The organism is Mycolicibacterium pallens (genome assembly GCF_019456675.1).
Taxonomy (GTDB): Bacteria; Actinomycetota; Actinomycetes; order Mycobacteriales; family Mycobacteriaceae; genus Mycobacterium; species Mycobacterium crocinum.
The window spans coordinates 5297503-5353679 of sequence record NZ_CP080333.1 but is presented as its reverse complement, the minus strand read 5'-3'; the positions used below and the strand labels follow the sequence as shown (position 1 = coordinate 5353679).

Sequence of the window (56177 nt, the reverse complement as noted above, 5' to 3'; positions counted from 1 at the left end):
GGCTGCGACGACGATCTGATCGTCGGAAAGACCGTGTCCGCGACCAATATTGGCGGCCGACTCGCCGCCGACCAGCCGGGCGCCGGTACGGGCCGCAACGAGGGCGGAGTCCATGGCGTGGTCGTAGTGGGTGTGTACCGGCAGCACCGCGGCCAGTCGGTTGATCTTGGCACGGTTGAGGCAGTAGTCGATTCGCGAAGCGGACGGTGTCAACCGGCGCAGCCCGACGTCCAGCAGTGATGGGCGGGAGAAGAAGCCGTCGGTCAGCAGCGCGCAGGTGCCGTCGTCGACGAGCAGTGTCGACACTCCCAACCAGGTGAGTGCCAGCGCCGCGTCCGGGTCGGCATCCGGTACGTCGAACCGGTTGCGGTATAAGGAGATATCGGGACGGCCGAGTTTGAATCGCATCAGACGAACGCCGCCAGATCGACGCCGTCGCGCAGCAGACGCTCGCGCACGGCGTTGGCAATCTGCACGGCTCCCGGCGAATCACCGTGTACACAAACCGATTCCACCCGGATGTCGATCATCGACCCGTCGACGGCCAGCACCTGGCCGTACTGCACCATGCGGGACACGCGCTCGGCGATCTGCTCGGGATCGTGCAGCACTGCGCCCTCTTCACGGCGAGACACCAAGGTGCCGTCCGGGCGGTATGCGCGGTCGGCGAATGCCTCGGCGACAGTACGCAATCCGAGCCGCTCAGCTTCCTCAAAGAACACCGAGCCCGCCAGATTGAGCACCGGTAGCCCGGGGTCGACGGCATGCACCGCCTCGGCCACCGCACGCGCCTGCTCGCGGTGGGTGACGATCGTGTTGTACAGCGCACCATGGGGTTTGACGTAGGCGACATCCGAGCCGGCAGCCCGGGCCAGGGCCTGCAGCGCACCGATCTGGTAGATCACCTCGGCGGTCAACTCGGCCGGCGCGATGTCGATGAAGCGGCGGCCGAACCCGGCGAGGTCGAGGTAGCTCACCTGGGCGCCGATCCGCACGCCGCGCTCGGCGGCGGCGCGGCTGGTGCGCGACAGTCCGACGGGATTTCCGGCGTGGAATCCGCACGCCACATTGGCGCTGGTGACCACGTCGAGCATGGCGGCGTCGTCGCCGAGCTCCCAAACGCCGAAGCCCTCGCCGAGGTCAGCGTTGAGGTCGACGGAGGTCACGACCTCAGCTTACTAAGCGGCGGCGGGGTCGAGATGACGCCGGCTGATGGCCCAACACACCAGATAGATGACGAACGAGATCGTCGTGACGAACACCGATACCGGGACTCCGGGTGCCAGCGACAGCACGATGCCGACCACCGCCGACAGTTCGGCGAAGACCACCGACGCGGCGATGACCGCCGCGGGCGAGCTGAACACTCGGGCCGCGGCCGCCGCCGGGGTGATGAGCAACGACATCACCAGCAGCGCGCCGACGATCTGCACACCCTGCGCGGCGACCACACCGACCAGGGCGGCGAACACGATGCCCAGCACGCGGACCGGAACACCGCGTGCGGCAGCCACTTCCGGGTCGGCGGTGGCGAACAGCAGCGGCCGGAAACTGAACGTCAGCACGCCGACGACCAACACCGTCACCGCGATCAGAAGCGCCAAACCCGAGTAGCCGACGCCGACGATCTGACCCGTCAGCAGCGCGAAGCTGGTGCCGGCGCGGCCTGGATACAGGTGGATGAACAACACGGCCAGGCCCAACCCGAAGGCCAGGACGACGCCGATGGCCGAATCGCGTTCGCGGGCCCGCTGACCGAGGAAGCCGAATAGCACGGCGGCGAGCGCGCTGCCCACCAATGCGCCAAGGCCGACGTTGAAACCGGCCAACAACGCGAACGCCGCGCCGGTCAGCGACAGCTCACTGGAACCGTGCACGGCGAACGACATCTGGCGCATCACGATGAAGGGCCCGATCAGCCCGGCAACCAGCGCCAGCAGCGCCGCGGCGATCAGGGCCTGCTGCACGAAGCCGCGGGACAGCAGGTCGGCGGTGATGTCGAAGGCGAACAGGTGATCCAGCAGGTGGGTGAGGCGATCATTCATGGGTGTGTCCATGGGTATGACCGGAGTGGTCGAGATGTTCACCGACCACGACATAGCGATCGCCGACCTGCACCACCTGGATGTCGGCTTGGTAGAGCTCCGTGAGGGTCTCCGAGGTCATCACCTCGGCGACCGTGCCGATCCGGAATCGCCCGTTGACCAGGTAGAGCACCCGGTCGACGTAGGGCACGACGGGGTTGATCTCGTGGGTTACGAACATCACCGCGGTGCCGGTCTTGCGGCGCCGGTCGATCAGCTGGGCCACCAGCCGGGCGCTGGCCGGGTCCAGGTTGAGCAGCGGTTCGTCACACAGCAGCAGTGCGGGGTCGCTGGCCAGCGCCTGGGCGATGCGCACCCGCTGCAATTCGCCGCCCGACATCACGCCGACCGGGACCTTCGCCAGTTTGAGGGCGTGCACCTGTGCCATCGCCCGCTCGACGATCTCGCCGCGACGGTGCCGCTCCTTGGGCGACAGCGCACCGATGCCCCAGCGGTGACCGTCCACGCCGAGACGGACCAGGTCGCGTCCGCGCAGGCTCAATCCGCGGTCGACCGACCGGTGCTGGGGCACGTAGCCGATCCGCTCGCTGCCCGCCTCGATCGGCTGGCCCTCGATGGTGGCCGTGCCCGCACTCAGCGGCAGCTGGCCCAGGAGGACCTTGAACAGCGACGTCTTCCCGGTGCCGTTGGGACCGAGGATGGCGATGAACTCACCGGCGGCCACCTTCAGATCGAGGTGATCCCACAGCACCCGGTCCCCGAAGGCCAGCCGAGCACCGGACAAGCAGACGATCTCGGCACTCACAAGCAGTGATTATCGGTTCTGCTGCAGGGCGGCGGTCAACCGGTCGGCGGTATCGCGCTGCCAGCTCAGGTAGTCCTTGCCGGCGGGCAGCGTCTCGGTGACGCTGACGACCGGGATTCCGGCACTCTGCGCCGCGGCCTGGACCTGCTTGGTCACCTCGGTCACGGTCTGTTCGTTGAACACCACCGCCGCGACCTGACGGGACTTGATGAGGTCCAGCATGGCCGCGACGTCGACGGGCGCCGGGTCGGTGTCCTGTTCGACGGCATTGGCGAAGCCGGCGGGGGTCTTGTCGGTCAGCCCGGCGGCCACCAGCAGGTAGTGGGCGACGGGTTCGGTGGCGACGACGGCTGCGCCCGGATGGCTGGTGCGGTTGGCCTTCTCGGTCTGTGCGATCGCGTCGGCGCCCCGGTTGAACGTCTCGGCGTTGGCCTTGTAGTCGGCCGCGTGCTGCGGGTCGTCCTGCGCCAGCTTCTCGGCGATCTTCGTGGCGACGGCTCGGGCGGTGTTCAGGTCGTAGAAGACGTGTTCGTTGGCCGGCTGCGGCTCTCCCGGGGGAGCCTGGAGCAGCGAGTACGCGTCGACCGAGGCCACTCCCTTGTGGCTGGCCAGAACGTCGTCGACCCAGTGGTCGTAGCCGCCGCCGTTGTAGACGACCAGCGATGCGTCGGCGATGTCGGCGGCGTTGGCGGGGCTGGCCTCGAACGAGTGTGGGTCAGCGGAGGCGCTGGTGATGATCGAGGTGACTTTGGCATGGTCACCGGCGACGGCCTGCGCGACGCTGCCCCACACGTCGGTCGACGCCACCACGGTCGGTGTCGAGGCCTGGGCCCCGCCAGGGGACTTGTCGCCGCCGCATGCGGTGAGACCGCCCACCAGGGCCACTGTTGACAGACCGATGACCGCGCGGATCGCAGCAGTGCGCACGATCGCTCCTCTCCACCTGAGGTAAACCAAACACAAATGAAAACCGTTTCCAATAACCTTAGGGCATCGGTACCGGTCCTGCGCAAGTCGATGCGCTAACCTCACGGAGCATGTCCCGAAGTCCGGCGCCGCGGCGGCGGGCGACCCTGGCTTCGTTGGCCGCCGAACTCAAGGTTTCGCGAACCACGATCTCCAACGCCTACAACCGTCCGGACCAGTTGTCGGCCGATCTGCGCGAGCGAGTATTGGCCACCGCCAAGCGCCTCGGATACGCCGGGCCGGACCCGGTGGCCCGTTCGCTGCGCACTCGCAAAGCCGGCGCGGTCGGCCTGGTGATCACCGAGCCTCTGACCTATGCCTTCAGCGATCCCGCCGCACTGAACTTCGTTGCCGGCCTTGCCGAATCATGTGAAGAAGTCGGACAGGGCCTGCTCCTGGTCGCCGTCGGTCCGGACCGCAGCGTGTCGGACGGGATGAATTCGGTTCTGGCGGCAGGTGTCGACGGTTTCGTCGTCTACGCCGCAGCCGATGACGATCCCTATCTGCAGACCGCATTGCAGCGACATGTACCGGTCGTCGTCGTGGATCAGCCGAAGGATGTCCCCGGCGCCTCACGGGTCTGCATCGACGACCGCGCTGCGATGCGCGAACTGGCCGAATACATCGTCGGGCTCGGCCATCACGAAATCGGTTTACTGACAATGCGATTGGGCACCGAGCGGCATATGGGTGGTCAGACGGCGGGCATGGTGCGCGCAGAACGGCTGGAGGCATCGCACTTTCACGTCCAGACCGAGCGAATCGGCGGCGTGCGCGATGCGATGTCCGCCGCGGGCGTGGACCCGGGGACGCTAACTATCGTCGAGAGTTACGAGCACCTTCCGGCGTCTGGCGCGGCGGCCGCCGAGGTGGCGCTACAGGCCAACCCGCGCATCACCGCGTTGATGTGCACCGCCGACGTGCTCGCCATCTCGGCGATGGATTATCTACGTGCCAAAGGGATTTACGTGCCCGGCCAGATGACGATCACCGGGTTCGACGGGATCCCCGAGGCCTTGAGCCGTGGTCTGACGACGGTGTCCCAGCCCAGTCTGGAGAAAGGCAAACGTGCGGGAAGTCTGCTGCACAATCCACCGCGTGACGGCTTGCCGGTGATCGACGTGCTGCCGACGGAGCTGGTGCGAGGGCGGACGGCGGGGCCGCCGGCTTAGCCCTGGCGCGCCTGCAGCAGGTATGCCAGCGCGGTCGCGACGTCGTCGGGGGAGTCGACCCGGTAGCGCGCCTTGGTTTCGCCCGGTCCCACCTTCACACCGATGTCGCCCTCGACCAGTCGAGCGAACCCCTTCTCGTCGGTGACGTCGTCGCCGAAGAACACCACCGCGCTGGCGTCGAGCTGTTCACGCAGCTGGTCGAGTGCGGCGCCCTTGTCGGTGTCGATGACGGCGAACTCGCGCACCGCTTTGCCTTCGGTGACGTGAATATCAGAGTCCCGCACGGCATTCAGAGCCTCATCAAGCGCCTCTTGAGCCTGTTCCGGAGCCGCGTTGCGGACGTGGAACGCCACGCTGACCGGTTTGATCTCGACCGTCGCACCGGGGTAGCGCTGCGCCAGCGACGTCATCGTCTGCTCGAGTTCGGCGAGGCGCTGCTTGGCTGTTTCGTCGATCGCGTCGAGGAAGTCGGCGTCGAACTCCGCTCCGTGGCTACCCACCAAAAGAACGTCGGCCGACGCACCGGATAGCTCTCGCAGGGTACTCAGCGCCCGCCCGGAAATCAGTGCGGCACTCGTGGATTCAAGGGCGGACAGGGCCGCCAAGGCGTCCGCGGCGGCCGGGATCGGCCGGGCATCGGCCGGATTGGACACGATCGGCGCGACGGTGCCGTCGAAGTCGCAGGCCACCAGCAACCGGGGGAGGTGCGCGACGTCGCTCAGCGCGCGGCGAAGGTCCTCGGGTAGATCGGGCACGTGGTCCTAGGACTCGCCGTCGTCACCGATCAGCAGCCGCACCGCAAGGTCGAGGCGTTTGCTGACGTCGGTCGCCGACGCCCGTCGAGTCAGCCAGGCCAACAGATTCGACAGCCATACATCGGAAATCACCCGGGCGATGTGGTACTGATCTTCGGTCGGTTCGCCGTCGCTCATGGCGCGCGCGAACATGCTGTCGATGATCTTTTCGACGTGATCAACTTCACCCGCCGCGGAGGCGTCGGCGAACACGTACGCGCGCGTCATCGCCTCGGTCAGCAGCGGGTTGCGCTGCATCGCGCGGTTCAGCTTGCTGACCATGAAGTTGAGGCGCTGGAACGGTGAGCCACCGGCGACCGCGGTCCGGTCGGTTTTGGCGTCGATCCGCTCGAACTCGCGCGCCAGCGCCGACACCAGCAGGTGCACCTTGGAGGGGAAGTAGCGGTACAGGGTGCCGACGGCCACGTCGGCACGGTCGGCCACCGCACGCATCTGCACGGCCTCGTAGCCGCCCTTGGAGGCGATGGCCATGGTTGCGTCGAGGATGCGCTTGCGACGCTCACGCTGGGCTTCTGAGCCGAGCTCCGATTCGGCGAGAACTGACACCGGTATCACCTCACGTGGCTGCGAACCCGCACCGCCGGCCGACGATTTCTGCGCTGGCGATGACATGGGTTGGCTAGCTCCTTCCAATGGCCGTTCTGGGAGAAACGATACGCATCGCTACACTGCGTCGCGCACCTCGGCGTCCCCCAGGACTGCCGCGTGTCCTGCTGCGATGCCGGTCGACTTGACTGGTGATCGCTGGCACTATTAGAACACGTTCTAGTGGGCCGAGAAGTTTTTCAGCGCCCGTTCTTTGTGACCTTGAGGAGCCGACGGTGTCAGCGACCATCACCGACGAACAGTTTGCCGCCCGCGAGTTGGTCCGCAGCTGGGCCGCCTCCTCCGGCGCTCTGGCCGCTGTTCGCGATGTCGAGCACGGCACCCCGGACGCGTGGCGCCCGGTCTACCGTGGCCTGGCCGAGCTGGGGCTGTTCGGTGTCGCGGTGCCCGAGGAGGCCGGCGGGGCCGGGGGCTCCATCCAGGATTTGTGCGCCATGGTCGAGGAGGCGGCGCGGGCGCTGATCCCCGGGCCGGTCGCGACGACCGCGGTGGCCACCCTGGTGATCACCGATCCCGAGGTGCTCGACGCGCTGGCCTCGGGAGAGGCGACGGCGGGCCTGGCGCTGGGCGGCGAGCTGCGCAAAGACGGTGATCAGGTATCCGGCACCGCGGAGTACGTCCTCGGCGCCGACACCTCCGGCGTGCTGCTCCTGCCGGTCGGTGACGACGTCGTCATCGTCGACGCCGCGGCCGACGGGGTGACCGTCGACCTGCTGACCGCCACCGACTTCTCTCGCCCGCTGGCCCGGGTGACGCTGAACTCCGTTCCCGCCACCGCACTCGCAGTCTCGCGGCGCCGGTTCGAGGATCTGACCGCCACCGTGCTGGCCGCCGAGACCGCGGGTGTAGCCCGCTGGACGTTGGACACCGCCGTCGAATACGCGAAGGTGCGCGAGCAGTTCGGCAAGCCGATCGGCAGCTTCCAGGCCATCAAGCACATGTGCGCGGAAATGCTGCTGCGCTCCCAGCAGGCCGCCGTCGCCGCCGCCGACGCGGCGGTCGCCGCATCCGGCGACGACGAACAGCAGCTGTCGATCGCCGCCGCCATCGCCGCCGCGATCGGCATCGAGTCGGCAAAGGCCAACGCCAAGGACTGCATCCAGGTGCTGGGCGGCATCGGCATCACCTGGGAGCACGATGCGCACCTGTACCTGCGCCGCGCCTACAGCATCGGCCAGATCCTGGGCGGACGCCCGGCATGGCTGCGTCGGGTCGCCGCGCTGACGCTGAACGGTGTGCGCCGCGAGCTGCACATCGATCTGGACTCCGTCGCGCACCTGCAGCCCGAGATCGCCGCGGCCGTCGCCGAAGTCGCGAAGCTGCCTGCCGACCAGCGGCAGCCCGCTCTGGCCGACAGCGGTCTGCTGGCACCGCACTGGCCCAAGCCCTACGGCCGCGAGGCGTCACCGGCCGAGCAGCTGCTCATCGACTCCGAGATGGCCAAGGCTGACGTACAGCGCCCCGATCTGGTGATCGGCTGGTGGGCGGTGCCGACAATCCTGGAGGGCGGCACGCCTGAGCAGATCGACAAGTTCGTGCCGGCCACCCTGCGCGGTGAGATCATCTGGTGCCAGCTGTTCTCCGAGCCGGGCGCCGGCTCCGATCTGGCCGCGCTGCGTACGAAAGCCGTTCGCGCCGAAGGCGGTTGGAAGCTGACCGGCCAGAAGGTGTGGACGTCGGCCGCGCAGAAGGCGCACTGGGGTGTGTGCCTGGCCCGAACGGACCCGGAGGCGCCGAAGCACAAGGGCATCACCTACTTCCTGATCGACATGCGCTCGCCGGGCATCGTGGTGCGCCCGCTGCGGGAGATCACCGGTGACGAGCTGTTCAACGAGGTCTTCTTCGATGACGTGTTCGTGCCCGACGATATGGTCGTCGGCACCGTTAACGACGGATGGCGTTTGGCGCGAACCACTTTGGCCAACGAGCGGGTCGCGATGGCGCAGGGCACCGCGCTGGGCAATCCGGTTGAGGAGATGCTGCGCTCGGTGGCTGAACGTGAACTCGACACCGCGCTGCAAGATCAGACGGCCAAGCTGATCCTGTCCGCGCAGGCCGGGTCACTGCTCGATCAGCGCATCGCGCAACTGGCGGTCGGTGGACAGGACACCAGTGCAGAAGCCAGCGCCCGCAAGCTGATTGGGGTTCGGCACCGCCAGGCGCTTGCAGAGTTCCGGCAGGAGCTGTCCGAGTCGGGCGGCCTGACCGTCGACGGGTTCGTGCACGACTTCCTCAACACCCGCTGCCTGACGATCGCCGGCGGCACCGAGCAGATCCTGCTCACCATGGCCGGCGAGCGGCTGCTCGGCCTGCCGCGCTAGGAGAACCGCGGCTGCGCGCAGGTGCTCGGCGAGGTGATGTTCACCCCGCTGTAGACCACCTGCACGTGCGCGCAGACGATCACGGTGCCCTCGGTCCGCGGCTGACCCGTGGAATAGTCTGTGGGCCAAATGGTTCCGGTGGTCACATACTTGTCCGGCGGGCCGCCGCCGAAGTAGATCGTGGTGATCACGTCGGGGCCGCCCTCTTTGAAGACCTTGGTGAACGGGCCCCCGTCGGCTTTCACATCGAGGTAGGTGGTCCGGTCCAGCGAGCGGACTTCGGTGCTCTGCCGGGCCCACAGGTCGTCCGGAAATCCGGTGACCCCGTCGGGGGTGCGCAGATTGGTGGCGGTATAGAACTGGCACGTCTTGGCGGTGACGGAACAGTCCACCCGCGTGTGCATTTCGAGCTGGGTGGTGTCGTCGATCGGGAACGACGTGTCAGCGGTGTCGACGGCGGCTCCGGCCGGCGGTGCGAGTCCGATCGCCAAACCCGCCGCGGCAACCGCGCCGATCAGCCGAGGAAGCGCCATGCTGTGGTGTCCTATCTCCCGCCGTCCCCCGACACCTCATGACAACCTAACGCCGCCCTACTCGTCGTAGGTGACTTCGACCGAATCGGAGATCGGCCGCGCCTGGCACGCCAGGATCAAGCCCTCGTCGATGTCGCTGGGCTCCAGGACGTCGTTGATGTCCATCTCGACGTCGCCGCTGCGCTTGACCACCGCGCACGCTCCGCAATGCCCCTCGCGGCAGGAGAACGGCACGTCGAGCCCCTTGTCGAGGAGCACGTCGAGCAGCTTGGCGCTGCGCGGCCACGACACGGTGTGCGTCTGCCCGTCGAGTTCGACGACGGCGCTGGCCGGCGGTTCGTCACCCTCGTCGGTGATCTTCACCGCGGCGAAGGGATCGGTGTCCAGCGAGCGGAACACCTCGATGTGCACCTGCTTGGCCGGCACGTTCAGCGACTCCAAGGCCTGCTCGGCGGCCTGCATAAACGGTCCCGGCCCGCAGATGAACGCCTGCCGGTCGGTGTAGGGCGCCATCAGCTTGCCGAGCGCCTCGGTGCTGGGCAGCCCCTGCACCGACTCCAGCCAGTGCACGACTGTCAGGCGGTCGGGGTACTTGGCGGCCAGATCGCGCAAGGTGCTGCCGAAGATCACCGACTTCTCGTCGCGGTTGGCGTACAGCAGCGTCACCTGGCCGCTGCCCTCCGAGAGCGCCGACTTGCAGATGGCCAGCATCGGGGTGATCCCGCTGCCGGCCGCGATCAGCAGGAAATCGGTGTCCAAGGTCTTGGGCACGAAGGTGCCCGACGGGGCGAGCACGTGGATCTTCATCCCGCGATGGGCGTGGTCGCACAGCCAGTTCGACGCGTATCCGTCGGCGGTGCGCTTGACGGTGACGGTCAGCGCGTCGTCGGTGAACGGCGAGCTGCACAGCGAGTAGCAGCGCGCCACCGAACCCGTGCGGTCGCTCGGGATGCGCAGCGTCAGGAATTGGCCCGGTGCGTAGCGCAGGCGATCGGCCGGGATGTCGGCACCGGCGGGGACGCCGAACACCAGCGATCGCGAGTCGTCGGTCTCGGCGACTACGTCGGTCACTTCCAACTCGAGCACATGGCTGCCCAGTGGCTCGTCGGGTGGAACCTGCGTCACGGTGTTCAGCCTTCCTCCGCCTAACTAGAACAGGTTACAGAAATAGGTTTATATATCGCTACCAGCCGCAGGCTCGCCCTGCTCGACACAAATCGTAACGTGTTCTAGTCTTGGGTCCAGTACCACACTCTGGGAGGCATGCAGTGACGTCTATTCAACAGCGTGACGCGAAGGCGGTTCTCACCGGCATCGATGAACTGCTGCCCAAACTCCGCGAGCGCGCACAGCAGACCGAGGACCTGCGTCGGATCCCCGACGCCACCATCGCCGAACTGGACGAGGTGGGCTTCTTCAAGCTGCTCCAGCCCGAGCAGTGGGGCGGCCTGCAGACCGATCCGACGGTCTTCTACGAGGCGGTTCGCCGCCTGGCCAGCGCCTGCGGCTCGACCGGCTGGGTGGCCGGCATCCTCGGCGTGCACAACTGGCATATGGCGCACTTTGACCAGCAGGCTCAGGAAGACGTCTGGAGCGCGGATCCGACGGTCCGGATCTCCTCGTCGTACGCCCCGATGGGTGCCGGTGTCGTCACCGATGGCGGATACATCGTCAACGGTGCCTGGCACTGGTCGTCGGGATGTGACCACGCCACGTGGACCTTCGTCGGCGGCCCGGTCATCAAGGACGGCAGGCCGGTCGACTTCGGCAGCTTCCTGGTCCCGCTCGGTGACTACACCATCGAGGACGACTGGCACGTGGTCGGCCTCAAGGGCACCGGCTCCAACACGCTGGTGATGAAGGACGTCTTCGTTCCCCGCCACCGGTTCACGTCGTTCAAGGCGATGGGCGATCTAACGTCGCCGGGCCTACAGACCAACACCGCGCCGGTGTACAAGATGCCGTGGGGCACCATGCATCCCACGACCATCTCCACTCCGATCGTGGGGATGGCCTATGGCGCTTACGACGCTCACGTCGAACACCAGGGCAAGCGGGTGCGCGCCGCGTACGCCGGGGAGAAGGCCAAGGACGATCCGTTCGCCAAGGTCCGCATCGCCGAGGCGTCCAGTGATATCGACGCGGCCTGGACCCAGCTGTCGGGCAATCTGGCCGCCGAGTATGCATTGCTCCTGGCGGGTGAGGAGATTCCGCTGGAGTTGCGGGCCAAGGCTCGCCGGGATCAGGTACGCGCCACCCAGCGCGCGATCGCCTCGGTCGACCGGCTCTTCGAGAGCGCCGGTGCCACCGCATTGGGCACCGACACTCCGCTGCAACGGTTCTGGCGTGACGCGCACGCCGGCCGGGTGCACGCCGCCAACGACGCGGAGCGCGCCTACGTGATGTTCGGCAACCAGGAATTCGGGCTGCCGCTCGGCGACACGATGGTCTAATCGGTTCGACAAGCTGACGATCGACTTTTCTCGGAGGGTGGGGCATGACGCTAAAAGCGCTCGGCTACATGCGAATCGAGGCCACCGATGTGGGGGCCTGGCGGGATTTCGGCACCAAGGTGCTCGGCATGGTGGAGGGCGACGGGGCGATCCCCGACGCGCTGTATCTGCGGATGGACGAGTTCGCCGCCCGGCTGGTGATCGTGCCCGGCGAGAAGGACCGGTTGCTGGTCTCCGGCTGGGAGGTCGCCGATGCCGCCGCGCTGCAGACCCTGCGCGAGACGTTGGGTAAGGCGGGCGTCGACTTCACCGAGGGCACCCGCGAGGAGAAGTCCGAACGGCGCGTCGAAGGCCTGATCCGGTTCTCCGATCCGGCAGGCAATGTCCTGGAAGCGTTCCACGGTGCGCAGTACCTCGGCCGCCGCTTCGTCAGCCCGTATGGCCACAAGTTCGTCACCGCCGAACAGGGTTTGGGTCACGTCGTGCTGACCTGTGACGACGACGCCGCCGCGCAGGCGTTCTACCAGGACGTGCTCGGCTTCCGTCTGCGCGACTCGATGAGCCTGCCCCCGGAGATCGCGGGCCGCCCGGCCGACGGTGATCCGATCTGGCTGCGCTTCTACGGCTGCAACCCGCGCCACCACGCGCTGGCCTTCATGCCGATGCCCAACCCGACCGGCATCGTGCACCTGATGGTCGAGGTGGAGAACTCCGACGACGTCGGCCTGTGCCTGGACCGTGCGTTGCGGCGCAAGGTGAAGATGTCGGCGACCCTCGGCCGCCACACCAATGACAAGATGCTGTCCTTCTACATGAAGACACCCGGCGGCTTCGACGTCGAATTCGGTTGCGAGGGACTGGAAGTCGACGATAAGGACTGGATCGCCCGGGAGAGTACCGCCGTCAGCCTCTGGGGCCACGACTTCTCCGTCGGATTCAAGTAGCCGATGACCTCCTCGGAGATCGACCCCCGCACGTTCCGCCACGTGCTGGGGCAGTTCTGCACCGGCATCACGATCATCACCACGGTGCATGACGACACTCCGGTCGGCTTCGCCTGTCAGTCGTTCGCGGCGTTGTCGCTCGAGCCGCCCCTGGTGCTGTTCTGCCCGACCAAGCTGTCGCGGTCCTGGGCGGCCATCGAGGCCAGCGGGAAGTTCTGCGTCAACGTCCTGCACGAGAAGCAGAAGCATGTGTCGGCCCGGTTCGGATCGAAGGAACCGGACAAGTTCGCCGGAATCGACTGGACCCCAAGCAAACTCGGCTCGCCAGTGATCGAAGGGACGTTGGCCCATATCGACTGCACCGTGCACTCGGTGCACGACGGCGGTGACCACTTCGTGGTGTTCGGTGCCGTCCACTCACTGTCGGAAGTGCCGGAGAAGAAGCCGCGGCCGCTGCTGTTCTACCGCGGCGAATACACCGGCATCGAGCCGGACAAGAACAGCCCGGCGCAGTGGCGCGACGACCTCGACGCATTCCTCACCACCACGACCACCGACACCTGGCTCTAACGTTGTTCGTCGATGAAGGCGACGATCGCCGCGGCCACTTCCCGGTGCACCGTCTCGTTCAGGATGTCGTGATGGGCACCCGCGAACTCCTGCAGCCGTAGCGGTTCGATCTGTTCGGCGTAGGCGCGCAGTGCACTCACCGGCGCGATCGGGTCGAGCTCACCGTGAATGGCCAGGGTCGGCACGGCCAGTTTCGGCAGCTCGGCACCGAAGTGGTCCCACGCCCGGTCGAGTTCACGGGCCAGCGTGCCGCCGTCGGCGTCGACGAACGCCAGCGGGTCGTTTTCCAACGAGTCCAGGTAGAACGGGTCGCCCGACAGCCAGCCCGGGTCGAGCTCGACGGCGTCGCCGCCGAGCAACTCCGGTACCGGAACCAGGGGTGCTCCCGAGATGACCGCTGCGGCATAGCGTTTCGGATTCTTCAGCAGCCGGAACAGTGTCACCACCGAGCCGAACGAATGCCCTTGCGCGATCAGCGGGATCCCAGGTGTCTGCTGCTCGGCCAGGTCGGTGAGCGAATCGGCCAGCGCCGAACTGTCCTCGATCGACCCGAAGTCGCCGCGGTCGCCCGGGGACAGTCCGTGGCCGAACTGGTCGACGGCCCACAGGTCGATGCCTGCGGCGTTGAGGGCGAAGCCCAGCCGATGGTAGACGCCGGTGTGCTCGCCGAACCCGTGCAGGAAGATGACCGCCGCGCGCGGTTCGGCGGCGGCCCAGTGCCGGTAGTAGGCGCGGCCGCGGTCGTGATCGATGAAGGGCATGGTCTGAGCCCACCAGCTCCGGCGGTGGCGCGCAACACTTTCGCTCAGCGCGCGCCCGTGCCGAGGAGTGCGTCACGCATCTCGTGCATCCGAGACTTGATGGCCTCGACGAACGCCGACACCTCGGGCCTACGCAGCGTCTCGATGCGGGCCACCAGCCAGTAACTCAGCGGCAGGGCCAACCGGTCGGGCAGCACGCGCACGAGATCGTCGTGGCGGTCGGCCATGAAGCACGGCAGCAGTCCGAGGCCCGCCGCCGCCCGGGTCGCCTCGACGTGGACGAAGACGTTGGTGGATGTCACCGACTCCCGCATGGGCGGCACCGAACTCGATGCCAGGTCCAGATCGTCGACCTGCAGCATGGAGTCGATGAAGTAGACCAGCGGATGGTGCGCAAGGTCGGCGATTGTCGCGGGGCTGCCGTGGCGGTCCAGGTAGCCGCGCGCCCCGTAGAGCCCCAGGCGGTACTCGCCCAGATGCACTGCCGTGGCACGCCGTACCTGAGGTTCGCCGACCACCACCTCGATATCCAGCCCGGAGCGCTGCTGGGACGCCCGCCGGGTCGCGGTGACGATCTCGACCGTCACGCGCGGGTGCCTGCGCTGCATGTGGGCGGCGGCGGGTGCCGCGATATAGGCGCTGAAACCGTCGGTCGCCGACAACCGCACCACACCCTCGAGGGGACGGGTGCCATCGCTGCTCGGCGCCAGCGAGCGCACGGCCGATTCGATGCTCTCGGCGGCGGCCAGCGCCGCGCGACCGAGGTCGGTCAGCTCCCACCCACCGGCGGCGCGCGCCAACACCCGGCCACCGAGGGTCTGCTCCAGCGCGGCGATGCGGCGCGAGATCGTGGTGTGGTTGAGACCGAGCTCGTCGGCGGCCGAGACAAACCGCCCGGACCGGCCGACGGCCAGAAGCACCAGCAGATCGTCCGCGCTGGGTCGGTGTGCGGGTGGCCCGGCCATATCTGCATATTCGCAGATGTCTCCTGCGCGTTTCGCCATTGCGCCCATGTCGACGTGCGCGAATACTCAGCGACGTGTGGCTGCGGTCACATGGGGGCATTAGGGCATACCGAGGAGGGACACCGATGAGCGTGACCAATGTGGCCGGCAACCTACGCAAGGTGGTCGCCGCCTCGATGGCCGGCACCGTCGTCGAGTGGTACGAGTTCTTCCTCTACGGCACAGCGGCCACGTTGGTCTTCAACAAGATCTTCTTCGCCAAGGGGACCAGCGATCTCGACGCCATCCTCGCCGCGTTCATCACGTATGCGGTCGGCTTCGCGGCGCGTCCGCTCGGCGGCATCGTCTTCGGTCATTTCGGCGACAAGTACGGGCGCAAGAAACTGCTGCAGTTCAGCCTGGTGCTCGTCGGTGCGTCGACATTCCTGATGGGCTGCCTACCGACGTTCGCGCAGATCGGCTACTGGGCGCCGGCGCTCCTGGTGGTCCTGCGATTCCTTCAGGGCTTCGCGGTCGGCGGGGAGTGGGGCGGTGCGGTGCTGCTGGTCGCCGAGCACAGCCCCGACCGGGAGCGCGGATTCTGGGCGAGTTGGCCGCAGGCCGGTGTGCCCGTGGGCAACATCCTCGCCACCGTGGTGCTGCTGTCGTTGACCACGACGCTGTCCGAAACCGCGTTCCTGTCCTGGGGGTGGCGCGTCGGATTCTGGCTGTCGGCGGTGGTGGTGCTGATCGGCTACTACATCCGCACCAAGGTCAGCGATGCCCCCATCTTCGTCGAGGCGCAGAAGGAGGCCGAGCAGATCAAGGCCAGCTCGTACGGGGTCGTCGAGGTCCTGAAGCGTTATCCGCGTGGAGTTTTCACCGCCATGGGACTACGCGTCGCGGAGAACATCATGTACTACCTGGTGGTCACCTTCTCGATCACCTATCTCAAGGTGCAGGTGCATGCCGACACCAGCGACATCCTGTGGTGGCTGTTGGCCGCGCACGCAGTGCATTTCGTGGTCATCCCATACGCGGGACGGATGTCGGACCGCTTCGGCCGCAAGCCGGTCTACCTGGTCGGTGCGCTCGGTGCCGGCGTGTGGGGCTTCGTCGCCTTCCCGATGATGAACAGCGGGCACTACCTACTGATCATGAGCTCGATCATTCTCGGCCTGGTGATCCACGCGCTGATGTACGCGCCGCAGCCGGCGCTGATGGCCGAGATGTTCCCGACGCGCATGCGCTATTCCGGTGTGTCCCTGGGCTATCAGGTCACCGCGATCTTCGCCGGGTCGCTGGCGCCGATCATCGCGGTGAAGCTGCTGGAGGTCTACAAGTCGGCGGTGCCGATCGCGGTCTATCTGGCCGGCGCGGCGGTGATCACGCTCATCGCGCTGGCGTTCGCCCGGGAGACCAAGGGCATCGACCTCGCCGACATCGACACCGCCGATGCGCAGCGCGATGGCCGGTCGACGTCCGCCGCGGCGCCGGCATGACGGCACTGGACGGGCGCTCTGCCCTGGTCACCGGTGCGGCCAGCGGAATCGGCGCGGCGTGCGCACGTGAGCTGGCCGCCCGCGGGGCGAAGGTCACGGTCGCCGATATCGACGGTGCCGGGGCCACCGCGCTGGCCGGCGAGATCGGTGGAAAGGCTTGGGAGGTAGACCTTCTCGACGTCAAGTCGCTGGAGGAGTTGCACCTTCCGTTCGACATCTTGGTCAACAACGCCGGCCTGCAGGCGATCGACGCCATCGTTGACTATCCGCCGGAGAAGTTCCGCACGCTGCTCGCGCTGATGGTGGAGGCGCCGTTTCTGCTCGTGCGCGCGGTGCTGCCGGCGATGTACGAGCGGGGGTTCGGGCGGATCATCAACATCTCCTCGATCCACGGGCTGCGAGCCTCGGAGTTCAAGGTCGCCTACGTCACGGCTAAGCACGGTCTCGAGGGGCTGTCCAAGGTGACCGCGCTGGAAGGTGGCCCGCACGGCGTCACCAGCAACTGCGTGAACCCGGGCTATGTGCGAACGCCGTTGGTGACCAAGCAGATTGCCGACCAGGCCCGCACGCACGGCATCGACGAGCAGGAAGTGTTGGAGACGATCCTGCTCAGCGAGAGCGCGATCAAGCGGCTGGTCGAACCCGAGGAGGTCGCCGATCTGGTCGGCTGGCTGGCATCACCCGCCGCGGCGATGGTGACCGGTGCGTCGTACACGATGGACGGCGGCTGGAGCGCCCGCTGAGGCGAGCGCTCCCACTCCGATCACTGGGTGTCAAGCAGCGTCGAAAGTGACCAGGTCGACACTGAGCCGACCTTCGGTGATGCTCATCCGTCTTCGGACCGGAGGGCCGGGTGACGGTGGGGCGATGGACCGATAAGTAGCGCCGGTCGGAGTGGTGAAGTCGGCCTGATGCTGGCCGTCACATTCGGTAGTGCGTACCCGCCAGCCGCGGGCTTCCTTGGCGTAGTTGCATGCCTCGCATTCACCGAGGCCGTTGAGCGCGCTCGTAGGGCCGGATTCGCGGTGCGGTAGCGCGTGATCCCGATGGCGGATAGGGGCGTCGCAGTACGGCGTTCGGCACGTTTGGTCCCGCAGTCCGATGAACGCGGCTAATCCTCTCGGGAAAATCCGCGAACGCGATTCCATCGCAATCAGCTGTCCGCTGTCGGGATGCCGATAGAGCCGCCGCAACGTGTTTCTGCCAGCTTCATCGACGGCGGCGTCGCCGACGATCTTGCAGGCGAACCCGGCGGGCACCGGACCGTAGCCGTCCAACCATGCCGACTCATTGTCGTCACCAGCCAAGGTGGTATCCGCCATTACCAGGTTGAGTGACACCGGAACCGGCCCCTCTGCCGGCCTGCCGGTGATGCGCTCCACCACGGTGTCGGCCATGACCTGGCCTCGGGAGCGTCCGTCGCAGGTGGTGTCTGCCTCGCGTTTGAGCGTGGCGTATACGGCGACTCCTTGCGCGACGGGCAACAACACCGTTACGTAGGCCATGGTGTCCGGCGCCGGCCGGATCCATACGCACCGGTCGGCCGCGGCGTTGGCACTGCGTTCGACTACAGCTTGCGCGTCCAGGCGCACGGCGATCTTCTTCGCCTCGGCCGCAACCCGCTTGTCGCCCCAGCCCTCCAATGCGGAAGTGTCGCCGCACAGTTCGGTATCCAGCTGTCGTCTGTGCTCGATCGAAAGACATGCTGACTCTCGCACGATCAGCGTCGCGCGCCACTCAGTGAGTGCACCGCATTCCAGGGCTGCAAGGGTGTGCGGCATCTCGCGCACGAGGGCGGTCGCCAATCCGAGGTGTTGACCACCCCGTTTCGGGGCGACACGGCGAGCGAGGGCAATCTCGTTAGCCAGTCCGCGTCCGCGTTTCCGCTTCGGGACACCTGCTGCCGCTTCCGCCGCATGGCGCTTGGTCGCCCATGCTTCTGTTGCGCGAGCCTGTGCGGCGGCTGCGGCAGCCTTTAGCTGTTCGAGCCGCTCGACGACCCCACGCAGCGTCGCCTCGTCGGCGTCAGCGTCGAACTCGAACAAACTTTCGAACATGTGGTCGACGGTACCCCGACCCACCGACAACTTCAGTGAAGCCAGGCTCCGAGGCGGCGTAGCGCCTCCTCGATATCGCTCGTCGGCCCGGCGAACGACAGCCGCACGAACGACCCGCCGCGCACGGTGTCGAAGTCGATCCCCGGGGCGATCGCCAATCCGGTGTCGGCCAACAGCTTTTCGCAGAAGCCCAACGAGTCCGACGTGAAATCGGAGACGTCGGCGTAGACGTAGAACGCGCCGTCGGTGGGGGCCAGCCGGGTCAGGCCGATCTCCCGCAACCCGGTCAGCAGCCGCTCCCGATTGGCCGCATAGTGGTGCAGGTGGCCTTCGCATTCCGCGATGGACTCGGGAGTGAACGCCGCCACCGCAGCGTACTGCGGCAGTACCGGCGGGCAGATCGTGAAGTTCCCGGTGAGGCAGTCGACCGCGCGACGCAGTTCCTGCGGTACCAGCAGCCAGCCCAGCCGCCAACCCGTCATCGCGAAATACTTCGAAAAGCTGTTCGCCACAACGGCATTGCGTGACGTCTGCCATGCGCACGAGGTTTCGGGTGCGCCGGGATAAACGAGCCCGTGGTACACCTCATCGCTGATCAGCCGGGCGCCGGTCGCATCGCACCACGTCGCGATCGCCGCGAGCTCCTCGGGCGGGATCACCGTACCGGTGGGGTTCGCCGGGCTTGCGACGATCACGCCCTGCACCGGCGGGTCGAGTTCGGCCAGCATCTGCACCGTCGGCTGGAATCGGGTCTCAGGCCCGCATGGGATCTCGACGACTTCACAGCCGAGCGCGGACAGGATATTGCGGTAGCAGGGATAGCCGGGGCTGGCGATGGCCACTCGGTCGCCGGCGTCGAAGCAGGCCAAGAATGCCAGCAGGAAACCGCCCGACGAGCCGGTCGTCACCACCACGTCGTCGGCGCTGACGTCCAGGCCGTAGCGGTCGGCGTAGGAACCCGCGATCGCCTGCCGCAATTCCGGGATGCCCAGCGCGACGGTATAGCCCAGCTGGTTCGCCTCCAGCGCGGCCGCGGCGGCTGCGCGCACCGGTTCGGGTGCGCCGACGCTGGGCTGTCCGGCCGACAGGTTCACCAGATCACCGTGGGTGCGCTGCCGTTCCGCGGCGGCTAGCCACACGTCCATCACATAGAACGGCGGGATTCCGGCTCGCAGGGCAACGCGGTTGTTCACCTGAGTCAGGCTAGAACACCTGCCTCCGGCGGGTGCTGACCGTACAGACCGGGACCGGCGGTGAGCCGCAGATTGTCGAGGAATCGACGCGCGTAGGTGTACGCGTCCTCGATCAACGCCGCGGTGTGACTGAAGTCCAGCGGTGACACCAACTTCGGCGACGGCCCGGGGAGGTACACCACGGGCAGCTCCTCCGCGACCAGGGCCGCCTCAGCCACCGCCTGCGAGCGCATGGTCACCAATGCGGTGTACAGCACGATGTCGGCGATGGTGTCGGTCGAGGCCGGCAGCTGACCCGGAAAGAAGCAATCCAGCACGATCAGCGAACGCGCGCCCATCGCGACGGCCTGCCGCATCGGCACGTTGGCGACGACCCCACCGTCGTAGAGGCGCAGACCGTCGTGACTCACTGGCGGATAGATGCCGGGAATGGCGGAGCTCGCGAGCAGTGCCGGCAACAACGGGCCCGAGCGAAGAATGTGCGGTGCCGCGGTGGCGACGTCCATCGTGACCGCCGCGAACGGAAGCGAAAGATCAGCGAAGTCGGTTGTCTCACCGAGGAATTCAGTGATGACCTCGGCCAGCCCAGTGTTGGGGAACAGGTGTGTCTTGACTCGCTGCAGTAGGAGAGCCTGGGCGATGAGGCCGCCCGGAAATACCCTGTCTCGGGTCATCCGCGTCCAGGCGTGCGAGAGTCGATGTGCAGCTCCGGTGGGGTCTGAGGCCAGCACTGCCCCGTTGATCGAGCCGACGGATGTGCCTACCACCAAATCCGGGCGTACGTCGCGCTCCATGAGCGCCTGGAGCATTCCGACCTGGATCGCGCCGAGACTCCCGCCACCGCCCAGGACATAGCCAATCGGCCGAGGGAGATTCTCGACGGAGCCGCTGGCCATGCTGCCTAGGCTAAAGCACTTCGGATTCGAGCCGACGCAGTTGGTCGCCGACCGAGCCGAGTAGCTGGGCACTGCCGTGCGCCCGCTTGAAGTACAGCTGGATGTCGTGCTCCCAGGTGATCGCGATACCGCCGTGCATCTGGATCGCTTCGCCCGCCACCTTGGTGAACGCCTCGGTCGCGGCCAGCCGGGCCAGCGCCGCCGATGTCGGCGACGGCGCTGCGATGGCGTCGTTGACGACCGCACGAGCGGACTGCACCGCGACGTACAGATCAGCCATCCGGTGCTTGAGCGCCTGGAAGCTGCCGATCGCGCGGCCGAATTGCACCCGCTCCTTGGTGTAATCGACGGTGAGCTCCAGGCAGCGCGAGGCCGCACCGATCTGCTCGGCCGCCAACAGGATCGCCGCGGTGTCGGCCAGGCCGGGGTCGGTGCCGATCGCCACGGTGGATCCGGCAGTGAGCCGGGCCAGTCTGCGGGTGGGATCCATCGTGGTCACCGCTTCGGCGGTGACGTCGTTCCAGCGAACCAGTGACTCATCCTCGATGCCCACCACCACGTCGGCGACGTCACCGTTGACCACGTAGCCCGGGTCGAACACCACGGCGCCGATCGACTCCCCGGCGGCCAGCTGCTCGAGCGCGTCGCTGTCGGGCTCGTCGGCGGCTAGCAGGGCCAGCTCGGCGAGTGTCGTACCGAGCAGCGGCGTGGGAACCAGGCCGCGGCCCAGTTCCTCGAGAACTGCTGCGGCGTCGGCCAATTCACCACCGGCTCCACCGAGTTCCTCGGGGACCACCAGGGCGGCGACACCGACCTGCTCACACAGCTTGGACCACAGCGACTCGTCGTAGCCCCGATCGGATTCCATCGCCTCGCGCACCGCAGCCGGTGAGGCGTGCTTCTCTACCAGTGCCGCGACGGTGTCGCGGAGCATCTGCCGTTCTTCGGTGGATGTCATGCCAGTGCCTCCAGCACGCGACGGCGATGGCTGGTGGGATCGCCCCATGCCGAATGCAGCGCCTGCACCCGCAACAGCCACAGCGACAGGTCGTGTTCGGACGTGAAGCCGATAGCGCCGTGGGTCTGCAGCGACGACCGCGCAGATAGCAGCGCCGCGTCTGAGGCGGCGGCCTTGGCGGCGCTGACGTCCCGCGCGGTGTCGGGGGATCCGTCGGCCAGCGACAGCGCCGCGCCGTATACCAGCGGACGGGCCAACTCCACCGCGATGTGAACGTCGGCGAGCTTGTGCTTGATCGCCTGGTAGCTGCCGATGATCCGGCCGAATTGGCTGCGCTGCTTGGCGTATTCGACCGACATGTCCAGCATCGCCTGGGCGGCGCCGACCAGCTGGGCCGCGGTCGCCAACGCACCGAACTCGTAGGCCCGGGCCACATCGGCGTCCCGAGGGTCTCCGGCGGTGACGTCGAACAGCGTGCGGCTGGGGTCGACGGAGGAGTGTCCGTCACCGACGGTGGCGTCGCTGACGGAGCCGTCCTGCGCTACCAGCGTCAGCCCGGCGAAGTCGGCATTGACCGCACGCGGTACCGAGGGCGGTAGTGCGACCGTCGCGATCAACTCGCCGGCGGCCAAAGCGGCCGAGCGGTCATCGCCGGCCAGTAGAACGGGCGCCACCGCAATGGATTCCGCGACCGGCCCGGGAACATTCCAGCGGCCGAGCCGCTCCAGAGCGACCACCAGATCGACGGGGTGGGCCTCGATGCCGTCATACTTCTCCGCCACCGCCAGGGCGGTGACGCCCAGGTCGGTCAACGCCGACCAGATCTTGCGCGCGGGCGCGGTGTCACCGTCGGACCACGCCCGGACCGCGCCGGGTACGTCGGCGGCCCCCAAAGCGGCGTCGATACTGGCGGCGAAGTCCCGCTGCTGTTCGTCGAGTGCGAATTTCATTTCTTCGCTCCTGCGCTCGCTGAGCTTTCTCGGGGCAGCCCGAGCAGCCGCTCGGCGATGATGTTGCGCTGAATCTCGTTGGTACCGGCGTAGATCGGGCCGCCGAGTGCGAACAGCAGACCCTCGGTCCAGGTGTCGGTCAGTTCGGCGTCGGCCCCACGGAGCTCCAGTGCCGTCTGGTGCAGCGCGACGTCGAGATCCGACCAGAACACCTTGGTCACCGATGACTCGGCCCCGAGTTCACCGCCGGCGGCGATGCGGGTGACGGTGCCGAAGGTGTGCAGTCGATACGCCTGCGCCTTGATCCACGCATCGGCGACTCGGTCAGCGAACGCCGGGTCGGCGCCACGGGTGTGCCACTCCGACACCAGCCGTTCGGCTGGTGCCAGGAAACGCGCCGGGCTCCGTAGCGACATGCCGCGCTCGTTGCTCGACGTACTCATCGCCGCGCGCCAGCCGTCATGGACAGCGCCGATCACATCGGCGTCGGGCACGAAGACGTTGTCCAGGAACACTTCTCCGAAGCCGGTGTCGCCGCCGAGCTGGGCGATGGGCCGGACGGTCACCCCGTCGGCCTTGAGGTCGAACATGAAGTAGGTCAACCCGCGATGCCGTTCGGCACTGGGGTCGGAGCGGAACAGACCGAAAGCCCGGTCACCGAACGGCGCCCGGCTGCTCCAGATCTTCTGGCCGTTGAGCAACCACCCGCCGTCGGTCTGAGTGGCTGTCGAGCGCAGCGACGCCAGGTCGCTACCGGACTCCGGCTCCGACCAGGCCTGCGCCCAGATCTCCTCGCCGCTGGCCATTTTGGGCAGGACCCGGTCGAGCTGTTCTTCGGTGCCGTGCGCGAACAGGGTGGGCGCGAGCATCGACGTGCCGTTGGCGCTGGCCCGCCCGGGCGCGCCGGCTCGGAAGTACTCCTCCTCGTAGGCCACCCACTGCAGCAGGGTTGCGTCCCGGCCGCCGTACTTCTCCGGCCAGGTCACCACCGACAGGCCCGCGTCGAACAAGATGCGGTCCCAGCGCCGGTGCTGTTCGAACCCTTCGGCGTTGTCGTAGGACTTCGTCGGGAACGAGTCTTTGTGGGCCGCCAGGAAGCTCCGCACCTCGTTGCGGAACTCTTCGGTGGCGTCGTCGTAGCTGAGATCCATCAAACCATCTCTCGCAGTGTGGGTTTGACCACTTTGCCGCCGGGGTTTCGTGGCAGTGCTTCCACGAAGACCACCGAGCGCGGGGTCTTGAAATTGGCCAGGTGTTTCTTGGTGTAGTCGATCACGGCCTGCTCGTCGAGATCGCTGTCGGGACGGCGCACGATGAACGCGCGTCCGACCTCGCCGAGACGTTCGTCGGGCACACCGATGACGGCGGCGTCGGCCACCCCCTCGAGCCGGGCCAGCACCTGCTCGATCTCGGCGGGATAGACGTTGAAGCCGCCGCAGATGTACATGTCCTTGAGCCGGTCGGTGATTCGCAGATTCCCCGCCTCGTCGACGGTGCCGACATCACCGGTGTGCAGCCAACCGTCGCCGTCGATCGCCGCTGCCGTCGCCGCCGGATCGTCGAGATAACCCAGCATCACGTTCGGCCCGCGCAGAAGCACCTCACCGGCGCCGGTGTCGTCCGGGGAGTCGATGCGCAACTCGAAGTCGGCGATCGGACGACCGCAGGTGGTGGCCACGGTGACGGCGTCATCGTCGGCCCGGCACATGGTGCCGAACCCGTTGGCCTCGGTGAGTCCGTATGCGGTGAGCACGATGTCGAAGTCGAGCTCGGCCTGCATGCGTTCGATCAACACGACGGGCACCGTTGCCGCGCCGGTCACCGCGAACCGCAGCGAGCTCAGGTCGTACTGCTTGCGGGCCGGGTGATCCAACAGCGTCTGGAAGATCGTCGGTGGTCCGGGCACCACGGTGATGCGCTTCTCGGCGATCACCCGCATGGCCTGCTCGGGATCGAAGGTCAGCTGAGGGATCAGGGTGGCACCGGTCTGCAGGCAGGCCAGGATGCCGGCCTTGTATCCGAAGTTGTGGAAGAACGGGTTGATGCACAGATAGCGGTCGGCGCTGGTGAGTTGGCCGCACTCCGCCCACGCTGCCGGGGCGGCAAGCGACTGCCGGTGCGCGCAGAGCACACCTTTGCTGCGGCCGGTGGTGCCCGAGGTGAACAGGACATCGGACGGGTCGTCGGGGCGCACCGCGGCGGCGCGGGCATCGACCTCCGACACCTCTGTCTGCGGACCGGCCAGGAACTCGTCCCAGGTTCCGTCGGCCTCGTCGATCGGAATGCGAACGATGTGCCGCAGCGCGGGCAGCGCGGCCCGGTCCAGCTCACTCACCCGGTCGGCGCCCAGAAACCGACCCATGCCGAACAGCACCGGCGCCTCGGTGCGGGCCAGAATGTCGGCGGCTTCGGAGGCGGTGTAGCGAGTGTTCAACGGCACCATCACCGCGCCGGCGTACTGGATGGCCAGGCAGGCGATCACCCAGTGCCACGTGTTCGGCGACCAGATGGCGACCTTGTCGCCGGGTTGCACATCGAGCCCGATGATGGCGGCGGCCGCCCGGCGTACCTCGTCGCGCAGGTCGGCGAACGTGAAGCTGCGATCATCGGTGATCAGGGCGTCGTGGTCGGCGAATTCAACGGCCATCCGGTCCAACACCCCAGGTGTGGTGCGCGGTCGGCTCGTCATCGAGACTCCTCAAGGCTTGATACCCGGTGCATCGGGTCCCCGGGCTAACAAAGCAAGTGCTTGGTAGGTTAGCCTACAAGGGTGATCACGGTCGAGGAGTTTCGGGCGGAGGTCCGTGAGTGGCTGGCCGACAATCTCGTCGGTGACTACGCCGCGCTCAAGGGTCTCGGCGGCCCGGGTCGCGAGCATGAGGCCTTCGAGGAGCGGCTGGCCTGGAATCGGCATCTTGCCGCCGCGGGCCTGACCTGCCTGGGCTGGCCGGTCGAGCACGGCGGCCGCGGCTTGTCGGTGGCCCACCGGGTGGCCTTCTATGAGGAGTACGCGAAGGCCGACGCGCCCGACAAAGTCAACCACTTCGGTGAAGAACTTCTCGGGCCGACGCTGATCGCGTTCGGCACCCCCGAACAACAGCAGCGGTTCCTGCCGAAGATCCTCGACGTCACCGAGTTGTGGTCGCAGGGCTACTCGGAGCCGGGTGCCGGCAGCGACCTCGCCAACGTCTCGACCGCTGCCGTCCTCGACGGGGACGAGTGGGTGATCAACGGTCAAAAGGTCTGGACGTCGCTGGCCCACTGGGCGCAGTGGTGCTTTGTCGTGGCGCGCACCGAGAAGGGCTCCAAGCGCCATGCCGGCCTGTCGTTCCTGCTGGTGCCGCTGGACCAGCCCGGGGTCGAGATCCGCCCGATCATCCAGCTGACCGGTGACTCGGAATTCAACGAGGTGTTCTTCACCGACGCGCGCACCAATGCCGACCTGGTGGTCGGCGAGCCGGGTGACGGCTGGCGGGTGGCGATGGGATTGCTGACCTTCGAGCGCGGAGTGTCCACGCTGGGTCAGCAGATCCGTTATGCGCGTGAGCTTTCCGGTATCGCCGAGCTGGCCAAGACCACCGGCGCGATCGATGATCCGCTGATCCGGGAGCGGCTCGCCCGGTCCTGGGCCGGGCTGCAGACCATGCGGTCCTACGCGCTGGCGACCATGGACGTCGAGCAGCCGGGTCAAGACAATGTGTCAAAGCTGTTGTGGGCGAACTGGCATCGCGATCTCGGCGAGCTGGCCATGGACATCAAGGGCCGCTCCGGGCTGCTGCTGGCCGACGGGGAATTCGACGAGTGGCAGCGGCTGTTCCTGTTCTCGCGGGCTGACACAATCTACGGCGGGTCCAACGAGATCCAACGCAACATCATCGCCGAGCGGGTGCTCGGCCTTCCTCGAGAGGTGAAGGGCTAGTGGCGCCACTGTCGGACGTGCCTACCGAAATCGAGGGCCACGGCCTGCTGACCGGCAAGGTCGTCGTCGTGACCGCGGCGGCCGGCACCGGCATCGGATCGTCGACGGCGCGGCGCGCGCTGCTCGAAGGGGCCGACGTCGTCGTCTCCGATCACCACGAACGCCGACTGAACGAAACCCGGGACCAGTTGACCGAATTGGGCCTCGGCAGGGTCGAAGCCGTGGTGTGCGACGTCACGTCCACCGCTCAGGTCGACGCGCTGATCGCCTCCACCACCGCGCGGCTCGGCCGCCTCGACGTCCTGGTGAACAACGCCGGGCTCGGCGGCACGACTCCGGTCATCGACATGACCGACGACGAGTGGGACCGGGTGCTCAACGTGACGTTGACGTCGACGATGCGGGCGACCCGCGCGGCGCTGCGGTACTTCCGCGACGCCGGCCACGGCGGCGTCATCGTCAACAACGCCAGCGTCCTCGGGTGGCGGGCACAACATTCGCAGTCGCACTATGCCGCCGCCAAGGCCGGCGTGATGGCACTGACCCGATGCAGCGCCATCGAAGCCGTCGAGTACGGGGTGCGCATCAACGCCGTCTCGCCGAGCATCGCCCGGCACAAGTTCCTGGAGAAGACCAGTTCGGCCGATCTTCTGGACCGGCTCTCGGAAGGCGAAGCCTTCGGCCGCGCCGCCGAGCCGTGGGAGGTGGCCGCCACCATCGCCTTCCTGGCCAGCGACTACTCGAGTTACCTTACCGGCGAAGTCATTTCGGTTTCGAGCCAACGAGCGTGACAGAGCAGCCGGTCAGTCGTCGCGACGAGCTCTTGGTGCTCGCCGCGACGATGTTCGCCGAGCGCGGCCTACGTGCGACCACCGTGCGCGACATCGCCGACTCGGCGGGCATTCTGTCCGGCAGCCTCTACCACCACTTCAAAAGCAAGGAGCAGATGGTCGAGGAGGTCCTGCGTGACTTCCTGGACTGGCTGTTCGATCGCTACCAGCAGGTCATCACCACCGAACCGAATCCCCTGGAGCGGCTCAAGGGTCTGTTCATGTTGTCGTTCGAGGCCATCGAGGACCGGCACGCCCAGGTGGTGATCTACCAGGATGAAGCCAAGCGGCTGACCTCGCTGCCGCAGTTCGACTTCGTCGAGACCCGCAACAAAGAGCAGCGTCAGATGTGGCTCGACCTGCTCAACGAAGGTGTCAAGCAGGGCTACTTCCGGCCCGATATCGACGTTGACGTGGTGTACCGCTTCATCCGGGATACGACGTGGGTGTCCGTACGCTGGTATCAGCCTGGTGGCCCGCTGACGGCCGAAGATGTAGGCCGCCAATACCTTTCCATCGTCCTCGGCGGAATAGCCGCCGCAAAGTAAGGAGATTGACATGGCCCCCGCATCACAGGCATACGTCATCGACGCCGTACGCACCGCGGTCGGCAAGCGAAACGGATCGCTGGCCCACGTCCACCCCATCGACCTAGGAGTGGCGGCTTACCGCGGCATCTTCGACCGGGTCGACGTTGACCCGGGCGCCGTCGACGATGTGGTGGCCGGCTGCCTGGACACCATCGGGCCGCAGGCAGGCAACATCGCCCGCAACACCTGGCTGGCCGCCGGCTTCCCCGAAGAGGTGCCGGGCGTCACTGTCGATCGCCAGTGCGGGTCGAGCCAGCAGGCGATTTCCTTTGGCGCACAGGCCATCATGTCCGGTACCGCCGACCTGATCCTGGCCGCCGGCATGCAGAACATGAGCCGCATCCCGATCTCGTCGGCGATGACCGTCGCCGAGCAGTTCGGCTTCACCTCGCCGACGAATGAGTCGGAGAACTGGCTGCACCGCTACGGCGACCAAGAGGTGTCTCAGTTCCGCGGTGCCGAGATGATCGCCGAGAAGTGGGGCCTGTCCCGTGAGGAGATGGAGGAGTTCTCCAAGGGAAGTCACGACAAGGCGTTCGCCGCCATTCGTCACGGGAACTTCGAGAACGAGATCATCCCGGTCGGTGACTTCCGCACGGACGAGGGGCCGCGTGAGTCGACCCTGGAGAAGCTGGCCACCCTGAAGACGCTGCGCGAGGGCGGCCGGCTGACCGCCGCGATGGCCAGTCAGATCTCCGACGGTGCGAGCGCGGTGCTGCTCGCCAGCGAGCAAGCGGTCAAGGACCACAAGCTGACCCCGCGAGCCCGCATCCACCACATCAGCGCCCGCGGCGCCGACCCGGTGTTCATGCTGACCGGCCCGATCCCGGCGACGAAGTACGCACTGGACAAGGCCGGCCTGACCATCGACGACATCGACGTCGTCGAGATCAACGAAGCGTTCGCGCCGGTGGTGATGGCCTGGCTCAAGGAGACCAAGGCCGACCCGGAAAAGGTCAACCCCAACGGCGGCGCGATCGCGCTGGGTCACCCGCTCGGCGCCACCGGTGCCAAGCTGTTCGCCACCATGCTCAACGAGCTCGAGCGCCGTGGCGGCCGCTACGGGCTGCAGACGATGTGCGAAGGCGGCGGCACCGCCAACGTCACGATCATCGAACGCCTGTAACGACTTTCGCCGCCGGCCGCATCAGTGGTCGTGGAGGACGACTCCGCGGATGTTGCGGCCGGCGAGCATGTCGTCGTAGGCGTTGTTGATCTCACCCAGCTTGTATTCGTGGGTCACCGTTTCGTCGAGCAAGAGCTTGCCCTCGCGGTAGAGGCTGAGCAGCTTCGGGATGTCGGCGCGTGGGTTGGCCTGCCCGTAGAGGCTGCCGAGTAGTCGCTTCTGGAAGAGCGTGAACATCGTCATCGGCAGTACCGGCGTCACGTCCGTCATCGCCGCCAACGCGGTGAGCACCACGGTGCCACCCTTGCTGACAAGTTCCAGCGCGTCGTTGATCATCTCGCCCTTGACCAGCCCGACGGTCAGCAGCGCCGAGTCCGCCATCACACCCTTGGTGAGCTCCCGCACCAGCTCGGTGCCTTCCGCGATCGACGTCGCGAAATGGGTCGCCCCGAACAGAAAAGCTTTGTCCCGCTTGCTTTCCACGATGTCGATCACGACGATCTTCTCCGCGCCGGCCAGCCGCGCACCCTGGATCGCGCCGCTGCCGATACCGCCGCAGCCGATCACCACCACGGTGTCACCAGGGCGCACGTCGGCGGTGTTGACCGCCGAACCCCAGCCCGTCGTGACCCCGCAACCGAGCAGGCAGGCCCGGGTCAGCGGGATGTCGTCGTCAATCTTCACCAGCGACGCCTCGGGCACCGTGCCGTAAGGGGCGAAGGTGCCCAAACCGATTGCGGCGAAGATGTCTTGGCCGCGGGCATGCCTGCGGAACGTACCGTCCGGCTGCAGACCGGTGAGGATCTCCGCACCCATGTCGCACAGGTTCGACTTGCCGGTCGCGCACCAGCGGCAGCGTCCACAAGCGGGCAGGAACGCGGCGACAATGTGGTCGCCGACCTTCAGGTCGCGGACACCCGGCCCGACCTCCTGCACGATGCCCGCGCCCTCGTGCCCGCCGATCAGCGGAATGGGAGCGACCAGGTCACCGTCGCGGATGTGGTGATCGGAATGGCACAGCCCGGTGGCTTCGAACGAGACGAGGACCTCGCCGTCCTTCGGCGGATCGAGCTCGACTTCCTCGACGCTCCAGTCCTGCCCGTACTCCCACAGGATCGCGGCATTCATCTTCATGGTGCAAACGTATGACGCCGACGCCGTCCCGCGACGGCAAATCTCCAAAGCTAGCCCGCCGCCGTCAGCGCGAGCCCGCCGAGCGCGACGATCCAGCTCGCGAAACTGCCCACCAGGAAGTATTCGGTGACGTCGTCGATGCCGATACCGCCGTTCTCCCGGGCCTTTTGGGCATTGATCTCCGGGAAACGGATCACGCTTTTCGCCGCGACCACAGCTGTTGCGGCGGCCAGCTGCCCAGCCAGGCTGAGCCCGAGGATGAGTAGGCGCTCCATCGGTCCGAGCAGCCGGCCACCCTTGAGCCGGTCGGACGGCTGCGGTTCACCGGCCGGTTTGACCGACCCCACGGAACCGAGCAGCAGCCGAACCAGTTGGTTCCCGGTGACGAGTTGCAGCAGAATCACGCCTGCTGTCAACACAATTCGGTTCGGATCGGCCGCGCTCACCGGCGCCCACTCGGCCCAGGCCTTGACCGGGCCGGCCACGGACGAGCCCAGCCCGGACAGCACGATCAGCACTGCCAGCACGGCGCCGAACAACACCAGGGGCGTGACCTGCCACCGGCCTCCCGCCCGTTCCGCTCGGGTGCATGACAGTTCCCACGCGACCGCCCCGACCGCGGCGATGCCGACCAGAAGCAGGTCGCCGAGATGCAGGAGGCCGCACAGCGCGGCGGCGATCACCGAGACCACCGGGCCGGCGACGACGGCCGGCCATTGACGGTGCGTCAGCCTACGCACGATGTCGGCGCACCCGACGGCGATCAGGAACACCGCGACCCCGCTCATCGAACGTCTCGCAGCCGTTCGGACGCGAGGACCAGCAGATCCAGTCCGTCGCGCGCGGTCCGCTGGGACACCGCCGACGCGCTGATGCCTTCCATGGCCGCCAGTTCCTTCTTCGTCTTGTTGTCGAGTAATCCCCGCAGCAGCCGCAGGGATCGGGCGTCTATCGATCCAAGCAGGTGGTCCCGACATAACAGCGCGGCGTTCACGGCGTCGGGGTCGGGTCCGGCGTCGCCGTGACGGCGATAGGCGGTGCGCACCGTTGCCAGTGCCGGCTGCTGCTGCGCGGCCGCCGTCCATTCGATGGCTTCGCGCGCCGACCACCAGCCGGGGCCGTCCTGAATACCGGTTTCGGTATCGAGCACGGTCATCTCGCCCCACCCGATGCCGAAGCGGATATCGATGTCCGGCTCTGATGCCAGGCGCACCGCCAGCGCGGCGTCGATCGCGGCTCCGACCGTCGGAAAACTGCCCTGGAACTCATCGCCGACCGTAAACGCCAGCGGAGTGTCCGCCAGTATTTGATTGATACGTCGGTGCAGCTCAGCGCGGTCGGGAGCGTGCCGCGAATCGACGACATCGCCAATCAGGGCGGCACGCGGCGATGAAGCGTTAGCCTTCACTTCAGCCATAGGAAGAGTATAGCTTCATTCTGGCGAAATGAAGTGAATAGCTTTAATTGATGAATGCGCTGGCGGCCTGAAGGTGCTTGACGGCGTCGGCCACGATCGTGTCGATCAGCTCCGCGCAGGACGGCAGGGTCTCGATGATCCCCGCGACCTGCCCGGAGGCCAGCACGCCCGCCTCGGTATTGCCCTCGACGAGTCCGGCCTTCAACAGCATCGGGGTATTGGCCGCCATCAGCACCTGCGACCAGGTGAGGTCCTTGCCGTGACGCATCGCCAGGCCGTCGCGGATCATGCCCGCCCACGTCATCTGCGACATCTTCTTGAACTTCGCCGCGTTCCGCACCGCGGCGGCGAAGCCGCGTACCGGGGAGCCGCTTTCGAGCTTCTCGACCAGCTCGGTACGCAGAACGCGGTGCGGCATGCCGTCGACCCGGGTGGACACCACGGTGCCGTCCAGGGCGGCGTTGAGGTAGCGCTGCTTGATCTCCTCGGGCACGGTCGAGTCCGACGTCAGCAGGAACCGGGTTCCCATCGCCACGCCTGCCGCGCCATAGGACAGTGCCGCAGCCAAGCCGCGGCCGTCGAAGAAGCCACCGGCGGCGATCACCGGGATGTCCACCGCATCGAGCACCGACGGCAGTAGCAGCGTGGTGGCGACCGGGCCGGTGTGTCCGCCGCCCTCGCCGCCCTGCACGATCACGGCGTCGGCGCCCCAACTCGCCACCTTGCGAGCGTGCTTGGCCGCGCCTACCGACGGAATCACCACGGAGCCGGCCTCTTTGAGCTTCGCGATCAGCTCCTGTTTGGGTGCCAGCGCGAACGACGCCACCTTGACGCCCTCACGGATCATCAGGTCGACCCGATCGGGGGCATCGGCGCCGTCGGCGCGGATGTTCACCCCGAACGGCTTGTCCGTCGTGGCCTTCACCTTGCGGATGGCAGTCGCCAGTTCGTCGATCGTCATCGTCGCCGAGGCCAGGATGCCCAGGCCGCCGGCATTGGACGTGGCCGACACCAGTCGCGCACCGGCGACCCAGCCCATGCCGGTCTGCACGACGGGATGCTCGATGCCGATCAGCTCCGTCAGCGGGGTCTTCAGGTGTGCGGCCATTACTTGACTTCTCTGTCCCGCAACGACTTCGGATCGATAACCTCCTGCAGCAACTTCTGCTCCTCACCGGAGGGCAGGCGGCTGGTCTCGGCCTCGCCGAGGCCGTGCACCTCGAAGGAGGTGTTCTCGGCGACGTCTTCAGCGGACACACCGGGATGCAGCGACACCGCCCGCATCTGGTGATCGGGTCCGTTGAAGTCGAACACGCCGAGGTTGGTCACCACCCGGTAGACGTTGACGAAGCGGTACGCCGGGTTGTCCGGATCAACCTTGTCCCAACCGATTCCGGAGACGATGTCGACGGAATCACCGAAGACCCGCTTGGAGTGGTTGCCGACCCAGTAACTCGTGGCGTGGTTGATGGTGTTGCCCGGTGCGCCGCGCACGCCGAACATCTGGCGGGTCGGATGCTGCAGCGGGCCGAAGGCCGACAGGTTCTGGTTGCCGTAGCGGTCGATCTGGTTGGCGCCCATGACCACATGGCGACGGCCCCAGGCGAGGGTCTCGAAGACGCGGCCGAACGGCATCCAGCCCTCGATTGCGCCGGTGGCGCCCATGGCCGGGGTGTCGGCGAGGATGCGGGCCTCGCCGTCGGTCAGCAGGATGTCGGGGGAGAAGGTGAGGCGGGCCAACCGGGCGCCGATGGACACCATGTTGGCCATCGGGCTGACCATGATTTCGCCTGCGTCGCGGAACAATTCGGCGCAGGCGACGGCACACACCTCGGCGCGGGTTGCGGAGATCACTTCGAGGCCTCCAAGTCTTCCTTGAACTTGCGCACCGCGGCTTGGTAATCCGCCTCGCTGCCGGACAGGTAGGTCTTGACGAACTCGGTCCAGGTCTCGTCGGACCCGGCGGCCTCGGCGTAGTGCCGCTGGAACTTCTCGTCGCGACGGTAATCGGGCTCGGCCGTGGTGAAGTGGGCACCGTTCGGTGCCTCGACGACCTTGTCGACCATCATCCGGTTGACCAGTAGAGCCTGCGGGGGAACCGATTTCACGAGCTCTTCGGTCGATACCACCTTCTCGACCGACATCAGCCGCTTCTGCGCCGACATCAGGAACAGGTCGTCGAAGTACGGGTCGATGCCGGTGTAGGCCGCATTGCCTTGTGCGTCACCGAGGTTCAGGTGCACCAGCGCGACGTCGAGATTGAGCGCCGGCATCGCGACGAGTTCCTCGTAACCATCGCCGGTCGGATAGGGGGACTTCACGGTCTTGAGCTCGTCGCCCCAGAACGCCCGGACATCGCTGCCCAGCCCCGCGCGAATCGGCAGGAACGGCAAGCGTTGAGCCGCGGCCTGCAGGCCGCAGCGCAGCATGCCCTCGTCCATCTCGCGCGACTCGATCGCACCCGTCGTGCGAGCCTTGGCGAACCACGGGTCGTAGAACGGTGGGGAGTCCAACGACACGAAGCCGTAGTAGACGCGCTTGACCTTGCCCGCCGAGCACAGCAGACCGAGGTCGGGACCGCCGTAGGTGACCACGGTCAGATCGGTGACCTCGGTGCGCAGCAGCGCCCGGATGAACGCCATCGGCTTGCGCCGAGAACCCCAGCCGCCGATGCCGATCGTCATACCGCTCTCGACGACCGAGACCGCTTCCTCGAGAGTCGTTCTCTTATCGCTCATTTCGACGACCCCTTATCCGTACCCGCGAACGCATCGCGGTGCTCATCGGACACGCCGGCCAGGTTGAGCTCGAACGTGAAGCCCTGCTCCATCCGGTACCTCGCGTTGACCGGTTGGACGTCGATGAAATTCAGCGCCTCCTTGGCGGCGCGGATCACCCGGGTGTCCTTGGACGCGATGTCGCGGGCGACGCGCAGCGCGGCCTCGTCGAGATCGGTGCGCGGCACCACCTCGTGCACAGACCCGAAGTGGTGCAGCGTGTCGGCACTCACGGTTGCGGCGGTGAAGAACAACCGGCGCATCAGGTGCTGGGGCACCAGCCGGGACAGGTGGGTGGCGGCGCCAAGCGCTCCGCGCTCCACCTCGGGCAGCCCGAACTTCGCATCGTCGGAGGCGACGATCACGTCGGCGTTGCCGACCAGGCCGATACCGCCGCCAACGCAGAAGCCGTTGACCGCCGCGACCACCGGCACCTCGCATTCATAGACGGCCTTGAACGCGGCGAAGCAACCGCGGTTGGCGTCGATCAGCGCGGTGAAGCCCTCGGTGTTCTGCATCTCCTTGATGTCGACGCCGGCGTTGAACCCGCGGCCCTCGGCACGCAGGATCACCACGTGGGTCGACATGTCACGGCCCGCGGCGGTGATCGCGTCGGCAAGCTCGAACCAACCGCGGGAGGGGATCGCGTTGACGGGCGGATAGTTCACCGTGACGGCGACGATGCCCGGTTCGACGGTGCTGGTGGTGATGGTCATCGGGATACCTGGGCCACTTCCTGACGGGGTGAATACCTAAGCAAGCACTTGCTTGGTACGCTAGCACAGTGACCGAAGCGGCTGACAGCGGTATCAACCTGCAATTGAGCGGCCGAATAGTCCTCGTGACCGGCGGCGTGCGTGGCGTCGGCGCCGGGATCAGCGCCGTTTTCGCCGGCCAGGGCGCCACCGTCATCACCTGCGCGCGCCGTCCCGTCGAGGGATCGCCGTACGAATTCCGCGCCTGCGACATCCGTGACGACGAGGCCGTCAAGGCACTTATCGACGGGATCGTCGCCGACCACGGCCGGCTCGATGTCGTCGTCAACAACGCGGGCGGCTCACCCTATGTGCTCGCGGCCGAGGCGTCGGCGAAGTTCAGCACCAAGATTGTCGAGCTCAATCTGCTTGGTGCGCTCTCGGTTTCGCAGCATGCGAACGCGGTGATGCAGAACCAGGACTCCGGCGGGTCGATCATCAACATCACCAGCGTGAGTGGCAGGCGGCCAACCCCCGGCACCGTCGCCTACGGGGCGGCCAAGGCCGGCATGGAGAGCATGACGACCACCCTCGCGGTGGAGTGGGCCCCGAAGGTCCGCGTCAACTCCGTCGTCGTCGGGATGGTGGAAACCGAGCAATCCGAACTCTTCTACGGTGACGCCGATTCGATCGCGGCGATCTCCAGAAACGTGCCGTTGGGCAGGTTGGCCAAACCCGAGGATATCGGTTGGGCCACAGCATTTCTCGCCTCACCGGCGGCGTCCTATATCAGTGGTGCGTCACTGGAGGTACACGGCGGCGGGGAACCGCCGCACTACCTGTCGACCACCACTGCCGACATCAAATAAGGAGACACAACAATGGGGTTGCTCGACGGACGGGTGGTCATCGTCACCGGTGCTGGCGGCGGCATCGGACGCGCGCACGCGCTGGCGTTCGCCGCTGAAGGTGCGCGCGTCGTGGTCAACGACATCGGCGTGGGCCTCGACGGCTCGCCGGCCGGTGGCGGCAGCGCAGCGCAGGGCGTCGTCGACGAAATCGTCGCTGCCGGTGGAGAAGCCGTCGCCAACGGCTCCAACGTCGCCGACTGGGCGCAGGCCGAGGCGCTGATCCAGACGGCGGTCGACAACTTCGGCGGACTCGACGTGCTGGTGAACAACGCCGGCATCGTGCGGGATCGGATGTTCGTCAACGCCACCGAGGACGAGTTCGACGCCGTCACCGCCGTGCACCTCAAGGGACACTTCGCCACCATGAAGCACGCCGGTGCCTACTGGCGCGCACAGTCCAAGGCCGGCAACGCCGTTGACGCCCGCATCATCAACACCAGCTCGGGCGCCGGCCTGCAAGGCAGCGTCGGACAGGCGACCTACAGTGCCGCAAAGGCAGGTATCGCCACGCTGACGCTGGTAGCGGCCGCCGAGATGGGCCGCTTCGGCGTCACCGTCAATGCGATCGCGCCGTCGGCCCGCACCCGGATGACCGAGACGGTGTTCGCCGACATGATGGCCACGCAGGACAACGATTTCGACGCGATGGCCCCGGAGAACGTCTCGCCGTTGGTGGTCTGGCTCGGCAGCGTGGAGTCGAAGGACGTCACCGGTCGGGTGTTCGAGGTCGAGGGCGGCATCATCCGGGTGGCCGAGGGCTGGAACCGCGGCGGGACCATCGACAAGGGTGCCCGCTGGGATCCCGCCGAACTCGGCCCGGTGGTCAGCGACCTGATCGCGAAGTCGCGCACGCCGCTGCCGGTCTTCGGAGCCTAGGGTCTCAGCCTCGAACGTCACTGCAGCGTGACGTTCGACGCCGAGCGCGACGCTGGGGTGACGCTCGGCGAGGGAGTGCGTTACAGCGGTTCGCACACCACCAGCGGGATACGCCGATCCGCGGCGTCCTGATATCCCTTGTACGGCGGGTAGATTCGCGTCAGCTGACGCCAGTAGACCCGGCGCTCGTCGTCGGTGGCGTCCCGCGCGGTCATGTCCCGGACCTTATCGCGCACCTGAACCCGCACCTTTGGGTCGTCCTTCAGGTTCAGATACCACGCGGGATTGGAGTCGCGGCCGCCGTAGGACGCGGGCAGTACGACGCGTTCGCCGTCCTGCAGATAGAGCGTGGCAGTGGTGCGGGGTTGACCCGACTTGCGGCCCGTGGTCGTCAGCAGCGCGGCGGGAAACCACAGCAGCTTCGAGCCCACCTTCCCGTTGGTGCGGCGATACACCGCGATGTGGGCGCGGGCGAAGTACTTCATGGCTTTCGCCAGCAGGCTCGAATTGCGGATGGGGTGGGACTCTTGGCTCACGCCAATGAATTGCCCAGCTTTACGGATCGCAAATCACGATGGGGATGACGCGGTCGGTCCAGGACTTGTAATCCTCGAAGCCGCTGTAGAAGGCGGTCATCTTCGGCCAGTACTCGGCACGCTCGGCCTCGGTGGCATCGCGCGCCGTCAGCTCGAGCACCTCGTCCTTGATCTGGACCTTCACCTTCGGGTTCGCCTTGAGGTTGAGGTACCACAGCGGGTGCTTGTCGCTGCCGCACTGGGACGCCACCAGCACGATGCGATTGCCCTCGCGGAGGAACAGCAGCGGCGCCACCCGTGGCTCACCGCTCTTGCGCCCGATCGTCGTCAGCAGCGCCACCGGCGCGCCCTCGAGGAAACTGCCGCCGATCTTTCCCTTGCTCGCCTTGTACAGCGCGGTCTGCCCTTTGGACATCCACTTGATGATGAACTTCGTCGTCGGTGTGTCGAGGCCCTTGGGGTGGGGCTTGGGCAAGAAGAACTCCTCGCTAGCTCGTGATGAACGGGCGGACGATCGCCCGAATGTGATGGATCTTGCCATCAGCGGCGGGGATCAGGAACGTCTCGTCGATACGTGCGGCGACTCGTCGTCCGGCGAGCGTCGGTTTGGTGAGGAGTTCGAATCGGGCGTGCACCTCATCGCCGTTGACGGTGAACTCCGGCTCGCTGACCGACTTGATGACGAGGTACTGCGGGCCGCGATTGAGGCTGCGGCGCAGTTGATCTCCGGAGAATCCGGTCTTGACTCCGAACTCGATGCGGGTGCAGCCCGGCGCGAACGGCACGTCGTCAGCCTTGTGACTGGCGAGGGCCTCGATATACGCCCGCGCCGCCGCGATCCGTTCCTCGTCGGATACCGGAGCGGTCACTAGATCCGCTCGATGATGGTGCCGGTCGACAGCGCGCCGCCGGCACACATCGTGATCAGGGCCGTGCTCTGATCGGTGCGCTCCAGCTCGTGCAGCGCGGTGGTGATCAACCGGCTGCCGGTGCTGCCGACCGGGTGGCCCAGCGCGATCGCACCGCCGTTGACGTTCACCTTGTCCATATCGGCCTCGTGGACCTGCGCCCAGCTCAACACGACCGACGCGAACGCCTCGTTGATCTCCACCAGGTCGATGTCACCCAGCTTCATACCGGCCTTCTCCAGCACCCGCGCAGTGGACTGCACCGGGCCGTCGAGGTGGTAGTAAGGCTCGGCGCCGACGAGAGCCTGGCTGATGATCCGCGCCCGCGGCTTCAGACCCAGCGCGCGCGCCTTGTCTTCGTCCATCCACAGCACCGCCGCGGCGCCGTCGGAAATCTGCGACGAGGTGCCCGCAGTGTGCATGGCACCTTCCATCACCGGCTTGAGGCCGGCCAGGGCCTCCATCGTGGTGTCGCGCAGGCCCTGGTCGCGGGTGACCATGTGCCGCTCTTCGGTGGGCCGCTTGTTCTCGTCGAGCACCGGCGCCTCGATCGGGGAGATCTCGCGGTCGAAGCGGTGCTCGTCCCAGGCCCGCTTGGCTCGTTGCTGAGACAGGAAGCCCAGATGGTCGAGGTCCTCGCGGGTGATACCGCGGCGCTTGGCGATTCGCTCGGCGGCGGTGAACTGGTCGGGCATGTCGATGTCCCACGACGCCGCGCGGATCAGCGAGCGGTCCGGGCCGGCGTTGGCGCCGAGGCCGACGCGGCTCATTGCCTCGATACCGCAGGCAATGCCGACGTCGATGGCGCCGGTGGCGATCAGGCCGGCGATCAGATGGTTGGCCTGCTGGGCGCTGCCGCACTGGCAGTCGACGGTGGTCGCACCGATCTGCTCGGGCAGGCCGGCGGTCAGCCAGGCGACGCGGGTGATGTTGTTGGACTGCTCACCGTACTGGGTGACGCAACCGCCGATGGCCTGCTCGACCTCGTTGGCGTCGATGCCGGCCTTCTCGATCACGGCCTTCTGGACGGCCCCCAACAATTCGGTCGCATGCAGACCGGACAGCCAGCCGCCGCGCTTTCCGATGGGGCTGCGGGTGGCTTCGACGATGACAGGATTACCCATGGGGTCAGGCTAGAACACGTTTCATTACTCTGACAAGCGAGGATGCTTTTGCGCCTTTTGTCTGCGGTGAAGGCATGTTTTACTGGCACTAGAACACGTCATATTGAGGAGCGCATGAGCATGCCAACCCCCAACATCCCGTCCGGCTTCGACTTCCTGGATCCCGACCTCTGTGTCGAGCGGCTGCCGGTCGAGGAGCTCGCCGAGCTGCGCAAGGTCGCGCCGATTTGGTGGTGTGAACAGGCTATCGGCAAGGGCGGTTTCAACGACGGCGGCTACTGGGTCGTCACCAAGCACAAGGACGTCAAAGAGGTCTCGCGCCGCAACGACGTCTTCCTCAGCTCGCCCAACACCGCGATTCCGCAGTTCCCGGACGAGATGGCGCGTGAGGACATCGACCTGCAGAAGGTCGTCATGCTCAACATGGACGGCGAATACCACGACCGGTTGCGCCGGATCATCTCCAAGGGGTTCACCCCGCGGGCCATCGGGGCGTTGCGCGACGAACTCAATCGGCGCGCCCAGATCATCGCCAAGGAGGCCGCCGCCCACGGCAGCGGTGACTTCGTCGAGCAGGTGGCGTGCGAACTGCCGTTGCAGGCGATCGCCGATTTGCTGGGTGTGCCCCAGGAGGATCGCGACAAGCTGTTCCGCTGGTCGAACGAGATGACCGGTAACAGTGACGAGGAGTTCGACGTCGACCCCAAGCAGTCGTCGATGGAGGTGCTCGCCTACGCCATGCACATGGCCGAGGTGAAGGGTAAGAACCCCGGCAACGACATCGTCACCGCGCTGATCAACGCCGACATCGATGGCGAAAAGCTCTCCGATGACGAGTTCGGCTTCTTCGTGATGATGCTGGCGGTGGCCGGCAACGAGACCACCCGCAACTCGATCACCCACGGCATGATCGCCTTCGCCAACAACCCCGACCAGTGGGAGCTGTACAAGAAGGAGCGCCCGGAGACCGCGGCCGACGAGATCGTCCGGTGGGCCACCCCGGTCACCGCGTTCCAGCGCACCGCGGGCGAGGACGTCGAGCTCGGTGGCGTGCAGATCAAGAAGGATCAGCGAGTGGTGATGTTCTACCGCTCGGCCAACTTCGACGAAGACGTCTTCGAGGATCCCTACACGTTCAACATCCTGCGCAACCCGAACCCGCACGTGGGCTTCGGCGGCACCGGCGTGCACTACTGCGTCGGCGCCAACCTGGCCAAGATGACGATCAACCTGATCTTCAACGCGGTTGCTGACCACATGCCCGATCTCACCTCGGCCGGCACGCCGCAGCGGCTACGTTCGGGGTGGCTCAACGCCATCAAGCACTGGCAGGTCGACTACACCGGAGCCTCGGCTTAAGCATTTCGCAGTCGGAATCAAGGAGGATTCTTCGTGGACTTCAGTCCGGACGAAGGGCAGCAGGCTGTCACCGATGTGGTGACGTCCGCACTCGAGCGGGACAACACCTGGGACGCGTTGGTCTCCGGCGGCATCGTGGCGTTCGGCGTCCCGGAGCGGCTCGGTGGTGACGGTCTCGGGCTGGCCGAGATCACCGCGGCGCTCACCCAGATCGGCAGATTCGGCAATGTCAGTCCCGCGTTCGCGACGCTGGGTCTGGGTCTGCTTCCGCTGCTGGACTTGGCTTCCGATGAGCAGCAGGATCGCTACCTGGCCGGTGTGGCCAAGGGTGCGGTGCTGACCGCGGCCCTCAACGAGCCGGGGCATTCGCTGCCCGAACGGCCCGCGACGCGGCTGGCCGGCGGAAAGCTGAACGGCACCAAGGTCGGCGTCCCGTATGCGGAGCAGGCCGAGTGGCTCGTCGTCAGCACCGACAGCGGTGTGGTCGTGGTGTCGCCCAAGGCCGACGGCGTTTCGTTGACCAAGACGCCCACGTCGAATCACTCCGACGAGTATGTCGTCACCTTCGCCGACACCCCGGTCCCTGATGCGGATGTGTTGGGCGGCAACGATTCCGTGCGACGGATCAACCAGCTGGTGGTGGCGGCGGTCGGTGCTTACGCAGCCGGGCTGGTGGCCGGCGCGCTGCGGCTCACCGCGGACTACGTCGCCAACCGGCACCAGTTCGGCAAGCCGTTGTCGACCTTTCAGACCGTCGCCGCGCAGCTCGCCGAGATCTACATTGCCTCGCGGACAATCACATTGGCGGCCACGTCGGCTGCCTGGTTGCTGTCCGAAGGGCGGGATGCAACCGAAGATCTTGACGTCCTTGGTTATTGGGTGACATCGCAGGCCCCGCCGGCCATGCAACTGTGTCACCATCTGCACGGTGGGATGGGTATGGACATCACCTATCCGATGCACCGCTACTACTCCTCGATCAAGGACCTGACTCGGTTCTTGGGTGGCAAGGCACACCGCCTCGAACTGGTGGGAGCGTAAATGTTCATCGAGCTGACTCCCGAGCAGAAGCAGCTGCAAGCTGAACTGCGGGAATACTTTTCGAATCTGATCTCGCCTGAGGAAGCTCAGGCGATGGAGTCCGACCGGCACAACGAGGCCTACCGGGCGATCATCAAGCGAATGGGTTCCGACAACAAACTCGGTGTCGGCTGGCCCAAGGAGTACGGCGGTCTGGGCTACGGCCCGATCGAACAGTCGATCTTCGTCAACGAGGCGCAGCGTGCTGACGTGCCGCTGCCCGCGGTGACGCTGCAGACCGTCGGACCCACGCTGCAGCAGTACGGAACCGAGGCGCAGAAGAAGAAGTTCCTGCCCGCGATCCTGGCTGGTGAAGTGCACTTCGCCATCGGTTACAGCGAGCCCGAGGCGGGTACCGACCTGGCCTCGCTGCGGACGTCGGCGGTCAAGCAGGGCGACGAATACATCGTCAACGGGCAGAAGATGTGGACCACCGGCGGGCACGACGCCGACTACGTCTGGCTGGCCTGCCGCACCGATCCGGAAGCCGTGAAGCACAAGGGTATTTCGATCCTCATCGTCGACACCAAGGATCCGGGCTACTCCTGGACGCCGGTGATCCTGTCCGACGGCGCCCACCACACCAACGCCACGTACTACAACGACGTGCGCGTGCCCGCCGACATGCTCGTCGGTGAGGAGAACGGCGGCTGGCGGCTGATCACCACCCAGCTCAACAACGAGCGGGTCATGCTCGGACCGGCCGGACGGTTCGCGGCGCTCTACGACAAGGTGCACGAGTGGGCATCCAAGCCCGGCAGCAACGGCGACACCCCACTCGATCACCCGGACGTGAAGCGTTCGCTGGGCGAGCTCAAGGCCATGTGGCGCATCAACGAGCTGCTCAACTGGCAGGTCGCGGCGTCGGGGGAGGACATCGACGTCGCGGACGCGGCAGCCACCAAGGTCTTCGGTACCGAGCGCATCCAGTATGCGGGCCGGCTGGCCGAGGAAATCGTTGGTACGCACGGCAATCCGGCTGATCCGGACACCGCGGAGCTGCTGGACTGGCTGGACAGTCAGACCAAGCGCAATCTGGTGATCACGTTCGGTGGCGGAGTGAACGAGGTGATGCGAGAGATGATCGCGGCTGCTGGTCTGAAGGTGCCGAGGGTTCCGCGGTGAGCGCAGTCGACGACATCAAGGCGGCCGCTGAGCGGGTCAAGGCCGAAGGCAAGAGCAAGCCGCGGGTAGGCCGGCATCCGGTGAACCAGCCGATGATCGACCACTGGCTCGACGCGATCGGTGACAAGAACCCGATCTACGTCGACGAGGCCGCCGCCAAGGCGGCTGGGCATCCTGGGCTCGTCGCACCGCCGGCGATGATCCAGGTGTGGACGATGATGGGTCTCGGTGGCGTTCGCCCCGATGACGACCCGCTCGGCAAGATCATCGAATTGTTCGACGACGCAGGCTATATCGGTGTGGTCGCGACCAACTGCGAGCAGACCTACCACCGCTACCTGCGGCCCGGTGAAGAGGTGAGCGTCGCCGCGGAGCTGACCGACGTCGTCGGCCCCAAGCAGACCGCGCTGGGCGAGGCGTTCTTCATCACCCAGACCATCACCTGGTCGGTCGGTGACGAGGATGTCGCCGAAATGATGTGGCGCATCATGAAGTTCATTCCGGCCGACAAGGCGGAGGCGACCCCGTCGTCGGTCCCGGACGATCTCGATGCGGACTCGGCCATGCGCCCGGCGTCGTCAAGGGACACCAAGTTCTTCTGGGACGGCGTCAACGCGCACGAACTGCGCATCCAGAAACGCGACGACGGCACGCTGGTCCATCCGCCGGTGCCTGCGCTGTGGCTCGACAAGGAGCAGGAGACCGACTACGTCGTTGCCAGCGGCAAGGGCACCGTCTTCAGCTTCGTGGTGCACCACGCGCCGAAGGTGCCCGGCCGCACCCTGCCGTTCGTCATCGCCCTCGTCGAACTCGAGGAGGGTGTGCGGATGCTCGGCGAGCTGCGCAACGTCGACCCCTCGACCGTGAAGATCGGAATGCCGGTCCGCGCAATGTATATCGACTTTCCGGCCAACGACGTCGGGCCGGCATGGACCAACTACGCATGGGAGCCGGCCGAATGAGCGCGCCTGCCATCGAGGTCGGCACCAAGCTGCCCGAGCTCAAATTCTACGGCGATCCGACGTTCATCGTCTCGACGGCGATCGCCACCCGCGACTATCAGGATGTCCACCACGACCGGGACAAGGCTCAGGCCAAGGGTTCCAAGGACATCTTCGTCAACATCCTCACCGACACCGGTCTGGTGCAGCGGTTCATCACCGACTGGGCCGGCCCGACCGCCGTCATCAAGTCGATCGGCCTGCGCCTGGGTGTGCCCTGGTACGCCTACGACACGGTGACGTTCACCGGTGAGGTCACCGCAGTGGAGGACGGTTTGATCACGCTGAAGATCGTGGGCAGCAACAGTCTTGGCGACCACGTGATCGCGAACGCGACCCTGACGATCGGTGCCGCGTGATGCCGGGCGAACTGAGCGGCAAGGCCGCGATCGTCGGTATCGGCGCCACGGACTTCTCGAAGAACTCCGGTCGCAGCGAGTTGCGGTTGGCGTCGGAGGCGGTGCTCGACGCGCTCGACGATGCGGGCCTGACGCCCGCCGACGTCGACGGTATGACGACGTTCACGATGGACTCCAATACCGAGGTCGCGATCGCACGGGCCACCGGTATCGGTGACCTGAAGTTCTTCTCCAAGATCCACCATGGCGGTGGCGCGGCCTGTGCGACCGTGCAGCAGGCGGCGATCGCGGTGGCCACCGGTGTCGCGGATTGCGTTGTGGCATACCGGGCTTTCAACGAACGCTCCGGGATGCGGTTCGGCCAGGTGCAGATGCGCCTGGTCGAGAACGCCGACTCCACCGGAGTGGACAACTCGTTCTCCTACCCGCACGGGTTGTCGACGCCGGCTGCCCAGGTGGCGATGATCGCGCAGCGCTACATGCACCTGTCCGGTGCGACGAGCCGCGATTTCGGTGCGGTGTCGGTGGCGGACCGCAGGCACGCCGCCAACAACCCGAAGGCGTACTTCTACGAGAAGCCGATCACCATCGAGGACCACCAGAACTCCCGGTGGATCGCCGAGCCGCTGCGGCTGCTGGACTGCTGCCAGGAGACCGATGGTGGTGTGGCGCTGGTGATCGTCTCGGCCGAGCGGGCCAAGGACCTCAAGCACCGACCGGCCATCATCGAGGCGGCGGCGCAGGGCTCGAGCCCCAACCAGTATTCGATGACCAGCTACTACCGGCCCGAACTCGGCCTGCCGGAAATGGGTCTCGTGGGTAGGCAGATGTGGGAGCAGTCCGGTCTGACGCCGGCCGACATCCAGACCGCGATCCTCTACGACCACTTCACCCCCTTCACGCTGATTCAGTTGGAGGAGTTGGGGTTCTGCACGCAAGGTGACGCGAAGGACTTCGTCAAAGACGGTGCGTTGGAGATCGGCGGACGGTTGCCGATCAACACCCACGGTGGTCAGCTCGGTGAGGCCTACATCCACGGCATGAACGGCATCGCCGAAGGCGTGCGGCAGCTGCGCGGCACCTCGGTGAACCAGGTGGACAACGTCGAGCACGTGCTCGTCACCGCAGGCACCGGCGTCCCGACGTCGGGTCTGATCCTGAGCTAGGTTTCGGCGGCGCTCTCTGCGCCGAGCGTCACTCCAGAGTCACGCTGGGCGCCGAACGTCACGCCAGCGTGACGTTCGGCGCGCTTGTCGGTGGGTGGCGGCACACTGCCGCCATGAGTGACCCATTTATCGGTAGCGAGGCGATCGCGGCCGGCGACCTCGACAAGAGTGCGCTCCGCCGGCGCTACACGCGTCTGTTCCCGGACGTCTACGTACCCGCTTCCGCGGAGCCGACCGCACAAGACCTGGCCCGCGCCGGTTGGTTGTGGTCGGGCCGCAAGGCCGTCATCGCGGGGCGCTCGGCAGCGGCCCTGCACGGCGCGCAGTGGATCGACGCCGACCTGCCCGTCGACCTGCTTCACCAGAACCGGAATCGCATACCCGGCATCGTCGTGCGTGGAGATCGGCTCGGAGACAACGAAGTTCAGCTTTTGAACGGGATGCCTGTCACCACACCGTTGCGCACGGCACTGGATCTGGCGTGTTGGTATCGACGACACACCGCGCTGGCATCTCTGGACGCACTCGCGCGAGCCACGTCGATCGACCCAGCGGATGTCTTGCTGCTCGCGGATCAGTACTCGGGTCGTCGCGGCATCCGGGCAGCTCGCACGAATCTGTCGCTCGTGGACGGCGGTTCACAGTCGCCGAAGGAGACTTGGCTGCGGTTGCTGCTGATCGATGCGGGCCTGCCGCGCCCCCGAACCCAGATACCGATCTGTGACGAGTTCGGTAAGGAGATCGCGTATCTCGACATGGGCTGGGACGACATCATGGTGGCAGTCGAATACGACGGCGAGCAGCACCGGATCGACCGTTGGCAGTACGCCTGGGACAGTCGCCGACGCGAGATGCTGGAGCGCCTCGGATGGATCGTAGTTCGGGTGCTCGCGGGCGACCGGCCGGCTGACATCATCGACCGCGTGCGGGCCGCCATTGCACGCCGAGCGTCACTCCAGGGTCACGGTCGACGTTCAGCGTGACTCTGGTGTGACGCTCGGCGAAAGAGCCTTACGACAGGTTGTTCTTGATCTGGGTGTCCTGCATCTTCGCGATGGCCAGCGCGGTGTCCGGCTGCACCGGATCGTTGGGCGCGCTGGAGAATTCGATGTTCGCGAGCGCCTTGCCCTGGGTGAAGTACACCTCGGTGATCGCCTTCGAGCCGTCGGGCGACTTACCGGTGGCGATGATGCCGTTGCCGCCGTCGCCGACATCGGCGGGCTGCGGTGCGGCGTCGACTTCCTTGGGCAGTTCCGCCTTCGAAGACTCTAGGGCCTTGAGCGCGCCGGCGGCGTCCTCGCTGACGACGATCGCGAAGACGATGGTCTCGTTCCTGCCGGGGTTGGTCATCGTCTGGACGATGCCGTTGATGCCGTTGGGATTGGTCTGAGCTTCGCCGGCGGTGAAGCTCGGGTCGATGTCAGAGGCCTTGAGCAGCAGTTTGCTGTAGTCACCGGCGGGTGCGGCCGTGGCCGCCGCGCTGGTGGTCTCCGAGGCAGCGGCCGAGGTGGTCGCGGCCGCCGAGGTGGACGAGGACGATGACGACGACGAGGACTCCTTGTCGTCTCCACCGCAGCCGACGGCGGTGGTGCCGACCAGCAGTGCAACGCCGATCAGTCCGACGGTCTTGGCCTGAGCAGTCTTCACAGAGGGTCCTTTCGTGGAAGCACCAAAGTTTGCTTTGCCTAAGTCCTACCTTGGAGTCCGCTGAAAGGACGACCTATCCGCGAAATGAAGCCCAAATCACATCACTTCGTAATCTGGACAGAGCGCCGACCACAGCCGGCTGAGCGTCAGACCGGAATGATCTCCACGTCGCTCAGCACGACGGCGTCTTCACGGCTCAGTGCGGTCACGACGCCGACGTAGCGGCCGTCGTCTTTCCACACATTGACCTTGATGGTCTCGCCCGGATAGCAGACCCCGGCGAACCGCGCGCCAAAGGTCTTCACCTGCGACACATCGGCGTCCAGAAGCGTGTCCACCAGCGCCTTGCAGGTCATGCCGTACGTGCACAGCCCGTGCAGGATCGGCTTGGGAAAACCCGCCGCAGCGGCGAATTCGGGGTCGGAGTGCAGGGGATTGCGGTCACCGCAGAGCCGGTACAGGAGTGCCTGCTGAGGAAGAACCGGAACCGAGATCTCGTAGTCCGGCGCACGATCCGGGGCCGCGACCGACGTCGACGGACCGCGCTCGCCACCGAAGCCGCCCTCGCCGCGGGCGAAGATCGACCGCTTGGTCGTCCACAGCAGCTTGCCGTCGGGATCGGTCACCGTCGTCTCGCTGACGATGACCGCCGCCTTGCCCTTGTCCCAGATCTCGGTAAACCGCTGCACCGACTGTGCGGTGCCGCTCGGCGGCAGTGGAGCCGGCACCGTGACCGCCTCGCTGGCATGCAGCACCTTGCTCAGTTCGATGTCGATGCCGGGGAACTTCACCTCGGGCGGCTCGGTCATGTGGAAGCTGGCCGCCACGTTGCCGAACGTGGGCAACACCTGCGGGGTGCGATCCACCAGGTAGCGCAACTCCTTGGGATCCATCGGGTCCGCGCCGGCACCGAGGCCGAGCTGATAGAGCTGCACATCGCTACTGGTCCAAGAGAACTCGACGGGTTCCAGCTCGGCACCCAGTGCGACGGACAGATCGATCGGCATGTCAGCCCTTCCCTGCGATATGCAACGCGGCGAGGTACCCGAACGCCATCGCGGGTCCGATGGTGCCGCCCGGGCCGGGATAGGTGTGGCCCATCACCGGCGAGCTGACATTACCGGCCGCGTATAGGCCCTCGATCACCGATCCGTCGTCGCGCAGCGCCCGTCCGTGCACGTCGGTGCGCACCCCGCCCTTGGTGCCCAGGTCGCCGGGCACCATCTTTGCGGCGTAGAACGGACCGTTCTTGATCTCGCCGAGGTTGGGGTTGGGCTTGTTGGTCGGGTCACCGTAATAGCGGTCGTATGCGCTTTCGCCGCGGTGGAAATCCTCGTCCTTACCGGAGCGGGCGAAACCGTTGAAGCGCTCGACAGTCGCCAGGAAGGCGTCAGCAGGCAGCCCGGTCACCTCGGCCAGCTCTTGGAGGGTATCGGCCTTGACGATCACGCCGGATTCCATCCATTTCTTCGGAATCCGTTGTCCCGGTTGAAGTCCCGCGAAGATGTAGCGGTCGCGGTACTGCTGGTCGAATATCAGCCAGGCCGGCACGTTCTCACCGGGGCCGGGTCCTTGGCCATACTGCCCGCCGTACATGTGATGGCATGCCTCGACGTAGGGCATCGACTCGTTCATGAAGCGCTTGCCGGACAGGTTGACGATGATCGACCCGGGGGAGTTGCGCTCCGACAGTGCGAACCACGGTGCGCCCACCAGCGGAACCGTGGGCCCCCACCACGCGTCTTCCATCAGTTCCAGTGCCGCGCCGAGCTTTTCGGCAGCGACGATCCCGTCGCCGGTGTTGGCGGCGGCCCCCACGGTCCAGTCCGCGGTGATCGGCGCACGCTGGTACTTGACCCTCATCTGCTCATTGCGCTCGAAGCCACCGCTGCCGAGGATGACGCCGCGGCGGGCGCGGATCAGTTTCGGATCGGCTGATTCCGGGCCGGTCATGTCCCGCACGTAGATACCGCGCACGACGCCGTCCTCGACGTAGAGGTCGGTCAGCGCGGTGTTGAGCAGAACCGGAACTCCGGCCTGGCGCAGGCCGATTCGCAGCGGCGCGATCAACGCCCGTCCCATGCCCACCAGGTTTTTGCCGCGCGCGCCTGCCCACATCGTGCGCGCGCCGACCTTCAGGCTGCGAAGAACACCGCGAGGATGCCGCTTGAGCTGGTTGAGGCGCACGTAGTCCTGCTGCATCACAACAACATTGAGCGGAACCTTGCCGTACGGCGGCTCCAGGTAAGGCTCATCAGGCCCAAGCTTCTTGGCGTTGAACGGTTTCGGTTCGATCGACCGGCCCGCGGGACGTCCACCGGGAGTCTCGGGGTAGTAGTCCGAATACCCGGGCACCCAGCACATCTTCAACGGCGTGTGCTTGAGCACGAACGACAGCATTTCCGGCCCGCGCTCGAGGTAGGTGTCGATGCGCTCGGGCTCCACCACGTCGCCGATGATCGCGTGCAGATAGGTGCGCGCGGCTTCCTTGGTGTCGGTCACCCCGTCACGCTTGAGGATCTCGTTGTTTGGGATCCATACACCGCCACCCGACCGGGCGGTCGAGCCGCCGAAGTGCGCGGCCTTCTCGACGACGACTGTCGATAGTCCCTGGTGAGCGGCGGTAAGTGCGGCAACCATGCCGGCAGCACCGCTTCCGACGACGACGACGTCGAACTCCTGAGCTGTCATACTAGAACACGTTATAGAATTGCCCCGTCCGGGCGCTACTGACCCCGCCTTTCCGGTCAGCGGAACGCTTACCCCACGGGCCCCCGGACCGCACTAGAATTGCCCGCACCGGGCGCCGTTCGCCCCGGTCACACCGACGATGGGACTCCCGGGAATGCTGAGCGTTTCGACGCGCGAAGAGCTTGCCGCCGACCTTGCCGAGGCGGAGCGCACGCGCGTTCCGATGACGCCGCTGACGTCCAATCACCCCGATATCGACGTGGTCGACGCCTACGAGATTCAGCTGATCAACATCCGTCAGCGGGTCGCGGAGGGCGCCCGGGTGGTCGGGCACAAGGTCGGCCTGTCGTCAGAGGCCATGCAGAAGATGATGGGCGTCGACGAGCCCGACTATGGGCACCTCCTCGCCGACATGGAGGTGTTCGAGGACAAGCCGGTTCCCGCCGGCCGGTTCCTGTTTCCGCGGGTCGAGGTGGAGGTCGGGTTCATCCTGGCCGACGACCTGCCCGGGGCCGGCTGCACCGAGGACGACGTGCTGGCCGCGACCGCAGCCTTCGCCCCCTCGATCGAGCTGATCGACACCCGGATCAAGGACTGGAAGATCGCGTTGTGCGACACGATCGCCGACAATGCGTCGTCGGCGGGCTACGTGCTCGGCAAGGAGCGGGTGTCGCCGAAAGATGTTGATATCAGGGGCATCGATGCGGTGCTCACCCGCAACGGCGAAGTGGTGGCCGAGGGCCGCAGTGACGCCGTTCTGGGCAATCCTGTCACCGCGGTCGCGTGGTTGGCCCGCAAGGTCGAGAGCTTCGGGGTGCGGTTGAAGGCGGGCGACATCGTACTGCCGGGATCGTGCACCAGGGCCATCGACGCCCGTCCGGGTGATGAGTTCGTCGCCGACTTCGCCGGGCTGGGTTCCGTCCGGCTGTCATTCGAGTAAGAGGAGGCTCACATGCCCCAGAAGAGTTCTGTCGCCATTGTCGGGTCGGGCAACATCAGCACCGACCTGTTGTACAAGCTCCTTCGTTCGGAGTGGCTCGAGCCGCGCTGGATGATCGGCATCGATCCGGAGAGTGAAGGCCTGGCGCGCGCACGCAAGCTCGGGCTGGAGACCAGCCATGAGGGTGTGGACTGGCTGCTGGCGCAGTCGGAGAAGCCGGACCTGGTCTTCGAAGCCACCAGCGCCTACGTGCACCGGGCCGCGGCTCCGCGCTACGAGGAAGCCGGCATCCGTGCGATCGACCTGACCCCGGCCGCGGTCGGCCCGGGCGTGATCCCGCCGGCCAACCTGCGTGCACACCTCGATGCCCCGAACGTCAACATGGTGACCTGCGGTGGCCAGGCCACCATCCCGATGGTCTACGCGGTGAGCCGCGTGGTCGACGTGCCCTACGCCGAGATCGTGGCGTCGGTGTCGTCGGCATCGGCCGGTCCGGGCACCCGGGCCAATATCGACGAGTTCACCAAGACGACCAGCGCGGGCGTCGAGGTCATCGGCGGCGCCAAGCGCGGCAAGGCCATCATCATTCTCAATCCGGCTGATCCGCCAATGATCATGCGCGACACCATCTTCTGCGCGATCCCCGAGGACGCCGACCACGACGCGATCACTCAGTCGATCAAGGACGTCGTCGCCGAGGTGCAGACCTACGTGCCGGGCTACCGCCTGCTCAACGAGCCGCAGTTCGACGAGCCGACGGTGTACAACGGCGGCAACCACCTCGTCACCACGTTCGTGGAAGTCGAGGGTGCGGGCGACTATCTGCCGCCGTACGCGGGCAATCTGGACATCATGACCGCCGCGGCCACCAAGGTCGGAGAGGAAATCGCGAAGGAACGTGCCTCCGCAGGAACAGGAGCGCAAGCATGACTGGCATCGACGACATCTACTTCAACCCCATGTGGGACGTCCGGATGACGGACACCTCGCTGCGGGACGGGTCGCATCACAAGCGGCACCAGTTCACCAAGGAGGAGGTCGGCGCCATCGTCGCCGCCCTCGACACCGCGGGTGTGCCGGTCATCGAGGTGACCCACGGCGACGGGCTGGGCGGCTCGAGCTTCAACTACGGGTTCTCCAAAACTCCCGAGCAGGAGCTGATCAAGCTGGCCGCCGAGACGGCCAAGGAATCCAAGATCGCCTTCCTGATGCTGCCCGGTGTGGGCACCAAGGAAGACATCAAGGAAGCCCAGAACAACGGTGGCTCGATCTGCCGGATCGCCACCCACTGCACCGAGGCCGACGTCTCGATCCAGCACTTCGGGCTGGCTCGCGAACTCGGCCTGGAGACCGTCGGCTTCCTGATGATGAGCCACACGATCAGCCCGGAGAAGCTGGCCGCCCAAGCTCGCATCATGGCCGACGCCGGCTGCCAGTGCGTCTACGTCGTCGACTCTGCCGGTGCGCTGGTGCTCGAAGGCGTGGCCGACCGGGTCAGCGCTTTGGTAGCCGAACTCGGTGACGACGCGCAGGTGGGCTTCCATGGCCACGAGAACCTGGGCCTGGGGGTGGCCAACTCGATCGAGGCGGTCCGCGCGGGCGCCAAGCAGATCGACGGATCATGCCGCCGGTTCGGCGCCGGTGCCGGCAACGCACCGGTCGAGGCGCTGATCGGCGTGTTCGACAAGATCGGCGTCAAGACCGGCATCGACTTCTTCGACATCGCCGACGCCGCCGAGGAAGTCGTCGCACCGGCCATGCCGGCCGAGTGCCTGCTGGACCGCAACGCGCTGATCATGGGCTACTCCGGGGTGTACTCGAGCTTCCTCAAGCACGCCATCCGCCAGTCCGAGCGCTACGGCGTGCCGGCGCATCAGCTGCTGCACCGGGCCGGCCAGCGCAAGCTGATCGGCGGCCAGGAGGACCAGCTGATCGACATCGCGCTGGAGATCCAGCGGGAGCAGGCGGCCGCGGCCTCGTCGTAGCTTGTCGTCGTCTCCGGGCACGATGGGTGCATGACCGCGACCCGAGCTGACGCACAAAAAATCCTCGAGCAGCTCGCCGGCCCGCACGCGGTGCTGCGCGATGACCAGTGGACGGCCATCGAAGCGTTGGTGGTCCACCGGCGGCGGGCCCTGGTCGTGCAACGCACCGGCTGGGGTAAGTCTGCCGTCTACTTCCTCGCCGCCAAGCTGCTGCGTGAGCAGGGCCGTGGGCCGACGGTGATCGTCTCACCGCTGCTGGCGCTGATGCGCAACCAGGTCGGCGCCGCGGGGCGCGCGGGCGTGCGTGCGGCAACCATCAACTCCGGCAACGTCACCGAGTGGGAGGATATTCATCGCCAGGTCGCCGCCGGTGACCTCGATGTGCTACTGGTGAGCCCGGAGCGGTTGAACAATCCGGATTTTCGCGTCCAGGTGCTGCCGTCGTTGGCGGCCGACGCCGGTCTGGTGGTGGTGGACGAAGCGCACTGCGTCTCCGACTGGGGACACGACTTTCGGCCGGACTACCGCCGCATCCGAACGTTGATTGCCGAATTGGGTTCAGGCATACCGGTGCTGGCCACGACGGCGACCGCCAACGACCGGGTGGTCGCCGACGTGGCGGCTCAACTCGGCGTCGGTGGGGGCGACACGGTGGTGCTGCGGGGCGGCTTGGACCGCGAATCCCTTCACCTGTCGGTCGTGAAGGTACCCACGGCTGCCGGACGTGTGGCCTGGATTGCGGCACAGCTCAATTCGCTCGAAGGCTCGGGCATTATCTACACCCTGACCGTCGCCGCCGCACGCGATCTGGCGGCGGTCCTGAGGGAACAGGGTCATCAGGTTGACGCCTACACCGGGGCATCGGACCCCGCCGAGCGGGAGCAGATGGAGGTCGATCTCCTCGAGAACCGGGTCAAGGCCCTGGTGGCCACCTCCGCACTTGGGATGGGATTCGACAAACCCGATCTGGGCTTCGTGATTCACCTCGGGGCGCCGCAGTCACCGATTGCGTACTACCAGCAGGCCGGACGTGCCGGCCGAGCCACCGCCCGCGCCGAGGTGATCCTGCTCCCGGGGCAGGAGGACGCCGAGATATGGAGTTACTTCTCCTCGGTGGCATTCCCGCCGGAAGCATTGGTGCGCAAAGTGATCGGCGCTTTGGATCCGGAGCGACCGCTGTCGACGCCCGCGCTGGAACCGCTCGTCGACCTCGGGCGTACTCGACTTGAAATGGTGCTCAAGGTGCTCGATGTCGACGGTGCGGTGCAGCGGGTGAAGGGCGGTTGGATCAGTACCGGCCAGCAGTGGACGTATGACGACGAACGCTATCGCACTCTGGACGCCGCTCGACGCCGCGAACAGCAAGCCATGCTCGACTACCAAAACTCGGCGAGTTGCCGAATGGCTTTTCTCCGTGCGCAACTCGACGATCCAGAACTGGCAGCGCAGGACCGGTGCGGGCGGTGCGACAACTGTGCCGGATCCCGGTTCTCCGCCAACGTCGACGAGCGGGCGCTTGACGCGGCCAGCGACCGGCTACGGCAGTGCGGCGTCGAGCTGGCACCACGGCGGATCTGGCCGACCGGTATGGCCAAGCTGGGGGTCGACGTGAGCGGGCGTATCGACGACGGGCCACTCGAAGGCCGCGCGATCGGGCGGCTCACGGATCTGGGTTGGGGTCCCCTGCTGCGCCGGCTGCTCGATGCGCCGGATGGTCCGGTACCCGACGAGTTCGTTCGCGCCGCCATCGCCGTGCTGGTGGACTGGCGGTGGGAAACGCGGCCGGACGCGGTCATGGGGCTCGACTCGTCGACGCATCCGATCCTGATCCGGTCCGTCGTCGATCGCCTCGGACAGGTGGGTCGGCTGACCAACGCGGGAACGCTCCACTACCGTCCGACCCGACGGCCGGTGACGGCTGTGAACTCGGCCTACCGGGTCGCGGCGCTCCACGACGCGTGGCAGGAGCCTGATCTGGCTGGCCTGCAGCAACCTCCGCAAACGGTGCTTCTGGTTGACGACTTCACCGACACCGGCTGGACCTTGACCACCGCGGCGCGCTGTCTGCGTCGGGCGGGAGTGTCGCAGGTATTGCCGCTCTCGCTCGCGGCGGTGAGTTAAAGGCTGCTCGGCGTCTTGTCGAAGTACACCGTGTAGGCGGTGTCGCTACCCGGTGTCGAGATCACGTGCTGCTGAGCGAGCCCGTCCGACCAGTGGTTGAACACGAGCTGCCCGTCGGGGACGGTCTGGGGTGATCCGGCGTCCAGGTGGCGAACCACCCCGACCACGGCCTGCTGGCTGAAGGTGCCGGTGTGGGGGATGCCGTCGACTGTGTAGACCGCATTCGGGTCGTTGCTGCCGAAGGTCAGCGTGACGAGATTCGGCTTGATGTTCACCGACTTGGTCGTCGATAGTCCGCTGCTGTCGGTGACGGTGAGGCTGATCTCGTACCAGGTGGTGGCCACGTTGTGTTCGTTGGTGGCAAGCGATACGGTGCCGCTCGGTCCGACGATGCTGTCCGCGTACGGGTGGATGTGATCGGCGTGGTGGAAGATCACCCGCCAGTTGTAGGCGCTGTCGGGCAAGGTGCCGTCTTCGGCGTCGGTGGCGGTAGCGCTGAAGCTGATGACGTCGCCGGCGTTGTAGTGCGAGTCGTTGATCGGCGTCAGGATCTGCACATCCGGTGGTGTGCTGCCGACGACGATCTTCTGGCTGGCGGTGTTGGTGCGCTCCCCGTCGCTCACGGTGAGGGTGACGGTGTAGCTGCCGTTCGTGTTGTAGGTGCGCACGGGGTTAGCGGCGACCGAGGTGCCCCCGTCACCGAAGTCCCAGCTGTATGTCAACGTCGTGCCCGGATCGGGGTCGCTGGAGCCGGCCGAGGAGAACTGCACGGCCAGCGGCGAGTAGCCACTGGTCGGTGTCGCCGTCAAAACAGCTGTGGGCGCACGGTTTCCACCGGAGGCCGCGATCCGGTACAGCTCGCCCGGGTAGATGTTGAGCTGATACAGATTGCCGTCCGGACCCTGCTGCATCTGCACTGTCGTGCCGGCGTCGGTGTCGAGTAGCTGCTCGTTGACGACGTTGGTGTAGGTGGAGTCGAAGGTCAGCACCTTGAGCCAGTGCAGGGTGTAGTCGGCCACGAAGACCTTGCCCTGATACTCGGCCGGCAACGCGGTGCCGGTGTAGACCATCACCGAGGTGATCGACCCGGCGCGTCCCGGCGGTGGGGTGTGCGGGTACGCGTAGACCGGATTGTCGTATTGGCAACTGGCGCAGGGACCTTCCTGCACCGGCCAGCCGTAGTTGCCACCCGCGACGACGTTGTTGATCTCCTCCCACGACTCGTCACCGACGTCACCCACCAGCAATTGACCGGTGGGGGTGAACGTCATCCGGAAGGGGTTGCGCATGCCGAGGGCGTAGATTTCCTGGCGCGCGCCGGGGGTGTTGTAGAACGGGTTGTCCTGCGGGATGGAACCATCCGGATTGA

57 protein-coding genes (2 of these 57 only partly in view) are annotated in these 56177 nt (G+C 66.6%); 24 read left to right on the top strand and 33 right to left on the bottom strand.

Translation table 11 applies throughout. The features are described from left to right. The 5 genes in view from K0O64_RS26120 to K0O64_RS26100 are tightly spaced (at most 12 nt apart) and all read right to left on the bottom strand, a layout consistent with a single transcriptional unit that may run on beyond the window. On the bottom strand, positions 1–408 hold the 5' portion of the coding sequence (locus K0O64_RS26120; RefSeq protein ID WP_096312377.1) for an MBL fold metallo-hydrolase. 513 nt of this gene lie to the left of the window's left edge; the window shows 408 of its 921 coding nt (coding positions 1–408); its start codon is at positions 406–408; its stop codon lies beyond the left edge, outside the window. After that, positions 408–1166: a LamB/YcsF family protein gene (locus K0O64_RS26115; protein WP_071948945.1), complete on the bottom strand. Its 759-nt coding sequence runs from the start codon at positions 1164–1166 to the stop codon at positions 408–410. Before K0O64_RS26115 ends, K0O64_RS26120 begins: the two co-directional genes overlap by 1 nt. A gap of 12 nt (positions 1167–1178) precedes the next feature. Next, positions 1179–2045 carry a metal ABC transporter permease gene (locus K0O64_RS26110; protein ID WP_071948946.1) on the bottom strand — a complete coding sequence of 289 codons (867 nt, stop codon included), beginning with the start codon at positions 2043–2045 and terminating at the stop codon, positions 1179–1181. Next, positions 2038–2850 (bottom strand): metal ABC transporter ATP-binding protein, encoded by an 813-nt coding sequence (locus K0O64_RS26105; RefSeq protein WP_071948947.1) that lies wholly within the window; start codon positions 2848–2850, stop codon positions 2038–2040. The genes K0O64_RS26110 and K0O64_RS26105 overlap by 8 nt, the downstream gene beginning before the upstream one ends. 9 nt (positions 2851–2859) lie before the next feature. Continuing rightward, complete coding sequence (locus K0O64_RS26100) at positions 2860–3777, bottom strand: metal ABC transporter solute-binding protein, Zn/Mn family (RefSeq protein WP_083542820.1); 918 nt, start codon at positions 3775–3777, stop codon at positions 2860–2862. A 110-nt stretch (positions 3778–3887) separates the two neighbouring features. Here K0O64_RS26100 and K0O64_RS26095 point away from each other — a divergent pair, with 110 nt between their 5' ends. After that, on the top strand, positions 3888–4988 hold the full coding sequence (locus K0O64_RS26095) for an Rv3575c family transcriptional regulator (protein ID WP_071948948.1): 1101 nt from the start codon (positions 3888–3890) through the stop codon (positions 4986–4988). Here the strand turns inward: K0O64_RS26095 and otsB are convergent. Both otsB and kstR read right to left on the bottom strand, forming a co-directional pair. Further along, positions 4985–5743 (bottom strand): trehalose-phosphatase, encoded by a 759-nt coding sequence (gene otsB, locus K0O64_RS26090; protein WP_220045829.1) that lies wholly within the window; start codon positions 5741–5743, stop codon positions 4985–4987. The two genes, K0O64_RS26095 and otsB, sit on opposite strands and share 4 nt — an antisense overlap. A 6-nt stretch (positions 5744–5749) precedes the next feature. Further along, on the bottom strand, positions 5750–6415 hold the full coding sequence (kstR, locus tag K0O64_RS26085) for a cholesterol catabolism transcriptional regulator KstR (RefSeq protein WP_071948950.1): 666 nt from the start codon (positions 6413–6415) through the stop codon (positions 5750–5752). Positions 6416–6624: 209 nt separating this feature from the next. On the opposite strand from kstR, the gene K0O64_RS26080 reads away from it, so the two are divergent. Next, positions 6625–8730, top strand: coding sequence for an acyl-CoA dehydrogenase family protein (locus K0O64_RS26080; RefSeq protein ID WP_071948951.1), 2106 nt, complete (start codon positions 6625–6627; stop codon positions 8728–8730). Here K0O64_RS26080 and K0O64_RS26075 read toward each other — a convergent pair. Both K0O64_RS26075 and K0O64_RS26070 read right to left on the bottom strand, forming a co-directional pair. Then, positions 8727–9263: a hypothetical protein gene (locus K0O64_RS26075; protein WP_071948952.1), complete on the bottom strand. Its 537-nt coding sequence runs from the start codon at positions 9261–9263 to the stop codon at positions 8727–8729. The genes K0O64_RS26080 and K0O64_RS26075 overlap by 4 nt on opposite strands. 57 nt (positions 9264–9320) lie before the next feature. Continuing rightward, complete coding sequence (locus K0O64_RS26070; protein ID WP_096312375.1) at positions 9321–10388, bottom strand: ferredoxin--NADP reductase; 1068 nt, start codon at positions 10386–10388, stop codon at positions 9321–9323. A gap of 143 nt (positions 10389–10531) precedes the next feature. Here K0O64_RS26070 and hsaA point away from each other — a divergent pair, with 143 nt between their 5' ends. Genes hsaA through hsaB form a run of 3 tightly spaced genes read left to right on the top strand, consistent with a single transcriptional unit; the run spans position 10532 to position 13230 of the window. After that, a complete protein-coding gene (hsaA, locus tag K0O64_RS26065) occupies positions 10532–11716 on the top strand; it encodes a 3-hydroxy-9,10-secoandrosta-1,3,5(10)-triene-9,17-dione monooxygenase oxygenase subunit (protein WP_071948954.1) in 1185 nt (394 codons plus the stop codon). Positions 11717–11760: 44 nt separating this feature from the next. Next, complete coding sequence (gene hsaC / locus K0O64_RS26060; RefSeq protein ID WP_071948955.1) at positions 11761–12660, top strand: iron-dependent extradiol dioxygenase HsaC; 900 nt, start codon at positions 11761–11763, stop codon at positions 12658–12660. Between the two features lie 3 nt (positions 12661–12663). Continuing rightward, complete coding sequence (gene hsaB / locus K0O64_RS26055; protein WP_071948956.1) at positions 12664–13230, top strand: 3-hydroxy-9,10-secoandrosta-1,3,5(10)-triene-9,17-dione monooxygenase reductase subunit; 567 nt, start codon at positions 12664–12666, stop codon at positions 13228–13230. Here hsaB and K0O64_RS26050 read toward each other — a convergent pair. After that, complete coding sequence (locus K0O64_RS26050) at positions 13227–13991, bottom strand: alpha/beta fold hydrolase (RefSeq protein WP_071948957.1); 765 nt, start codon at positions 13989–13991, stop codon at positions 13227–13229. The genes hsaB and K0O64_RS26050 overlap by 4 nt on opposite strands. A 44-nt stretch (positions 13992–14035) precedes the next feature. Further along, positions 14036–14995 carry a LysR family transcriptional regulator gene (locus K0O64_RS26045; protein ID WP_071948958.1) on the bottom strand — a complete coding sequence of 320 codons (960 nt, stop codon included), beginning with the start codon at positions 14993–14995 and terminating at the stop codon, positions 14036–14038. An 86-nt stretch (positions 14996–15081) separates the two neighbouring features. Here K0O64_RS26045 and K0O64_RS26040 point away from each other — a divergent pair, with 86 nt between their 5' ends. Further along, the gene (locus K0O64_RS26040; RefSeq protein WP_071948959.1) at positions 15082–16437 is read left to right on the top strand and encodes an MFS transporter; all 1356 of its coding nucleotides are present in this window, start codon (positions 15082–15084) and stop codon (positions 16435–16437) included. Next, entirely contained in the window at positions 16434–17180 is a 747-nt protein-coding gene (locus K0O64_RS26035) for a 3-hydroxybutyrate dehydrogenase (RefSeq protein ID WP_071948960.1), read from the top strand. Before K0O64_RS26040 ends, K0O64_RS26035 begins: the two co-directional genes overlap by 4 nt. A 30-nt stretch (positions 17181–17210) precedes the next feature. On the opposite strand, the gene K0O64_RS26030 is transcribed toward K0O64_RS26035, so the two are convergent. The 7 genes from K0O64_RS26030 to fadD3 are packed head-to-tail and all read right to left on the bottom strand — an operon-like array spanning position 17211 to position 25180. Then, positions 17211–18494: a 13E12 repeat family protein gene (locus K0O64_RS26030; protein WP_071948961.1), complete on the bottom strand. Its 1284-nt coding sequence runs from the start codon at positions 18492–18494 to the stop codon at positions 17211–17213. A gap of 32 nt (positions 18495–18526) precedes the next feature. Further along, positions 18527–19687, bottom strand: a complete 1161-nt coding sequence (locus K0O64_RS26025) for a pyridoxal phosphate-dependent aminotransferase (RefSeq protein ID WP_071948962.1) — start codon at positions 19685–19687, stop codon at positions 18527–18529. 5 nt (positions 19688–19692) lie between these two features. After that, a complete protein-coding gene (locus K0O64_RS26020; protein ID WP_071948963.1) occupies positions 19693–20583 on the bottom strand; it encodes a patatin-like phospholipase family protein in 891 nt (296 codons plus the stop codon). Between the two features lie 10 nt (positions 20584–20593). Then, positions 20594–21541 carry an acyl-CoA dehydrogenase IpdE2 gene (gene ipdE2, locus K0O64_RS26015; RefSeq protein WP_071948964.1) on the bottom strand — a complete coding sequence of 316 codons (948 nt, stop codon included), beginning with the start codon at positions 21539–21541 and terminating at the stop codon, positions 20594–20596. Continuing rightward, positions 21538–22491 (bottom strand): acyl-CoA dehydrogenase family protein, encoded by a 954-nt coding sequence (locus K0O64_RS26010; protein ID WP_071948965.1) that lies wholly within the window; start codon positions 22489–22491, stop codon positions 21538–21540. The genes ipdE2 and K0O64_RS26010 overlap by 4 nt, the downstream gene beginning before the upstream one ends. After that, positions 22488–23642: an acyl-CoA dehydrogenase family protein gene (locus tag K0O64_RS26005; protein WP_071948966.1), complete on the bottom strand. Its 1155-nt coding sequence runs from the start codon at positions 23640–23642 to the stop codon at positions 22488–22490. Before K0O64_RS26005 ends, K0O64_RS26010 begins: the two co-directional genes overlap by 4 nt. Further along, on the bottom strand, positions 23642–25180 hold the full coding sequence (gene fadD3, locus K0O64_RS26000) for a 3-((3aS,4S,7aS)-7a-methyl-1,5-dioxo-octahydro-1H-inden-4-yl)propanoate--CoA ligase FadD3 (protein WP_071948967.1): 1539 nt from the start codon (positions 25178–25180) through the stop codon (positions 23642–23644). The genes K0O64_RS26005 and fadD3 overlap by 1 nt, the downstream gene beginning before the upstream one ends. An 81-nt stretch (positions 25181–25261) precedes the next feature. On the opposite strand from fadD3, the gene ipdE1 reads away from it, so the two are divergent. Genes ipdE1 through fadA6 form a run of 4 tightly spaced genes read left to right on the top strand, consistent with a single transcriptional unit; the run spans position 25262 to position 28956 of the window. Continuing rightward, positions 25262–26410 (top strand): acyl-CoA dehydrogenase IpdE1, encoded by a 1149-nt coding sequence (gene ipdE1, locus K0O64_RS25995; protein ID WP_071948968.1) that lies wholly within the window; start codon positions 25262–25264, stop codon positions 26408–26410. A gap of 8 nt (positions 26411–26418) precedes the next feature. Beyond that, on the top strand, positions 26419–27201 hold the full coding sequence (ipdF, locus tag K0O64_RS25990) for a (5R,7aS)-5-hydroxy-7a-methyl-1-oxo-2,3,5,6,7,7a-hexahydro-1H-indene-carboxyl-CoA reductase (RefSeq protein WP_174714211.1): 783 nt from the start codon (positions 26419–26421) through the stop codon (positions 27199–27201). Beyond that, positions 27198–27788 (top strand): TetR family transcriptional regulator KstR2, encoded by a 591-nt coding sequence (gene kstR2, locus K0O64_RS25985; protein WP_071948970.1) that lies wholly within the window; start codon positions 27198–27200, stop codon positions 27786–27788. The genes ipdF and kstR2 overlap by 4 nt, the downstream gene beginning before the upstream one ends. Positions 27789–27798: 10 nt before the next feature. Continuing rightward, positions 27799–28956, top strand: a complete 1158-nt coding sequence (gene fadA6 / locus K0O64_RS25980) for a steroid 3-ketoacyl-CoA thiolase FadA6 (RefSeq protein WP_071948971.1) — start codon at positions 27799–27801, stop codon at positions 28954–28956. Positions 28957–28977: 21 nt separating this feature from the next. Here fadA6 and K0O64_RS25975 read toward each other — a convergent pair whose 3' ends face one another. From K0O64_RS25975 to echA20, 7 genes are read right to left on the bottom strand one after another with little or no spacing between them, the layout of a single operon-like run. Then, the gene (locus K0O64_RS25975; RefSeq protein ID WP_071948972.1) at positions 28978–30090 is read right to left on the bottom strand and encodes an NDMA-dependent alcohol dehydrogenase; all 1113 of its coding nucleotides are present in this window, start codon (positions 30088–30090) and stop codon (positions 28978–28980) included. 50 nt (positions 30091–30140) lie between these two features. After that, positions 30141–30878, bottom strand: a complete 738-nt coding sequence (locus K0O64_RS25970) for a hypothetical protein (protein ID WP_071948973.1) — start codon at positions 30876–30878, stop codon at positions 30141–30143. Further along, entirely contained in the window at positions 30875–31507 is a 633-nt protein-coding gene (locus tag K0O64_RS25965) for a SatD family protein (protein ID WP_071948974.1), read from the bottom strand. Before K0O64_RS25965 ends, K0O64_RS25970 begins: the two co-directional genes overlap by 4 nt. A 43-nt stretch (positions 31508–31550) precedes the next feature. After that, positions 31551–32615, bottom strand: a complete 1065-nt coding sequence (gene ipdC / locus K0O64_RS25960) for a (3aS,4S,5R,7aS)-5-hydroxy-7a-methyl-1-oxo-octahydro-1H-indene-4-carboxyl-CoA dehydrogenase (protein WP_071948975.1) — start codon at positions 32613–32615, stop codon at positions 31551–31553. Then, positions 32615–33361: a cholesterol ring-cleaving hydrolase subunit IpdB gene (gene ipdB, locus K0O64_RS25955; RefSeq protein ID WP_071948976.1), complete on the bottom strand. Its 747-nt coding sequence runs from the start codon at positions 33359–33361 to the stop codon at positions 32615–32617. Before ipdB ends, ipdC begins: the two co-directional genes overlap by 1 nt. Continuing rightward, a complete protein-coding gene (gene ipdA / locus K0O64_RS25950; protein WP_071948977.1) occupies positions 33358–34245 on the bottom strand; it encodes a cholesterol ring-cleaving hydrolase subunit IpdA in 888 nt (295 codons plus the stop codon). Before ipdA ends, ipdB begins: the two co-directional genes overlap by 4 nt. Then, on the bottom strand, positions 34242–35000 hold the full coding sequence (echA20, locus tag K0O64_RS25945) for a (7aS)-7a-methyl-1,5-dioxo-2,3,5,6,7,7a-hexahydro-1H-indene-carboxyl-CoA hydrolase (RefSeq protein ID WP_071948978.1): 759 nt from the start codon (positions 34998–35000) through the stop codon (positions 34242–34244). Before echA20 ends, ipdA begins: the two co-directional genes overlap by 4 nt. Positions 35001–35068: 68 nt before the next feature. Between echA20 and K0O64_RS25940 the strand changes: the two genes are divergently transcribed. Together K0O64_RS25940 and K0O64_RS25935 are read left to right on the top strand one after the other, a co-directional pair. Continuing rightward, positions 35069–35848: an SDR family oxidoreductase gene (locus K0O64_RS25940; protein ID WP_071948979.1), complete on the top strand. Its 780-nt coding sequence runs from the start codon at positions 35069–35071 to the stop codon at positions 35846–35848. A 12-nt stretch (positions 35849–35860) separates the two neighbouring features. Beyond that, the gene (locus K0O64_RS25935) at positions 35861–36766 is read left to right on the top strand and encodes an SDR family oxidoreductase (protein ID WP_071948980.1); all 906 of its coding nucleotides are present in this window, start codon (positions 35861–35863) and stop codon (positions 36764–36766) included. Positions 36767–36846: 80 nt separating this feature from the next. Here the strand turns inward: K0O64_RS25935 and K0O64_RS25930 are convergent, their stop codons facing one another. The 4 genes from K0O64_RS25930 to K0O64_RS25915 form a co-directional block, all read right to left on the bottom strand. Continuing rightward, entirely contained in the window at positions 36847–37251 is a 405-nt protein-coding gene (locus tag K0O64_RS25930) for a nitroreductase family deazaflavin-dependent oxidoreductase (RefSeq protein ID WP_071950278.1), read from the bottom strand. Between the two features lie 70 nt (positions 37252–37321). Then, positions 37322–37777 carry a nitroreductase family deazaflavin-dependent oxidoreductase gene (locus K0O64_RS25925; protein ID WP_220045828.1) on the bottom strand — a complete coding sequence of 152 codons (456 nt, stop codon included), beginning with the start codon at positions 37775–37777 and terminating at the stop codon, positions 37322–37324. Positions 37778–37790: 13 nt separating this feature from the next. Beyond that, positions 37791–38171: a DUF8021 domain-containing protein gene (locus K0O64_RS25920; RefSeq protein ID WP_071948982.1), complete on the bottom strand. Its 381-nt coding sequence runs from the start codon at positions 38169–38171 to the stop codon at positions 37791–37793. Then, on the bottom strand, positions 38171–39334 hold the full coding sequence (locus K0O64_RS25915; RefSeq protein ID WP_071948983.1) for a steroid 3-ketoacyl-CoA thiolase: 1164 nt from the start codon (positions 39332–39334) through the stop codon (positions 38171–38173). Before K0O64_RS25915 ends, K0O64_RS25920 begins: the two co-directional genes overlap by 1 nt. Before the next feature lie 120 nt (positions 39335–39454). On the opposite strand from K0O64_RS25915, the gene K0O64_RS25910 reads away from it, so the two are divergent. The 7 genes from K0O64_RS25910 to K0O64_RS25880 all read left to right on the top strand — a co-directional run bounded on the left by K0O64_RS25910 (position 39455) and on the right by K0O64_RS25880 (position 46407). Further along, the gene (locus K0O64_RS25910; RefSeq protein WP_071950279.1) at positions 39455–40693 is read left to right on the top strand and encodes a cytochrome P450; all 1239 of its coding nucleotides are present in this window, start codon (positions 39455–39457) and stop codon (positions 40691–40693) included. 33 nt (positions 40694–40726) lie between these two features. Beyond that, positions 40727–41734: an acyl-CoA dehydrogenase family protein gene (locus K0O64_RS25905; RefSeq protein WP_071948984.1), complete on the top strand. Its 1008-nt coding sequence runs from the start codon at positions 40727–40729 to the stop codon at positions 41732–41734. Further along, the gene (fadE29, locus tag K0O64_RS25900) at positions 41735–42898 is read left to right on the top strand and encodes an acyl-CoA dehydrogenase FadE29 (protein ID WP_071948985.1); all 1164 of its coding nucleotides are present in this window, start codon (positions 41735–41737) and stop codon (positions 42896–42898) included. Next, positions 42895–43860 (top strand): bifunctional MaoC family dehydratase N-terminal/OB-fold nucleic acid binding domain-containing protein, encoded by a 966-nt coding sequence (locus K0O64_RS25895; protein WP_071948986.1) that lies wholly within the window; start codon positions 42895–42897, stop codon positions 43858–43860. The genes fadE29 and K0O64_RS25895 overlap by 4 nt, the downstream gene beginning before the upstream one ends. Beyond that, positions 43857–44258 carry a MaoC family dehydratase gene (locus tag K0O64_RS25890; protein WP_071950280.1) on the top strand — a complete coding sequence of 134 codons (402 nt, stop codon included), beginning with the start codon at positions 43857–43859 and terminating at the stop codon, positions 44256–44258. Before K0O64_RS25895 ends, K0O64_RS25890 begins: the two co-directional genes overlap by 4 nt. After that, positions 44258–45424: a 17-hydroxy-3-oxo-4-pregnene-20-carboxyl-CoA lyase gene (ltp2, locus tag K0O64_RS25885; protein WP_071948987.1), complete on the top strand. Its 1167-nt coding sequence runs from the start codon at positions 44258–44260 to the stop codon at positions 45422–45424. Before K0O64_RS25890 ends, ltp2 begins: the two co-directional genes overlap by 1 nt. A gap of 113 nt (positions 45425–45537) precedes the next feature. After that, complete coding sequence (locus tag K0O64_RS25880; protein ID WP_096313028.1) at positions 45538–46407, top strand: type IV toxin-antitoxin system AbiEi family antitoxin; 870 nt, start codon at positions 45538–45540, stop codon at positions 46405–46407. Between the two features lie 28 nt (positions 46408–46435). Here the strand turns inward: K0O64_RS25880 and K0O64_RS25875 are convergent, their stop codons facing one another. The 3 genes from K0O64_RS25875 to kstD form a co-directional block, all read right to left on the bottom strand. Next, positions 46436–47071, bottom strand: a complete 636-nt coding sequence (locus K0O64_RS25875; RefSeq protein ID WP_164520145.1) for a hypothetical protein — start codon at positions 47069–47071, stop codon at positions 46436–46438. Between the two features lie 146 nt (positions 47072–47217). Further along, positions 47218–48078: an enoyl-CoA hydratase ChsH3 gene (locus K0O64_RS25870; protein WP_071948990.1), complete on the bottom strand. Its 861-nt coding sequence runs from the start codon at positions 48076–48078 to the stop codon at positions 47218–47220. Position 48079: 1 nt separating this feature from the next. Then, positions 48080–49762, bottom strand: coding sequence for a 3-oxosteroid 1-dehydrogenase (kstD, locus tag K0O64_RS25865; protein ID WP_071948991.1), 1683 nt, complete (start codon positions 49760–49762; stop codon positions 48080–48082). A 154-nt stretch (positions 49763–49916) separates the two neighbouring features. Here kstD and K0O64_RS25860 point away from each other — a divergent pair, with 154 nt between their 5' ends. The 4 genes from K0O64_RS25860 to K0O64_RS25845 are packed head-to-tail and all read left to right on the top strand — an operon-like array spanning position 49917 to position 54808. Continuing rightward, positions 49917–50702: a 2-keto-4-pentenoate hydratase gene (locus tag K0O64_RS25860; RefSeq protein WP_071948992.1), complete on the top strand. Its 786-nt coding sequence runs from the start codon at positions 49917–49919 to the stop codon at positions 50700–50702. A 12-nt stretch (positions 50703–50714) separates the two neighbouring features. Further along, positions 50715–51632, top strand: a complete 918-nt coding sequence (locus K0O64_RS25855) for an acetaldehyde dehydrogenase (acetylating) (RefSeq protein WP_071948993.1) — start codon at positions 50715–50717, stop codon at positions 51630–51632. Further along, positions 51629–52687: a 4-hydroxy-2-oxovalerate aldolase gene (gene dmpG / locus K0O64_RS25850; protein ID WP_096312373.1), complete on the top strand. Its 1059-nt coding sequence runs from the start codon at positions 51629–51631 to the stop codon at positions 52685–52687. Before K0O64_RS25855 ends, dmpG begins: the two co-directional genes overlap by 4 nt. Before the next feature lie 30 nt (positions 52688–52717). Beyond that, positions 52718–54808 carry a RecQ family ATP-dependent DNA helicase gene (locus K0O64_RS25845; protein WP_096312372.1) on the top strand — a complete coding sequence of 697 codons (2091 nt, stop codon included), beginning with the start codon at positions 52718–52720 and terminating at the stop codon, positions 54806–54808. Here K0O64_RS25845 and K0O64_RS25840 read toward each other — a convergent pair. Continuing rightward, a protein-coding gene (locus K0O64_RS25840) for a PQQ-dependent sugar dehydrogenase (RefSeq protein ID WP_096312371.1) crosses the window boundary here: on the bottom strand, positions 54805–56177 show its 3' portion. The gene runs 1183 nt beyond the window's last position; the window shows 1373 of its 2556 coding nt (coding positions 1184–2556); the start codon falls outside the window, past its right edge; its stop codon occupies positions 54805–54807. The two genes, K0O64_RS25845 and K0O64_RS25840, sit on opposite strands and share 4 nt — an antisense overlap.

Bases quoted from the DNA above. Each gene is read 5' to 3' on its own strand.
- kstD (WP_071948991.1), bottom strand. From the start codon at position 49,762: ATGACAGCTCAGGAGTTCGACGTCGTCGTCGTCGGAAGCGGTGCTGCC.
- K0O64_RS26045 (WP_071948958.1), bottom strand. From the start codon at position 14,995: ATGGCGAAACGCGCAGGAGACATCTGCGAATATGCAGATATGGCCGGG.
- K0O64_RS25890 (WP_071950280.1), top strand. From the start codon at position 43,857: ATGAGCGCGCCTGCCATCGAGGTCGGCACCAAGCTGCCCGAGCTCAAA.
- K0O64_RS25935 (WP_071948980.1), top strand. From the start codon at position 35,861: ATGGGGTTGCTCGACGGACGGGTGGTCATCGTCACCGGTGCTGGCGGC.
- K0O64_RS25860 (WP_071948992.1), top strand. From the start codon at position 49,917: ATGCTGAGCGTTTCGACGCGCGAAGAGCTTGCCGCCGACCTTGCCGAG.
- hsaC (WP_071948955.1), top strand. From the start codon at position 11,761: ATGACGCTAAAAGCGCTCGGCTACATGCGAATCGAGGCCACCGATGTG.
- K0O64_RS26075 (WP_071948952.1), bottom strand. From the start codon at position 9,263: ATGGCGCTTCCTCGGCTGATCGGCGCGGTTGCCGCGGCGGGTTTGGCG.
- K0O64_RS25970 (WP_071948973.1), bottom strand. From the start codon at position 30,878: ATGAGCGGGGTCGCGGTGTTCCTGATCGCCGTCGGGTGCGCCGACATC.
- fadA6 (WP_071948971.1), top strand. From the start codon at position 27,799: ATGGCCCCCGCATCACAGGCATACGTCATCGACGCCGTACGCACCGCG.
- ipdE2 (WP_071948964.1), bottom strand. From the start codon at position 21,541: ATGACATCCACCGAAGAACGGCAGATGCTCCGCGACACCGTCGCGGCA.
- dmpG (WP_096312373.1), top strand. From the start codon at position 51,629: ATGACTGGCATCGACGACATCTACTTCAACCCCATGTGGGACGTCCGG.
- K0O64_RS25910 (WP_071950279.1), top strand. From the start codon at position 39,455: ATGCCAACCCCCAACATCCCGTCCGGCTTCGACTTCCTGGATCCCGAC.
- K0O64_RS25855 (WP_071948993.1), top strand. From the start codon at position 50,715: ATGCCCCAGAAGAGTTCTGTCGCCATTGTCGGGTCGGGCAACATCAGC.
- K0O64_RS26035 (WP_071948960.1), top strand. From the start codon at position 16,434: ATGACGGCACTGGACGGGCGCTCTGCCCTGGTCACCGGTGCGGCCAGC.
- K0O64_RS25845 (WP_096312372.1), top strand. From the start codon at position 52,718: ATGACCGCGACCCGAGCTGACGCACAAAAAATCCTCGAGCAGCTCGCC.
- K0O64_RS26040 (WP_071948959.1), top strand. From the start codon at position 15,082: ATGAGCGTGACCAATGTGGCCGGCAACCTACGCAAGGTGGTCGCCGCC.
- K0O64_RS25870 (WP_071948990.1), bottom strand. From the start codon at position 48,078: ATGCCGATCGATCTGTCCGTCGCACTGGGTGCCGAGCTGGAACCCGTC.
- K0O64_RS26010 (WP_071948965.1), bottom strand. From the start codon at position 22,491: ATGAAATTCGCACTCGACGAACAGCAGCGGGACTTCGCCGCCAGTATC.
- K0O64_RS26050 (WP_071948957.1), bottom strand. From the start codon at position 13,991: ATGCCCTTCATCGATCACGACCGCGGCCGCGCCTACTACCGGCACTGG.
- K0O64_RS26005 (WP_071948966.1), bottom strand. From the start codon at position 23,642: ATGGATCTCAGCTACGACGACGCCACCGAAGAGTTCCGCAACGAGGTG.
- hsaB (WP_071948956.1), top strand. From the start codon at position 12,664: ATGACCTCCTCGGAGATCGACCCCCGCACGTTCCGCCACGTGCTGGGG.
- fadE29 (WP_071948985.1), top strand. From the start codon at position 41,735: ATGTTCATCGAGCTGACTCCCGAGCAGAAGCAGCTGCAAGCTGAACTG.
- K0O64_RS25930 (WP_071950278.1), bottom strand. From the start codon at position 37,251: ATGAAGTACTTCGCCCGCGCCCACATCGCGGTGTATCGCCGCACCAAC.
- K0O64_RS26030 (WP_071948961.1), bottom strand. From the start codon at position 18,494: ATGTTCGAAAGTTTGTTCGAGTTCGACGCTGACGCCGACGAGGCGACG.
- K0O64_RS25975 (WP_071948972.1), bottom strand. From the start codon at position 30,090: ATGAAGATGAATGCCGCGATCCTGTGGGAGTACGGGCAGGACTGGAGC.
- K0O64_RS26020 (WP_071948963.1), bottom strand. From the start codon at position 20,583: ATGGCCAGCGGCTCCGTCGAGAATCTCCCTCGGCCGATTGGCTATGTC.
- K0O64_RS26110 (WP_071948946.1), bottom strand. From the start codon at position 2,045: ATGAATGATCGCCTCACCCACCTGCTGGATCACCTGTTCGCCTTCGAC.
- K0O64_RS26095 (WP_071948948.1), top strand. From the start codon at position 3,888: ATGTCCCGAAGTCCGGCGCCGCGGCGGCGGGCGACCCTGGCTTCGTTG.
- K0O64_RS25965 (WP_071948974.1), bottom strand. From the start codon at position 31,507: ATGGCTGAAGTGAAGGCTAACGCTTCATCGCCGCGTGCCGCCCTGATT.
- K0O64_RS25880 (WP_096313028.1), top strand. From the start codon at position 45,538: ATGAGTGACCCATTTATCGGTAGCGAGGCGATCGCGGCCGGCGACCTC.
- ltp2 (WP_071948987.1), top strand. From the start codon at position 44,258: ATGCCGGGCGAACTGAGCGGCAAGGCCGCGATCGTCGGTATCGGCGCC.
- echA20 (WP_071948978.1), bottom strand. From the start codon at position 35,000: ATGACCATCACCACCAGCACCGTCGAACCGGGCATCGTCGCCGTCACG.
- ipdA (WP_071948977.1), bottom strand. From the start codon at position 34,245: ATGAGCGATAAGAGAACGACTCTCGAGGAAGCGGTCTCGGTCGTCGAG.
- ipdC (WP_071948975.1), bottom strand. From the start codon at position 32,615: ATGGCCGCACACCTGAAGACCCCGCTGACGGAGCTGATCGGCATCGAG.
- fadD3 (WP_071948967.1), bottom strand. From the start codon at position 25,180: ATGACGAGCCGACCGCGCACCACACCTGGGGTGTTGGACCGGATGGCC.
- K0O64_RS25915 (WP_071948983.1), bottom strand. From the start codon at position 39,334: ATGGGTAATCCTGTCATCGTCGAAGCCACCCGCAGCCCCATCGGAAAG.
- kstR (WP_071948950.1), bottom strand. From the start codon at position 6,415: ATGTCATCGCCAGCGCAGAAATCGTCGGCCGGCGGTGCGGGTTCGCAG.